Here is a 57,671-nt window from a genome sequence, read left to right on the forward strand (position 1 = left end):
TTCACTTGCACTTAAATATTGATGCAGGGACGCAGCATCTTTATCTTCTAATTTGTCCTGTGAGAATGCTTTTAGGTGTGATAGCTTTAATAAGGAGCCACAACCTGCAGCGATGAAAAGCTTAGTCAGCTTTTCATCTGCGTTTATATTTAAAGAGTTAAAAGTACTGAGATTGTCAATACCCAGAAACTTCTTGTCCAGCAATTGCATATCGGTCATTTCTTCCAGCTTCTTACCTTCCGGAGTACCATCATTAGTCAGAAATAAGAAGGATCGGATAATAATTTTGGCATCATTCATGGTGACTAAAAAATACCCTGCTTTTTCATCTGAAAGATAGACTGCGATCAACGTATGATTCGGCCTTTTGTAATATTCGATCTCAAACTCATGAAAGGTTAAAAAAGCAATCATGTGCATAATACCCGGGGTTATTCCGAGTCTTTCCTGCAAACGCAGGAAGGCATGATTTTGAATATATACATCCAATGGAATATCAAATTGCGCCACATCAAAACCAAGCTTTGAGGGTTTGATCTTAGCCCACATAAACTCGAAGTCCTTACCTATCCATCCTACACGAGTTAAATCGCGCTTTTTACCTTCGATAGTAATCTGTGTTTTTTCAGGTTTAAAATCACGTAAATAAATAACGTTTTGCAGGGTGTTCATATCCTGACAGGCGGTAGCAGCCATGTCGGCAATCAGGAGCCGGTCATTGAGACTGCTATGAAATATTTCAATATCCTGCAGCACAGCTGCTAACATTCTTGGTCCTACCTGGTAACCCTTAGTATTGGTAAAATAAGATTTAAACGCTTCCTTAATGAGAGCGGAACCAGGGAAATGATTTTCAACCAGTGTTTCTGCAAAGTGAATCAGTAACAGGCCATCGGTTAAATACCAGGAAAGTAATAACTTTTTATCAGTATCGGTATTGATATAAACCTCTTCCATTTCTTTTAGAAAATGTTTGTTGAAGGCTTCTACTTTTTCTTTGGGAATAGCTGAACCTGGTGCTACTTTAACCTTTAATACCGGATAACGGGTTTCAAAGAGGAAGGTCAGTGCTTGAGAAGGAAGCTTTTCGAAAATACCCGGACCAGCAAGTACATCACAGATTTCCTTCAGCCGCTCCATAAAGAGTTTACGGTGACGGGCTAACATAATTTTAGGATCAGTATCTGTATTTTGCTTCTTTTTTTTCATTCCCAGAGGGGTAAAATTAAATCAGGAAGCTAAGATACTTGTAAAGCAGAACAAAAGAGCCGAACACGATAATGTCCGGTTCTTTTGTTTTATTTATGCATTCTTTTTAGAAGAGGCAACAATAACAATGCCTCCAATAAGCAATATTCCGCCCAGGTATGGAGGCCAGTTAACCGTTTCTTTTTTATCAGCAGATACCTGAATAGGTCCGGCATCGATGATTTTGTCCTTTTTCGTATAGCTGAATCCGGTCCAAATCAGCATAATAACTCCGATTACAATTAGTACTAATCCTACTGTCCTGTTCATATCTTTAAGTTTATACTTAGATAAAGCAGAAGAGGGCTCATTGTTTGCAAATTTATTTTTTTGCTCTGCTTTGCAAGTCAGTTACCAGAATTGTCATTTGTCTTCCAATTGGATTTTTCCCTCTGTAGGAAACAATTTTAAGCAATCCGGCATCCTTGGGTACGATCAGAGGGGCGGTATACTTGGGATAAAAACGATCAGGATAACTATTGTCGAAAGAATAATAGAGATCCAACCCTTCCACTTCCGAAGTTAAACTTACAACCAGCTGAGTGTCTTTCCTACTCACATTTATAATTGGATCATAAGCACTGGGGGCATACTTAATCTCCGCTACATCAAATCGTTCAAATTGCTTTTCTACCCGGCCAAAGAAGTCATTCCAGTTTCTGTTTTTCGGCTGAGACCATAACGCCTCGGAAACAGCAAATGCTCTTGGCCAGGTCATATACTCGGCCTGACGCATGTTATACACCTGTTCGGTCCACAAGTTAGCTTGCCCTCCTTTGATTAGTGCAGGGTCCACTCCAGCAGGTAAGGGATCGAACTGGTAAGACTTACTGAGCAGTACAGACGCATAATTTTTAGGTTCGATAGATACATCACCCTGCATTAGGTCAATATAGGCAAAGTCACTTGGTGCCATCACTACTTCATGGCCCAGTTGAGCGGCTTTCACTCCATTGGAAACACCACGCCAGCTCATCACAGCAGCTTCGACAGGAAGACCACCACCCTCCATGATCTCATCCCATCCAATAAATTTCTTTCCTTTAGATGCGACAATCAGTTGTACCCTTTTGGTGAAATAGTTTTGCACCTCTTCCATGGTTTTCAATCCTTCTTTTTGCATTAAATCTTTAATCTGAGGATTCTTACTCCAAAAATTATGAGCAGCTTCATCGCCACCCATGTGGATATAACCAAATGGAAAAAGTGCGGCTACTTCAGTAACCACCTTATCAATAAACTCGTAAACTTTTTCGTTAGCAGGACATAACGCATTATCAACCAAGCCAATTGGAGGAGCACCATGTGACCAATCCATAATCTGTTCTCCTGAACGTACTTTATAATTTACAGCTTCAGGAGTACAGGAAAGTTCGGGGTAGGATGCAATGGCAGCCAGACTATGTCCGGGAACATCAATTTCAGGAAGGATGTTGACAAAACGAACTTTAGCATATTCGACAATTTCTTTGATGTCATTCTGGGTAAAGAAACCACCGTAATCGCGAATTTCATCCGCTGCAGGAGGACTAAATTTACCAAAATAACCTACCTTTTTTACACTCCAGGAACCTACTTCAGTTAACCGTGGAAGGCTTTTAATTTCAATTCGCCATCCTTCATCATCGGCAAGGTGCAGGTGAAGCAGGTTGTACTTATAACGCACCATGTTATCGATATAAGACTTTACATCCTCTTTGGTAAAGAAATGACGGGCGACATCAAACATTAATCCACGCCATTCAAAACGCGGATAATCTACTATTTCCAGACAAGGGATTTCCCATTTCACATGATCTGCTTCCACATCACCTTCAATTTCTTTAGGAAAAAGCTGTAATAAAGTTTGTACGCCGTAGAACAATCCGGCGGGCTGATTGGCCTTTATGGTAATATTGCGGGTGGTGACTTCGAGGCGGTAACCTTCATCACCTAGAATAGAATCAGTTTTCCTGTTTAATTGTAAATGGATGGTTGCTGAGGGACTCCGGGGAATGATGAGTACACTGGACCCTGTAGTTGTGGCGATCCGCTCCTTTAAAAGATTAGTCATTTGCACTAATTCAGGACTTGGACCTACACTTATCGTGACGTTTTTAGGCAAAATAAATGTTCCCGTATTTTTAATCAGTTCAACAGGGATGGGAATCAAGGAAATACCGGTGTTTTTCACTTGTCCGGATACCGTGGTATAACATGCAATCAGGGCGATTAATATATACTTTTTCATTTGTGTATGTTCTTTAATTATTGGCAATGGGCATTTTAATTAGTAACTACGGCCATTAAGCCAAACCTGTTCAACTTGATATTCAGCATTAAAAACGACGAGATCTGCTTTATACCCAGTTTTTATTTTACCAATATCTGTTTTATTTAATATTTGAGCAGGGTATGTGGAGGCCATTCTAAGTGCTTCATCAAGTGGGATACCCACGTGTTTAACACAGTTTTCAACGGCTTTAAGCAGGGTTAAAGCAGATCCTGATAATGTCCCATCAGGCATATTAAAATGATCATGGTCCCTTACATGTTGGTACGGACCTTGGTGACATTCTTCCACTGCGTCTGTGATTAGAAACATACGTTCCTGAAGTAACTTTTTACTGATCATCAGCGCTTGATAATCGATATGAATTCCATCGGCAACCATACTCGCCATGACCGTTTTGGATTGAAGAGTAGCTCCAGGAAGACCAGTATCGCGATGATGAAAAGGCGACATGGCATTAAAGAGATGCGTGGTGCAGGAGATCCCCTGCGCAAAACCATACGTAGCTTGTTGGAAAGTGGCCATACTATGTCCGGCTGAAACGATCACGCCGTTATCAATCAACAATTTAATCAGGGCAGGATCGGTTACTTCAGGCGCAAGAGTCATAATTTTCAGCACACCTGCTGCTGCTTGAAGTAAAGTCTCTATTTCTTTCCTTTGCGGTACTTTGATATACTTTTCGATATGGGCCCCTTTTTTAGCCGGATTAATATAAGGGCCTTCCAGATGAATCCCTAAAAGAGCAGGATGGGGATTATCTCTAACCAGACGTATTGCTTTTAAGAACACATCTATGGAGTTTGTAGCAAGGGTTATAACAAACCCGGTTGTTCCTTTACTTACCAGATCATCAGCAATAGCTTTTAATGCTTCGGCAGTTAAGTTTCCGGAAAACAAATAGCCCCCCGCTCCATAGATCTGAAGGTCAATAAAACCCGGTACGATAAAAGAGCCCTTGCAATCGATCAATTCGGCATTGGCAGGAATTTCATATTCAGGTATGATATCAATAATCTGATCTTTTTGTATGACTACTGCGTGATGGGTTAATAGTTCTTCACCCGTATACAGCAGCCCGTTCGTTATTATTTTTACCATTTTAAAGTTTTAGTCGTATTTTCTGTTTTCCAAGAAAACCAACAATTTGAATAATAATAAGCGAAAATAAAAAAGATTTTGTTAGCCCGATACCTCCGCTGTGTAATTCAAGGGGCAATCTAAATGTAATCATCTGCAACAAAGCAATATGTACATAGGGCAAAAGATAACAGGTGAGGGTGCTTACACCAGCAGGTTTAATCCAATTGTACCAGCCTTTTATACCTTTTAGATCAACCAGACAAACCATCAGGGAAAAGCTCAGCGCACTTATTCCTATGCAGATTGTGGTCCATGAAGGGGTAGCTCTAATTTTGGAGATGCCCCGTAAGGACCTGGTTAAGAGCCCAAAAAGAATCATCGTGATAGATATAGCAGCGATGTAAATCCAGAATCTTTTATCGGATGGTAATCCTTTAGAGTAGAACAGGGAAGTGATCCAGCATAGTTACTGCCCGGAAAGCGTCTATTGAAATAAGTCTCGGCGAATTTAGGGGTTGATTTACCATTTTACTTTAATAGGTCGTTAATGCGTAAAAAACTATAATTTTTATGCTCCAGTTCTTTGAGCAGCTGATCGAGTTTGTTATAGAATTTATCGGTTCTTCGTGGGTCGGTACCTATATGGATTAATAATATAAATCCATTCAAGCCATGCCCTGCGGTTGCTTCATATTGGATAATCGATTGATAGATCTCTTCAGAACTCCTATAACTTTTGCCCATTGCAGGATAGGTATAATCGGCATTGGATTGGGTGCCAGGAGAGAAGTTGAAGGTTTGCAGTCCCTGCTTTTTTGCCCAAAGCACAGTCGTTTTATTATACCATTCATAGGGTGGAATATAGTAAGGTACATCTTGTTTTTTAATTCCAAATTTCTTCATTTTATCAAAGTTAGCCAGGAGATCCTTTTTAAATTCTTGACTGTCAACCAGCAGGCTGTCTCTTTTAATCCAGTCGGCATATAAAAGATGTTTATCGGAATGTGGTCCTAAATAATGACCATCTTTCTTCAGGTTCTTTATTAACGTTTCAAACTCAGGGTTTGAATAAAAGTTGCCGGTAAAAAAGAAGGATGCGGGTATATGATGTTTCTTTAAGATCAATCTTATATGCGCTCCACCATCTGCAAATTCATCGCCTGTAAAGACTAAAGCTATATTTTTTGTACTTAAGTCTCCCCTTATGATAGCACCATAAGGGTCGGTCGTTACTTTTTTGGCGCTACCACCTCCCCGGACTGACTTTCTTTAGCTGCAAGCAGGTAAACCAGAGAAGCTGTGCCATCCATGGTTGGTTCATTAGTACTAAAGTCTCCTGAATCATCATGATAAACAGCCAGATCAGATTGAAATTCCATGTATTCATCCGCTTCATGCATCTTGATGCCTAGCAGATTAGCAAAGATACTACCCTTTACGGGACCGTCTACCAGTCCTCCGTCTAGTGGGTAGTGCTGCAAAACCGTTAACGAAGAGTGAGGGTCAACGGGAGTATCTGCATTTGCCGATCCGGGTAAACCGTAAACCATACTGGTACCCCATGGGTTAAGGCCGAAAAGCCAGTCAAATGTGGCTTGTTCCAGTTCGATATAGGTGGTATCGCCACTGAGTTTGCGATATAGGACACATTGAATGGCAAATGATGTGGTAAGATTATTGGAGCACCAGATAAAGGGTATGCCCCTGTAAAAGGCGTTATTTTTAGACTTGTCCCACACTTTCTGGATGCCTTCTTTGTAATAACTGATGAGTTTGGCTTTATTAACAGGATCGCTGGTTTCAGCTAGTTCATAGTGTCCGAAGTTATGGAAGGGATACCATTGGTAATGTCTTGCTGTATCAGTACCCATCCAGGGGATAACTTTTTCTTGTACACTGTATTGCAATGCCTGATCAAAATACTTTTGTTCATGAGTGAGTTGGTAGATAGCCGCGGCACCTAACTCCATATCATCCACCCAGTTGTCTTCTTCGTAAAAGTAGGGTGCTGTACCTGGTGCGGTTTGAGATACGCCTGGTTTAATCAATCCATATTGATAGGCTGATACCGATTTAAGTTTTAATTTTTCAGCATATTGTTGATCGCTTTTTGAAAATAACTGTGAGCCCAATGCAAATGCACTTGCGAATTTACCGGCTGTTGAAGAGGTGCCGGTAGTTCTGTTTTTATATTTTTTAAACCCTTGAATCTCTCCGGTGATGAAATAAACGGGTCTTCCTGTGCCTTTTCCATAACCATAATCAACGGAATCTTTATTAGGTAAACGGTATCCGGCATGATCACGGTCGTCTGCAATTTGGTTAAACATCCAATCGTCGCGCGGATGCATTTTTAACAACCAGTCAAGGCCCCATTTGGCTTCATCCGCTACATCTGCCATACCGTTGGTTCCTTCCAGTCCATTTGCAAGATGTTTATCGGTAAATACACCCGGGAAATCACGATATGCAGCAAGCAAGTGATAAGTTGCATTGGCCGATGTGGTTGCATACTGCAGGTAATCTGTGGCATCGTGCCAGCCTCCTGCAACATCAACATGCGTTTTTTCGGGCATAGGACCATATAGCGTATAACCATCATGGGTGTGACAGGAATCTTTAAGATATGGGTTAAAGCCTGATCGCTGCTGCCTCATGTAGTTGAGCACAAAGTCTGATGTCCCTGCATAAACATCTGTGGATATTTGGAACTCAGGTGATTGGGTTGACCCTGACTTTAAATAATAGGTTCCGAGAGTTTTAAATTTAGTAAAATCGAAACGGTAGGATGATGCAAAGGGACCGTAAGCGCCATAGTTTTTACTGGTTTTGCTTTTGAAGACAATCCTAGAAGTGGAGACTTCAATTAACTGAAATGTTTTAAATTTTTGATTTCCTTTTGAGCCGAGAACGGCCACCTTTACACTTACAGGGGAATATCCTAACTGGTTTATTCTGATCCAGGCTGATTTATCATTCGCATTTACATTATTGATTGCCAATAAAGGTAAAATAAATAGAAATAACCGTACAAATGAACGCGTTATTGCAGGAAACAAGAAAGACCTATTCATATTTTGCCGTTTTATGCGTGACACTTTATCAAATATATAAAATAACGCAACGGATTAAAACAAGAATAGGCCTTTATGTTAAACTTTTTCGGCTGTATAACCCACTTCTTTTAAAGCTGCGACCATTTCAGGTACATTAGCGTCGGTTTTAACCGTGAGAGTACGTTCGGGAACCAGTAAGTTTACTTCCCAGTTTCCTTCACCTACCGTTTTATTTAATGCAGGGGTAACTTTGGCTACACATGCGTCACATTTGATATTCGTTTTAAAGTTCATGGTGTTTATATATAATTAAAGATGTTTATACGTTTTGTTTAAAATGGATTTGATTCAATTTTCATCTAAGAAGAGATAAATTAAGCTCTTTAAAAGGGGTCTGCTTCATTTTGTTTATATAAACTTTGATTTGGTTCATGATGTCTCTAAATGAGTAAAAGGATTCTCTTGTTAAAATGAGCTATTGTTGTAAAAACAGCATTCATTGTATAGGTTAAAAAACTTAAATATTAATTGTTGCTCCATGCGCCTTTTAATTTTTAAGGTTTTTTTTATTTACACCAGGCAAATATCCTTTACTTGAACAGCAGTTAAAGAAGGGAAGTAAGAACGTATTAAAGCCGCCACACCCGATACCACAGGAGAAGCCATACTTATTATTGCGGACTACCTAAATAAAGCGAAACACCCTTGCATGACCAGCAATGCGGTAATTTTTAAAGTTTTGTAGCTTTTAACCTCAGACTATTACTCACTACAGAAACCGAGCTTAACGCCATTGCCGCACCAGCAATCATAGGATCGAGCAGGAAACCATTGTAAGCATACAACACCCCTGCCGCCAATGGTATTCCAATCAGGTTGTAGATGAATGCCCAGAAAAGATTTTGATGGATAGTTTGAACCGTTTGTTTAGATAGTTTTAACGCTTTAGGAATAGATTGCAGGTCAGAGGTAATCAGTGTCATTTTTGCCACATCCATGGCAATATCAGAACCATGACCCATTGCAATACTAATATCAGCCTGCGCTAATGCATGAGAATCATTGATACCATCACCTACCATAGCTACAACCTTACCCTTTTGCTGTAATTCTTTGATGAAGTCCGCTTTATCAGAAGGCAATACTTCTGCTTGATACTGCTTGATCCCTACTTCTTCAGCTACAGCGGCGGCAGTCTGATTATTATCCCCCGTTAGCATGATTACTTCAATGTTCATATCCAGCAGCTTTTTTATAGCTATTTTAGAACTGGGTTTAACCTGATCGGCAATGGCTATAACAGCAAGTACATTTTGAGTATTTGAGAAGTAGATGACGGTATTTGCCTTTTTCTGAAAGGTTGTTGCTTTGGCGTTCAAATCGCTGTCCATCTGAATGGAGTGTTCATCCATCAAACTTTTGTTTCCGGCGTAATAGGCTGTTCCTTCATATGATCCGGTTACGCCTCTGGCAGTGATACTTTCAAAGGATTCGAGATTGACTCCCTGGATTTTATTTTCTTTTAAATTGCTAATTACAGCTTCGGCCAAAGGGTGTTCAGATTGTATCTCAAGGCTATAGAGTATTTTTTCAAGCTCCTCTTTGTTCGTTGTATTCGTATTCCATTCCTGAGCGGTAACCTTGGGTTTACCAGCTGTAATAGTACCGGTTTTATCCAGGATGATCACATTAACCTGATGGGCGAGCTCCAGACTTTCGGCATCTTTAATCAGGATATTATTTTCAGCACCTTTCCCCACTCCTACCATGATAGCTGTTGGGGTAGCAAGCCCCAATGCACAAGGACAAGCAATAACCAATACGGTTACGGAAGTAAGCAAAGCATGTGTGAAGGCATTTTCGCCCCCTAAAAGCATCCAGGTGATAAAGGTGAGTATGGAAATAATGATGACTATCGGTACGAAGATCCCGGCAATTTTATCTACCAGCTTCTGCACGGGTGCTTTACTTCCCTGTGCCTGCTGTACCATTTTAATAATATGTGCCAGAAAGGTATCACTTCCTACCTTTTCCGCTTTGAACTGAAAGCTTCCTTTCTGATTGATTGTTCCGGCAAAAACCTGGTCATCCTTTTGCTTATGAACGGCAATAGGCTCCCCGGTAATCATGCTTTCATCAACATACGAATCGCCACTTGTAACTCTTCCATCTACGGGAATCTTTTCTCCTGGCCTGATCAGGATCGTATTTCCTTTCTCAACAGCGGAAATGGCTATTTCTTTTTCCTGTCCATCGATAAGGAGTCTGACGGTTTTCGGTTGCAGTCCCATCAGCTTTTTTATTGCCGATGATGTTTTAGATTTAGCTTTCTCCTCCAGCAATTTGCCCAAAGATATAAAGGAAATGACGACTGCAGAGGCTTCAAAATAAACATGAGGCTCCACTCCCCTGCTTAGCCAGAACTCCGGATTCAGGGTATTAAAGACACTAAAAATGAAAGCTATTCCGGTACTCAGAGCAACTAAAGTATCCATGTTCGCCCTGCCATGTTTAGCTTGTCCCCATGCATTGATAAAGAAATTTCGACCAAACCAGAACAACACAGGTGCAGTAAGGATCATAGAGATCCAATTACCATAAGGCAAATGAATGAAGAACATCCCTATGATAAAAACAGGAAGAGAAAGGATGGAAGCCCAGATGGTCCGTGATTTTATTTCCTGATATTGTTTAAACTGGATCTCCTCCTGCGCTTTAGCAGGATCTTCCACATTTACTATTATATCATATCCGATGGAGCGGATGGCTTTTTGTAGTTCAAAGGAATTGGTTTCAGTGGGATTAAATTCTGCCCATGCAGTTTGATTCGCATAGTTAACCGCGGCATCCTTTACCCCTTTAGAAGATTTAAGCATGGACTCCACGCTACTTGCACATGAAGCACAACTCATTCCTGTAACGGGAAAGGACTGCTTGGTAAATGAACCTGAAGTTTTTGTATCTGTAAGCATACTATTTAATTGATGATACAAAAATAGCTATTCATACAGGCTGCCTCTTTACATAATTACGGGAAAGAGTTATATTATTTTATGAATTGGTTTAAAAGGTTTTTTTGAGTTTATTATTCATGCTTCTGATTACATTAATGACAGCGCATATTAATGGGATTTTGAATTTACGCTGGTAGAGCAAATAGAAACAGAGCAAAGTTGCACAATTAAGAGGTTTTGATCTAATCTGTGCTCTTTAATGGCATTAGCTGGTTTAATTTTACATAAAAGATATTGTGCTAGTACCCCGATAATTTCCCCTGTATTAGTTGCAATCTCAAGAACCATGCTTATCCAGATGATTATTGAAATTCTTTTCTACATTTTTATGCTTTTCGTTTTTTGGATGAAGAAGCTGCATAAAATTGAGCCGATCGCTGTTATAATAATAAATGTTATTCGCTTATTTAGATGTTATTTACCACAAAATAACGTGAACGAGACGACTACCAGGGAGCCGTGTATACTATCCAAAAGATATGAAATTTCATCCGTTAAAAGTATTATTGCCATGTAGTGATCATCCAATTATATAACAAGTTCTTTATTAATAAAAAATATCTTTATGAAAAATTAACAGCCAATGAACGGATTACCTTCTTCTAAGAATTTAACTTTTTTTATTCCATCTTACAGCATGAATAAATGATTTACGATGTTATTCGCAATTGGCATTCTTATATTAATCTTCGGAAATGTCAATGCTCAAATTAAGAAAACAGCTAAAAAGAAATATGATGTAGCGGCTTTTTTATATCTAGCTTACGCAAATGACGATCCACGCTTACGCTCCTTTTAGCCCGCTTGCATTGGGGAATGGGAAACGGTGATGAACATGCAGGAAAGATTTCCGGGGCATTATTGGGACGGGAAACCGGTATAGGGAACGGTAAACGAAGCTGATCCTGCTGTAATGAATATGGAAATTAACGAAGCCACCAAGCATGGTGTAAATGTTTTCATTTTCGACTGGTATTGGTATGACGGGCGCCCTTTTATGGAAACTACATTGAACAACGGCTTCCTAAAGGCTGATAACAAGGACAAAATGAAATTTTACCTCATGTGGGCTAATCATGATGTCGTGAATACGTGGGATACAAGGTTAAATAAGGTAGAGGATGGAAATGTGATCTGGACAGGAAAAATCAGTCGGAATGAATTCGAAAAGATTTGTAAACGCAATATTGACAAGTATTTTAAGCTGCCACAATATTATAAGATTGATGGTAAACCGGTATTTATGATTTATGATGTTCCACAACCATAGCAGGACTTATTATCCGCACATTAGTAGGATGGGATAACAGTCCGCGGTTAGGAAAAAGTGCAGTTATGAGAAACAACACACCTGCTAATTTTGCCAAGGCACTTAAAATGGCTAAAGATTATGTTGATGCCCATCCTCGACAGGTTCCCCTGATTACTATCAATAGCTGGAACGAATGGACGGAGACCAGCTATCTTGAACCAGATAATGTTTACGGGTATGGATATCTGGATGCTGTAAAGAGAATATTGGTCGATGATAAATAAATTTTTTACTGTTTTTTTCGCTTAAAATCGCCTTAAAAGTATTTATTTAGGCATTTTTAAGGAAATAATCTCTTCTTGTAAAATTTATTTTCAATTGTTTAGGTGATGTAAGCCACACATTATCTTTGAGTTGCTTTTTTAAATTCTTAGGTGTGTATCTTTCTTCTGAAAATAGTTTTGGAAACATCAAAAAAGGACTTACATTTGCTCCCGCTGAGAGAAAAACAAAGCGTTTTTAAAACAAAAATATTAATTAAAAATATATTTGCAGAAAAGACAAAGTTTAGTATCTTTGCAGACCCTTAACAAAGAGATCATTTATAGATCAAAAAGTTAAAACTCGGGGTGTAGCGTAGCCCGGTATCGCGCCACATTTGGGATGTGGAGGTCGTAGGTTCGAATCCTGCCACCCCGACCACATGGACGTCAAAATCCAGTAAAAACCCTCTAAATAGCAATATTTAGAGGGTTTTTTTATGAATCATTAAAAATTTCATATCAAAATCAGGCATTCAATATCATCTGTTTTATGCCCTATTCTGCACCCTGTCAAATTGTTGATTTATAAATTATATCACTTTCATTAGAACCCTCTTTATAGTCATTGAGAACTAAGCTTAGTTTGACGTATGGTTAGATAAAAAGAGACTAAAAAATGAATAAAAGGGTTGTGTGTCTGATATTAAAAAATCCATATGAATCATAGTCATCTAATTAAATCATTTCCTTTTTCTGAAAAAATATCAAATATCTTCATATGATGAAATAGATCATATATGTTCATCAGCGAGACCGCTCCATTTAATGGATACAAAGAAAGCCTAGCTCAACAGGAGGTCAAATATTGGCATGATTTGACCTAGCTAGAAAACGGAATTTATTGACCAGCCTAGAAAAGTTATTACGGAAATCTAGTTAAATTGCATATGACCCTTAGGCGTTGTCAATGAATAACTTACCCAATAACGTAAAGCTAAAGCCGATAATAATTGAAACTAATTCGCATATATGCGCTTAATAGGTAACTCACAGACTGAAAAATTATTCAATAATAAGCACTTTTTATTATGTTACATACAAACTAACGCCTCCTTTAACGTAGCTTGCAATAATGAGTCTCGGATGGCAGTTTGTATAGAAGGTTGCCATGCTGGAAAAGATGATCCCAGAGTTTACGATCAACCTGGGTGGTGCAACTTCTGTAGAAGTTACCCAACCTGGCATAGATACAGGCCTAGGAAATGCATAAATTGGAAGAAATAATGAAGAAAGTTATAGCGGATATGCTTTTCGTAGTCGACGCCTTATTTGAAGGTGGAAATGATCATCCGGCTAAAAAAACTGGCGTAGACTGTATTCAGGTACGCGGACCTAAGGAAACTAAAATCATTATTCAAACGATCATCATCTGTCAAACGTAAACTTATGGGATTATTGAAATTGAAACGATTGGGCACTATTATGGAGCCCGACATGAACAACCCGATGGAAGCTGGCGGTGTTTTGAACCCGGCTGCAGCAAGAGGAAAAGACGGGAATTTATATTTGTTTCCCCGAATTGCGACAAAAGATAATTATTCGAGGATCGGCATAGTTAAAGTACTCTTCAATGATGCAGGGGATCCAACAGGTGTGGAGCGTTTGGGAATCGCCCTTGAGCCAGAAGCAGATTATGAAAAACGTCCCAATGGTGGCGGCGGTTGTGAAGATGCCCGTGTGACCTATATTGAACCTTTAGAACGCTATATCATGACCTATACGGCCTTTTCACCCGATGGTCCCAGAATTGCTATGGCTCAATCCAAAGACCTGTTAACCTGGGAGCGGCTTGGATTAGTAACTTATAATCATTACGAAAATATAGAATTCAATAACATCAATAATAAAGATGCCTGTGTTTTCCCGATGCAAATACCAAGTCCGCATGGTCACCGTGCGTTGGGTATGCTGCATCGCCCCCTGTTTCCTGGTACCTCGCCTGAAGAAAAAGCTGCCCACCCCTGGGATAAAGCGATGGATAGACACCACGAAAGCATCTGGTTATCCTATTGCCACATTCACCCGGAAAAACAGGAAAGCGAAAAATGGCAACCGGCGAAATTCACTTCTCACCGGCCGCTCGCAGTCCCTGTGTTTGACTGGGAAAAAATAAAAATAGGTTCAGGAACTCCACCGGTATTGACAAGATTCGGTTGGATGTTCATTTACCATGGCGTGCATGAAAGTGCACAGTCAACACCCACAAAACAACAATTGATATATTCTGCCGGGGTAATGTTTCTTTCAGCCGATGATCCTTACGATGTTGTGTTCAGGTCTTTTGAGCCTATATTAGTACCAACCCTTCCTGAAGAAAAAGTTGGAATTATTGCTGATGTTGTTTTTCCAACAGGAATAGACCAGCGGACCGACATTGGTATGCCCGACCGCTATGATGTATATTATGGCATGGCCGATAACCGTATAGGTGTGGCACGTCTTGATCTTCCCAAAAATCTAGAATAGATATAATATAAAGCACAATCAATTGATTCTTAACAATACAGATCTTTTAATATAAATTATTTTGACACAAACAAACCAGCCTATATTACTTATTGCTTTGAAATACGCTGGACTTATCAAACAAATCTGCTTATTAAAGGTTGCCTAATTATACTTCTCTATTAAGCTTTTGAACCGACGGTTCATCATTATTTTGCTGGTCTATTTTAGGCTTAAACTTAATAAAGATCTAAAATTTAAAAGTTATGGATCCCTACAAAGAACTATCTGAAGAAGATCAAAAGACCTTGCTTAAATTTCCAGTTTATATTTCACTTCTGGCAGCTAATGCTAATGGCGAGATGGATAAGGCAGAAAAAAATACTGCTATTCAGTTCGATCATATCAAACCCTACACAGCAGATCCACTACTGCTCGGATTTTACGCAAAAGCAGACCAGGTTTTTCAATCAAATCTCGAAGAGATAGACAATGAACTTCCAAAAGGCAAACTCCAACGCGATGTAGCGATAAAGGCAGAATTAAAAAAGATAAAAGAAATATTGAAAAAATTCAGCCCGGCATACGCGAATGCAATGCACAAAAGTATGAAGTCATTTAAGGAACATATATCAGAGGCACACCATAACGTTCTGGAAGATTTTTTATTCCCTATTCCTATTAAAGGACTAACTGATTAGTTCGATAAAGATAAGTACTGTTAGAATTGCCCATAATTGCAATTTCTGGCATATATTATCAAGTTAATTCGGCAAGGAGTTTAATCCTATAGTTGAATTAATTGGCAAAAAAGATTGAATTAAAATTAAGGGAAGCCAGCAAACTTTGATCACCTTCTCTTAGTTGTAGGATAACCTATTTAATTTAGAAGCTGCTCGTCTATAATGGGTTTAGCATTTATGATCTTTTTTGCATTTCCCAAATTAGTAATTCTATTTTTTCAAAGCTTCGAATCCAGAGACAACATCGAAAAGCTCTTCGTCAATCATACTTTGGCGCAAACTCTGAAATTTCTTACCAAGGCTATCTAACATATCACCTATACTCTTTTCTGCACGCTGCATGGCTTCCAGCCGGCTTGCGTTTTCAGTAGCCAAAGACTCTGCGCAAGCTTTAAACACCGAAACAAACAAATAGGCGTTGATGAGCGCTGTTAATGTAGTTTCAGCATTACCAGCAACTTCAGGAATATTATTAGTTGGCCATTTCATATTTATGATCTCCTGCATCCATTGCTCATCAAGTGGTAACAAACGCTGCATGACCACCTCGTACCCATAGCCAACTTTAGGTTGGTTATGAAACATATAAAACTGTTTTACCCTACCTGTTTCAAGGGTGTTTTCAATGTCAATTAAAATATTTTGAATAAGCGGTGTAACCGCATCTATTGAGCCAGGAACAGCATAAGATTTTGTAATATGAAGTCCTGCGTCTGCCAAAAGTGCCTGAACTCGTTCGCCAATTACCCAGATCTCTTTTTTACCGGGGACAGACTGTAATGATTGCTGCACATCTTTGCAGATCAGGTCATTAAACTGCCCAACCAGACCCAGGTCAGAACCGAAAACAATAGCGCAAACAACTTCATCATTAGACTTTTTGATTCCCGGTTTTTTAATCACCGTTTGAATTTTCTCTGCCGTTAAATAGGCTTTAATTCCCAGTGTAACGGTATGGTTGTAGTCTCCAAGCGACTTTACTGCAGCCTCATATTGCGTTATTCTGGAAGCTGCCATAGCCTTCATCGCTTTCACAACCGATTTAATATCTTTTGCGCCCTCTAGTTTCCGGTTTAAATCTTCTAAAGTATCCATTATTTTTACTTTGGCGTTTGATCGGATTCAACCTTTTCCTTAAAAGAAGCAAGCAGATCTCCTGCGGTCTTCAAGATCAGATCATGATCCGCACTGTCTAACTGCTGGTCTGCAAATAGGCGTTTAAGTAATTCACTGGGAAACTGATCCATACTTTTCAAAATACCAGCTTCTGCTTCCCGTACTTTGTCAATAGCAACGTCGTCAAAAAGTCCGTTTGTTAATGCAAGCAATACTACTATTTGCTGTGACACCGTTAATGGATGAAGTTCGTTTTGCTTAAGGCAACTCCGAATACGTTCTCCGTGATCAATAATTTTTTTAGTGTTTTCATCTAAACGGGTGCCAAACCGCGAAAAGCTTTCCAGTTCCTCAAATTGAGCATATTGCAGTTTAAGTTTTACAATAGATTTGTAGGCAGGCAATTGCGCATTCGATCCGACACGCGAAACAGATTTCCCTACATCAACAGCAGGTAAAATACCGGCTTCAAATAATTTAGGAGAAAGATAAATCTGCCCGTCTGTAATGGAGATCAGGTTGGTTGGAATATAAGCGGAGATATTTTGAGCTTCCGTTTCAATGATCGGCAACGCCGTAAGCGAGCCTCCCTTTAAATTATCGCTAAGGTGCGTGGCCCTTTCCAATAATCTGGAATGAATATAGAAAATATCCCCTGGGAAAGCTTCCCGTCCAGGTGGTCTTCGTAACAACAACGAAAGCTCCCGGTATGCGCGCGCATGATGCGTCAGGTCATCATACACAATAAGTACATTTCGCCCCTCTTCCATAAAATGTTCGGCAATGCTGGTTGCCGCATAGGGTGCAATATATTTCAATCCGGCCGTACTATTACCTTCAGCAACCATGATCACGGTATACTCCATCGCACCTTTTTCCTCTAGGTTGGCAATTACCTTAGCAACCGCCGAAGCACGCTGTCCAATAGCACAATATACACACAGCACGTCTTTCCCTCGCTGATTAAGTATGGTATCAATAGCAATTTGTGTTTTCCCGGTTTGCCGGTCACCAACTATCAATTCGCGCTGACCTCTGCCAATCGGGATCAGTGCGTCAACAACCTTAATCCCTGTTTGTAACGCTGCATTTACCGCCATCCTGTCCATAATTGCTGGTGCAGGCCTTTCAATAGGGAGTCTTTTACTGATTGGTATAGCACCTTTGCCATCAATAGGCATGCCCATTGGGTCTATAACTCTGCCGATCAGGTGATCCCCTACCGGGATATCCATTACTCTACCGGTACGTTGCACTTCGTCACCAGCGTTCAATAAGGTATCTTCTCCAAGCAGTATTACGCCGATTTCTTCTTCATCCAGGTTGTAGGCTATGCCGTAAAGGTCTTCAGAGAATTTCAATAACTCTTCAAAACCAACGCCCCCTAGACCCGAAACTTTGACTATACCCGTAGCTACACTTGTTACATGACCCACCTCCTGGGGAGCAAATGCGAATACATGATCCGCTATACCTTTATCAAGTTGTTCGAACCTGTGTGCTATGTTATTTTTCATGGAAGTTGTTGGCATATCGTTATTCCTTATCTGCTTTTAGGGATTCTTTTGCACTTGAAGCAATGCTTTTTTCGAGTGAACTTATATACGCAGCAAAGCTCCAGGAGAGTTTATAACCCTTTGTAATTAATTCGATGCCACCTATTATTTTGGGATCCGTTTCAAATATATACTTCACATCGGGGCCAATCAGATCTTCTATGGCTGTTTTGATACTTTGTTGTTCTTTTGAAGGGAGGTCAAAAGCACTTTTTATGGATAATGGTGCTGAGCCTGAATCAAAAGCATCGATAAATTGTTTTTTGTCCTTTTCTGTTATTGCTTTTATGTTCCTGATAAAAACATGAACTGTTTGTTCCTCCAAATTAGTGGAGGCAAGTTCGGAAAGAACCTTTTGGGTAATTGATAAGACTTCGTCCTGTGTCTTTTGCATCAACTGTTTATTTAAACTTTCCTGTAATTCTTTTGAGGCTTCTTCTAGTTTAAGCTTTAAAACTGCTGCATCAGCTTTTGTGGTATCCATTAACTTTTGACGCTCAGTTTCAACATCGCCAGTTAACGCGTCCATCATTTTCTTTTTATGTCGATCAAAATCATCATTTTTCTTTTTGAATTCAGCCTGTTCACTTTTGGCCTCAGCTTCTTTGCTATTTGCATCAGTAAGCTTAGAAGCTATTTTTTTTTCACGCTCATCAACAGCCTGCAGAATTGGCTTATAAAGATATTTTTTCATCAGCCACACCAAAATCAGGAAATTGATGATCTGGGCTATTACCGTGAACCAGTTAATTTGCATGATGTTACTATTTAGTGATGATGAACGTCCAGAACGGATTTGCGAATATTAAGATCATTGACACCACGAAACAATAAATTGCCGTTGATTCGATCATCGCCAGCCCGACAAATAAGGTTCTGGTTATAGTTGGTGCAGCATCTGGCTGCTGGGCAATCGAACCCAAAGCGGTAGCTACTGCTTTTCCTTCGCTCAAAGCGGGAAACATACACCCGATACTCGTTGTAAAACCTGCAGTTATAATTGAAGCTATTGCTATTGATGATACATTATCCATCTTTTAATCCTCCTTTAATTTAATTAGTGTTTTTATTTATTAATTTTTTCTTCTTAATGCTTTCCTGTACTGCTGCAGCAATATAAACTGTAGCCAGGATACTGAATATATAGGCCTGTACCATACCTGTAAGCAGTCCGAGCGCTTTCATAACGATCGGTATAAATATTGGTGATATGCTTAGTAAAATGGCGATGATCATCCCACCACTCATGATATTACCAAACAGCCTGATGGCCAATGCCAAGGTCCGCGATGCCTCACTGATGATATTAAAGGGCAGCATAATAAAAGTTGGCTCGATATAGGTCTTCAGATACCCAAGAAGGCCGCTTTTTTGAATACCAAAAAAGGGAACTGCCAGAAATACCGAAATAGCCAAAGCAGCCGTAGTGGAGAGCGATCCGGTTGGGGGCTCATACCAGGGCAGGATTATCCAAAAATTGCACATGGCTATAAACAAAAACAAAGTACCTATAAAGCCGATATACTGTTTAGGGTTTCCCAGGCCGACTTCCTGTATCTGATCTTTTATCCCGGTTACAATCATTTCCAGTATACATTGCCAGCGAGAAATTTTATGCGTAGTTTTCAGTTTACGTGTCACCAGTTTTGCCCCGATAACCATAAATAACATAATGCCCCAGGTAGTAACTATGGTGAGGTTAATGGTGATAAACCCATGACTCCAAAAGACAGTCTGATCAGGAGTTAAATTCATAGCTGACTTGTTTTTGCTGATACGGTTTGTTTTTGATCAAGCCTACCGGTGATCCGCATAACCAAAAATCGCGCTATTATAAATCCGGATACAGCTATAACCAATTTTTGCCAGTTTCCTTGTGCAACAAAATAAAACCCTGTTAAAACAATAACGGTTCGGGTAAGGGAACTGAGGAGTATCCACATTGCAGGATAACGAGTTCCCATTGTCTTTTTTACAGTGAACCAAAGCCCGCCAAAGAATATCATTCCTAAAACTATACCACTTATCAATGCTATGATCATAACTTATAGATTTTTTAATCTTGTTTAATTACCCAATTCCACGCGATCAAACAGCCGGCTAACAAACCTGAGATTAAACAGGTTAACGTCCATGAAAAGGATTGGGGATAATTTTTATCAAGCCATATTCCACCGATCGTACCTAAAAACGTCGGTACCGCTACCGACCAGCCAATCATTCCGAACATGCCCAGGCCAAACCATTCTGCTCTTTTATTCTCAGCAAGTGCCTTTAGTTTTCGGTTTTCCTTTTCCGAGATTAGCCGCTTAAAACTATCGGCATCATCCTTTCTTAATTTATCCATTTTATACCTGTTGAAATTTCTTTAGCCTGGATAGGAAGCCAGTTTCTAAACTTGATGCCATATACCTGACTTTTTCCTGATCGGCACTTATGTTTTTGAACTCGTTTTGGATGGTATCAGCAAGTTTGCCCAACTCAACGCCACCTACGGCATTTCTTACGGAAACCATTATCTGGTCACCTGCTTTTACCAGCAATCCTTCGTCCACCGCTATATAATGTACCTTATCAGTTTTATAAGCTAATATACCCGGAACCAGAACCACAATGCAGTCCAGCCTTTGCGGCAAGAAACCGAAAGAGCCTTCGCTTGTTTCCGCCACAACGCTACTTACGTTTTTTATTTCGGCAAAAACTTTATATGGCAACAAGATCTTTATATCCATGCTATTTTCTATTGCTTAACTACCAGCGTGGACAGGTATTGCTGCATCTGCTCCATCCTTCTTGTCCTTATTCTTTAAAGCTTCATCAATATTCCCAATCATATAAAAAGCATTCTCAGGCATATCTTTAAACTCATCTGCTAGAATGCGTTCGCAACCATCCAGCGCATCTTTTAAGCTGACCACTTCACCTTTGACGCCGCTGAATTGCTCCGTAGCGAAAAATGGTTGTGTCAGAAAACGTTCCAACCGTCTTGCCCGGTTAACTACGAGCCTGTCAACAGTAGATAATTGCTCCATGCCAAGCATGGAAATAATATCCTTAAGGTCTTCATATTGTGCCAGTGTTTGCCTAATCTGTTGGGCAAGTTTATAATGCCTATCTCCGATAATACCGGGAGTAGCCATTTTGGAATTGGATTGCAAGAAATCGATAGATGGATAAAGCCCTTCACTTGCTCTTTCCCTAGAAAGCACGATTGTTGCGGAAAGGTGCGAAAAAGCATGAACTGCAGCGGGGTCTGTTAAATCATCTGCAGGTACATATACCGCCTGAATAGAGGTGATAGCTCCAGCATCAGTATTAGCAATACGTTCTTCCAGCTCAGACAATTCTGTTTCCAACGTAGGCTGATAACCCAGGCGGGACGGCATCTGCCCCATAAGGCCGGATACTTCCATACCTGCTTGTATAAACCTGAAAATATTATCAATCAATAATAGAACATCCTTATGCTCATCGTCACGAAAGTATTCTGCCATCGTTAAAGCGGCATGACCAACGCGAAACCTGGCGCCTGGAGGCTCATTCATTTGCCCGAACATCATGATCATATTTTCAAGTAAGCCGGCGTCTTTCATAGCCCCATAAAGCTCATTACCCTCGCGACAACGCTCTCCAATGCCACAAAACATGCTGACTCCTTTATTCTGACCAACCATATTATGGATCATTTCAGTTAGTAAAACCGTTTTTCCAACACCTGCACCTCCAAATAACCCCGCCTTTCCTCCACGCTCCAGTGGAATTAAAATATCAATAGCCTTAATCCCCGTTTCAAAAACCTGCGATTGGGTAGAACGTTTATCCAATGCTGGCGGAGCCTGATGTATATTTCGTTTTTCGCCTTCTGCTAAGGGTTTTAAATGGTCAATAGTGTTACCAAACACATCAAACATTCTCCCCAATGTCCGCTTCCCTACAGGCACTTTTAACTCTTCACCGTTAGTCGTTATTACTGTACCCCGGGCTAGTCCCTGTGTTGGTGTTAATGCAATACCCCTAACATGGCGATCGTCTAGTTGCGCCAATACCTCTATGGAAATTTCCTGATGTTCACCGGCATGAAGCAAAGTATAAACAGCAGGCAGAGGATCATCAAACCAGGCATCTATAACGCTACCCCTTACTGAGACAACTTTGCCATAGTTTAATACCTCGTCATTCTTTTTTAAAGCTGCTTTCATTTTCTTGTGATCATTTTAGAAAAGCTTTTCTTTTATATTTTCAGGTGTAGCAGGATAAATCAAGTCGCTGGTGTCCGCTAATGCCTTTTCATCCTTGTGATGATATTCGCAATGCTGCAGCAAATGACTGATCAAACTGATACGAGTTTCATGTTTCTCGTCCGCCTTAACAATATACCAGGGTGCATGGTCAAAACTGGTTTTCAAGAGCATTTCGTCCCTGGCGTCAGAATAATCCTTCCAATGTTTACTTGCAACTTCATCAATAGGGCTTATTTTCCATTGTTTTAGGGGGTCTTTACGCCGATCTTCCAGTCTTTTTTCCTGTTCATCTTTACTGATATCCAGATAATATTTGAAGATAATAAAACCTGCATTAACAAGTGTTTCCTCAAACAATTCAACTTCCTTAAAAAACGACTTGTATTGTTTAGTTGTGCAAAACTTCATTACTTTTTCAACCCCAGCCCTGTTATACCAGCTTCGGTTGAAAAGAACAAATTCTCCGGAAACAGGTAGATGAGCCGTATACCGCTGAAAATACCATTCATCTTCCTGCCTGTTGGATGGTTTACCTAAGGCCACAACAATAGCTTCACGAGGACTCAGGTGTTTAACTATCCTTTTAATGGTGCCGTCTTTACCCGCTGCATCCCTGCCTTCAAGTATCACGACAAGCTTGAGTCCGGATGCGATAATCTCTTTCTGCAGTTTGACCAGCTCAATGTAAAGTCCATGCAATATTTCTTTATTTTTCATTATTTTAACATCGGTAAATGGCGATAACTATCTTCTTCGAAAAGTTGACTTTGATCTATGTCGGCTTTATTGATGTCCAAGAACACCAAACTGTCGCTCCACTCTATTTTCCTGATATGAACAATCGGTATGTTTACTTTTTTGCCACCGAACCAGTTATGAGTATCTACCACAATACCCACAACTTGCCAGGTTTCCATCTTTACATGCTAAACTCTTTCACCATAAATGTCGGGTTTTAACACAGGTGGATATTACATAAATCCAACCAAAAGTTACATTATTCACACCCTAAAAATAAAAAAGACAAACATTAAAATAAAATGCATTGAACCCTGATAAAAGCTGATGACCACTATTTTAGATCTTAACATTATTCATAACCACTTTTGATAATGGTTTGAATCATTTTGAACCGACCGTTGGGCCTGATAAAACTAGAAAGATGAGCCGGAATAACGATACCCTGCCCGGATTTAAGTTGATTAGAAACCCGGTCGATAACAATTTCCGCGTTCCCTTCAATGATCTGCACAAACGAATCAAAAGGAACCGTCTTTTCAGTCAATCCTTCCCCGCTGTCAAAGGACATGATGCTAATATTTCCGGTCGGCTTTTTAATAATATTTTTCATAACTATGGCATTGGGTACATATTCGATGATCTCAACGATCATGTGCGGCTTTGCTTTTTCAATACTATCAGGCTCAGCCTGTTTGTATTTTTGATCCATAATCCGTTTTGTTAATTAAATAAATTTGTATGCATCATGCGTTACCGGTTAAAATATTTAATCACAGTAAAAAATACCGATAACAGTATAAAGGTGAGGTTCTATTTCTAGGGAGAGTTACATAACTTAAGTAATAAGTTACATTATTCACACTTGTTAAACCGACATGTACCTTATTGTAGGTTACTGGAATATTTATGTTTTTTTTTAAATAAAACATTTTCCATGGTTTCTCGCTTAAACTAATGTATTCAATACAATAACTTGAAAACCAAAACTCTATTCTCTCCTCATTATCATAATAAGATCTATACTAATAGAAGGCGGGATTTGAAATCTTTTTCAACTACAGCACTATGCTAATTTAATCAACAGATAATATCATGAAACTTTACGTCAGAAATATGGTGTGTATCCGTTGCAAAATGATTGTCAAACAAGAATTAAAAAAGCTTTCCTTGAATTATGTAAACGTAGAATTAGGTGAAATTGAGATTATGGAGAAAGTTTCTCCTGCCCAATTGGAAGAACTTAGTGTTGCACTTTTGAAGTATGGTTTAGAGTTAATGGATGACAGAAAAAGTATCCTGATTGAAAAAATTAAAAAGGTCATTGTGGAGCTAATCCATTATTCTGATGAGCCGGAAAAAATTAATTTTTCTGACTATCTCAGTGAAAAATTAAATCATAATTATACCTATTTAGCCAATTTATTTTCTGAAACAGTAGGAATAAATATAGAGCATTATATCATCATGCACAAAATAGAGCGAGTCAAAGAATTGTTGGTTTATGATGAGTTATCACTCACCGAGATATCTTATAAATTACACTATAGCAGCGTCGCTCATTTATCAAATCAGTTTAAAAAGATAACTGGCTTAACACCCTCCCATTTTAAGAAGTTAAAAGAATCCAGATGTAATGGAATTGTGAATCCCCAATAATCACGTCAAATACGGTTTTATTTTCTCCAAAGTCGGGCTCCTATCCGAATAACTGGTGCTAAATCTGCTCTGGGGATCTTGTAGGTTGTTCCATTAAAATCTGCACTATGTTCACCCCTTAAATAAAGATGCAATCCAGGTTGTAAATACACATAGCGACCAAAAAAGAACTGATAACTTATACCGCCACCAAAATCATTGGTACGAATATTATGTTTAATACCGGAGCTTTTTTGCTCAATACCAAATGTGTGCATTTCCATAAAAGTATAGAGCTCAAGATTTTTCCAAACATTATATCCCAGAAAAAAACCTGGTGATGTTTTATAGAACCTTTTAAAGTCCCCTTTTTTATTCTTCAATCCTGCAGGTTCGGCATCATAATCGCCTCCGTTTATAACACTTGCTCTAAATCTGAATTTTTCATACCGGTATCCCAATGCAAAATGGTAACCACCTGTTAAAAACATAGGAAAAAGACTTTCTACTTCAAAAGCTTGTTTAACAATATAATTGCGTGGATTAGGTTTTAAAAAGGTGCTTTTTAATAAATCACTCTGTGCCTTTAACTGGAGGGTCATAGTAGCGATAATAATAATAAATGCGATGCATTTTTTCATGACAATTATGTTTTGATAATATTATGTCACAAAAATGAGGATCTTGTACTTTTAAATACGCCGCATTTGTTACCAAATTCACCTATTGATCAAATTTCGTTTCGGATTCTACTTAATGATTTAGGATTGATGCCCAGGTAATTGGCAATATGATAAAGTGGAATTCTCTGAAATACTTCAGGTTGCTGCTCAAGTAACTTCACATAGTGCTCTTTTGCTGAAAGCACCTGTAAATCAATGCTTTGTTGCGTGACTTTAATGAATGCCTGCTCAATCAAAATTCTGCCTAATCGCTCTATTTTAGGAATATCATCATACAACTTATTCAAATCCTTACTAGTAATTATCAAGAGCTCAGTATCTTCAATTGCTTTTACATTTAGTAAAGATGGCGAATTATTTAGACGACTATGGTTATCAGTAACCCAATCGCCTTCAAAGGCAAAGTCAGTAGTCATCTCATCGCCATTGTCTAAAGATTTAAAATAGATTAACATCCCAGAGTTAATAAAGGCGATAGATCTACATACCTGCCCTTCAGTTAAAAAACAGCTATTCCTTTTTAGCGTCTCCATTTTAAAAGAACTAAAAATATGCTGCCACTCTTCCTCTGAGAGAGAGATAAATAAACCAACAGACTTTTTCAGTTTTTCTACATTCATCATGCCTTTTGTACTATTAGCGCCTAAACCACTACAGATCGCTCCTATTACAAGTTTAACCTATAACCGCTAAATATTAGCATATAAGAACCCAAATTCATAAAAACTAATAAATCGCTCTTTAAAACTTAACAATTCCTGATCTCTATTAAGCTGTCATTCTAATTTAGATACAGGTTAAGCAAATTTTCTAAAATTTATAGTGGTTGCTTAACCTGTATCTGCAACGAATCGGTATTCCGATTCCTAACCTTCCTCCTGGTTAAATAAATTCAGTAAAACTATCTACTGCTTTATTTTCAATTCTTTACCGGCAATGTCTTCCCAGCAAATGGCCAATATTGCCAAATATCTCCGCTTGTCCCTTTAGGTTACTTGTTTGTTTGTATAGCGATAAGGCTCTGTTGTATAATGTCTTTGATTGATGAAGCTGCTTATTATAGTAATATAAAATTCCCATCTCGCCCATGTTGGCAGCCATAAGATCTTTATTTTTTATAGCACTAATAGCGTATCCGCACGTAGGTAAAAATCAAGTGCCTGCGAATAATAAGTGCCGAATCGGGGTGTTTTTGACTAATCGAACGTAGCGTTAAAAGCTGCGAATCCTGAGCATATGCATTAAAATATAATATGCTAATACCAATAAACAATACTAAAAAAAAATGAATCCTTTTAATCATTGGATTTTACCTTTCTAAATAGCGAACTAAAGCTACAAAGCCTCATCGTCATGTTTATCAGGCCTCAGTTCGGATCGATTCAGATCTTTTTCAAACTTCTTTTCATCCTTTTGGTTTCTGCGGATCAAATAGACGATCAGGGCAACTACTGCTATAAGCACCAGGCCAGCAAAGAAATAACCTATTTCCATAATCCTTTATTATTAGATGCAGAGGAAGGATTCGAACCTTCACATGCTGCCAACCAGCACCCTGCTTGTGGTAATTATCATTTACCGCTGCGAATATACAAGCAGAAACTGAACTCAAACATTACAAAAGATGATTTAACATAAGGTTAATGATGTGTTGTTAACCAAAATGCCCTTTTACATAATTTGCTGTCAAATCATTTTTAGGATCGCTAAACAGTGTTTTTGTATCCCCTTCTTCAATAATCTCCCCCAGATACATAAAAACAGTCTTATCAGCTACACGCTGTGCTTGTTGCATATTATGCGTAACAATGATAATAGTATAATCCTTTTTCAGTTTTACTATTAACTCCTCAATTTTTAAAGTACTCAAAGGATCAAGAGCGGAGCACGGTTCATCCATCAATATCACTTCAGGTCGCAATGAAACAGCCCGGGCAATACACAAACGTTGCTGCTGACCACCTGATAATCGTGTAGCAGGCTTTTGCATCTCGTCCTTCACTTCCTCCCAAATATAACTTTCTTTCAGCGCATTTTCAATAATCGATTGCCGTTTTTCTTTAGGTACATCATTGATTTTTAAGCCGTAATTAATGTTCTCATAGATACTTTTAGGAAAAGGATTCGCTTTTTGAAATACCATCCCTATCCTACTCCGTACCTGTGTCACGGAAAGATCATTTTCATACAAGTCCTGCTGCTCCAACAAAAACTTACCTTCAATCCTGGCATCAGGTGAAAGGTCGTGCATCCGGTTAAAACATCTTAACAGCGTGCTTTTACCACAGCCTGAAGGGCCGATCAAGGCAGTAATCTGATTCTTTGGAAAGGAAACATTAATATTTTTAAGCACCTGCTTATTGCCAAACCACAGATTCACTGAAGATGCGGAAAGTTTGATATCATCTTTATTCATTTTTGCTGTGTTTGTACCTGATGTAAAATGCAGTTAAATTTAATAAGAACACTACGATAATCAGCACAAGAGCAGTGCCGTAGGCAAGTGGTCTGACTTCCTCAATCGCCTGATGCTGCGTAGACAGCATATACAAATGATAAGGAAGCGACATAAATTCCTGATTTATAAAACCGGAAGGATTATTTATATAAAAGGCAACTCCTGTAAACAGGATCGGAGCAGTCTCACCAGCCGCTCTGGATAATGTCAATACCACTCCCGTTAATATGCCCGGTAAGGCAGATGGTAAAACCACATCGACAATGGATTCAAACTGAGTCGCACCAACCGCCAATGCCGCCTCTCGCGTACTGGCAGGGATCCGTCGTAATGCCTCTTCCGTAGTAATGATAATATAAGGCAACGAGAGCAGACCTAATGTAAAACCAGCAGATAGTAAAGATGTGCCCATTTGCAGACCCTGGACAAATAACGCTAAGCCAAATAATCCATATATAATAGAAGGCACACCAGCTAGGTTCCGGATTGAAGCACGAATCAGTCTGGTTACCCAATTGTCACTAGCATATTCGTTCAGATATATGGCACAGCTAATTCCAAAAGGAACAGCAACCAAGGCAGTGATCATCGTTAACAGCACTGTACCTATTATTGCTGGCAGAATGCCACCCTTTGTCATACCTTCCCTGGGCAGTGTACTAACAAATTCCCATGACAATGAAGGAGCACCCTTACTGATCAGATCCCAAAGAATGATGATCAAAAATAAACAAACAATACCTGTGCTCAAGAGTAAGGTTGACCATTCAATAACTGATGTAAGTTTCTTTATCATGCGGAATGGTATTTTCTAAATTTGTTTACATAATGCTCACCCAGCAGATTTACAGCCAAAGTAATTAAAAACAATACGGCAGCAATGGCAAAAAGGGAATAGTAATGGGTCGTTTGGTAAGGTACTTCACCCATTTCAATAGCAATTGTAGCGGTTATAGTTCGCACTGAATTAAAAAACCCTTTCGGAAAAGCAGAAGCATTTCCTGTAGCCATCAGCACAGTCATCGTTTCCCCAATAGCTCGACCAACTCCAAGCATTACCGCGGCTAGGATCCCTGGAGCAGCAGCCGGAATAGTCACATAGATCAATGTTTTCCATTTACTTGCCCCCACTGCATAACTCGCCTCTTTATACATATGAGGCACACCATGTAAGGCATCTTCTGCTACTGTTATAATGGTTGGCAGAGCCATTACAGCAAGTAAAATAGCACCGTTTAAAGCATTTAATCCATTTGGTTGTCCGGTTAATTGCGCAATACCAGGACCTAAAATCACAATTCCTAAAAAGCCGATAGCAACAGAAGGAACCGCTGCCAGCATTTCAATAATAGGTTTTAAAATATTTTTAAGCCTTTTACCTGCATATTCAGAAAGGAATGAAGCAGTTCCTATACCCAAAGGAATAGCAATTACCATGGCACCAAGAGTAACCAGGCAGGTGCTGACTAATAAAGGTAATATTCCATAAGTAGCAGGATTACCTGAAGGATTCCATTGGGTGCCTGTTATAAAATCCATTGGTTTAATCTTCAAAAAGAAAGCTGCAGTATTCCATAGTAGCATGAAAAATATACCGCCAAGAATAGCGATAACCAAAAACCCGGTTGTTTTTACAAGCAATTTTACTGAATGGTCAATACGTTCTCTGGCACGTAACTGCATATGCTTCTTTTTATTAATTTATGATGTAATAACCTGAATCCCGAATGATCTTTTGTCCTAAGGCCCCTTTTTCAAATGCAATAAAAGCCTCTACTTTTCCCCATGATGTTGTAGGAATAAACTGATATAATGGTCTTTGAAAGTAATAAAGGCCAGCATTAATGGCTTCCTTATCCAATGGAGAGATAGCAGGAAGACCCATTTTCTCTGTAATTTTGAGCACTTTTACCGGCTGCTCTGTTCCATCCTGAAGAATATATCCCGCTCCAACATATCCAATACCCGAAACATCCATCTTAACGCCTTCCATGATCTGGGCATTCCCGTTCATTTCTTTTGCATCGCGACTAAACTCGATAGCTAACTTTTTCTTCACAAAGGAGTGTGTACCCGAATTGCTCTGCCTTCCGTAAATATTCACCGGAACATCTTGTCCCGTAACCTTCTTCCAGGTTTTATATTTGCCGCTAAGAATATTACGCAAGCCTTTAACATCAATACTATCCAGAGGGAAATTTTTTTGTACGATAAAGGCAGTTGCATCTTCAGCAAATACAATGGTGCGAAGCTCTATTTTACGAGTTTTAAACAGATTAATTTCTTCTTCATTTAGCGGTCTGGAGGAATTGGCTACATCAGCCTGCCCGTTTAGCAACGAAGCAATACCCAAACCTGATCCTCCACCAGAAATAGCAATGCTGAAATCTGAATTTACCTTATAGAAATTCTCTGCGAGCTGAACAGCTAAATTTACCTCGGTATCAGATCCTTTTACTTTAATAGATTTATTGTTACTACTGCATCCTAAAAGCAATATGACCCACAAGCACCCGAAGTATTTCATAAGGAAGACATTGATTTTTCCAAATGTAATGCGCCATGATTAAGTTTAGATTAAGCTAATGTTAGGGAAAAATTAGCTCATCAAATCGTATACTTGTTTATCAATTAAGCCACATTTATCCTTACAATTTTGAAGGTTTGTTGTACACCAATTTTCTTACATTAAATTTGGCATAACTATGATCACCATCTGTGAGTTTCCATATCGCTTCAGCAGAAGTTGGTACTAGTATCCCATCAAATTCCTTATAGTTATTTAATTTTATCAACCAGGTTTCCAGACCTCCCTCACCTAGATATCTTTTAGTTTCAAGTTGTGTAATCTCTCCAATAGCATTAAAACTTGCAATTAAAAACAGGGAAATATCATTATAATCGAAGGTTAATCGGGCCGTTTGAGCATCTATAGAACTCCAATCTAACCTATCACCTGGTAAAAGATTGGTAGGAAACCAAATGTTCTCGCTAAGCCACCTCAATAACTCGCCCTGATTAAACTTTTCGCCTTTCCCATTGACAATCGTAAAGAGTGATAAAAGAGAGACTTTTAACCCTCCTTTGTCGCTGATATATAGATCACGCGCAGTAAACATGGACGAAACACCTTTCCAAATAAAACCAGGTTTTGCAGTTGTAAAATATTGTTCACCCTTTATGTTGATCCAGTCCTTGTCTAAACCTGTTTTAAACTGCCCATCATGTCTAAGACTAGCGTAACCGATATAAGGTTGTCCCTCTTTAAGAATATGTTTAAAATAACGTTGTACTGGCTCTGGCAAATCAACAACTTGTTGCGATCGAAATACCTGACCAGAAATGTCACCGGACTGAGCAAAAAGTTCTTTTACTTGTTTACTAAATTGAATGGACAAGTTTATCCTACTAACAATCAAAAGAAGAAGGATAAGTCCACATAAAGAAAGTGTGATGATCATAAAATAAAGTTTTAAACTGTACGCATAAACCATTCCACAGGTCTCCTGAGAGATACTGGCTGCGGATAATTTTTAACATACCCTGTACGCAATATAAATTGCACAGGATCACTGACCCCGATGGAAGAATTCAAGCTTTTATCTATTGCCGCTTCTTCTATTATTTGTGTCATTGGATGAATGGCGATACCTCTTTCCCGTATTTTCAACAGCATACGTTGCAATCGCATACCCGTTTCAATTAATGTTACCGGAGAACTGTCATTACTCGTAATAAGCAGCCAGCCAGCAGACTGAGCCACTTGTTCCTTAACAGCATCAATACTTTGCTCCCTGAAACTACTTTTCATCACATCTTCTTTTCCATAAAAGTTTCGCAATACCCAGGCAGGTATACCTTTTATTTCCATGCTGGCTAAAGTAAGTCCGTCGTTATTTTTTTGAGCATCATTACTTGAAAACCTGATCCAGTTTGCCAATTCTTTTTGTGCCGCATTACGGTATGCCTGAATCCTGTTGGCTTCAATGGTCTGCTCATTCAACCATTTACATTCCTTTGCCCTATTCGATATAAAGTACATGAACCCTAATTCCTGTCTAATAAGATAATTCACATCAGCAGTTTTCAATACATCGTTCAAATAGTTAGACCTTACTGTTCTACGGAGTAAAATTTGCGTGGTATCGTATTTAATAACATTGGAAGATTTAACCAATTTTACCACTGCAATAGTTTCATCCTGGTTGCTCTTTGCCAAGATCTCACATTGATATGAATACCCCAAATTACCAGCTGCGTATTCCAGATTCTGGAGAAAAGCACCTATCGATAACAGCGTTTCCCTTTGAGTAGGATCCACACCCGGAAGCCATTTACTTTTATCGTTCCCTATAATCCAGTGATACGGCTCTATGTATTTAACAAACCAAGGTTGTGTATTATGTCCGCTTGGTGCTAATGAAGCTAAATAAAGAATTTCACGTTCATCTTTTTGAAAAGAAATATCCCCTGAAGCGTTTGTTAAACTATTTTCTCTAACAAAATTACTTTTGTCAGTTGACCAATAATAGCCACCGGCTGCTATTACAGTAGTTACTCCTGCAATACTTATAAACTTTCTTCTGTTCATAATTATTAACTGTAGCAATATAATTACTACGGGGTAAAGGTCGAATAATATAATCGTAAAGCGTTGAAATATAAATAAAGGTTCTTATAAAACCGAAAAACGCTTCAGTTTTATGCAATTGTTTATCTAAAACAGCACAGATCTGCCAATTAGCATCCGTGAACACAACAAATACAAATGGCAAATATTGCCATTATATCAACATTAAAAATGGAAGGTTTTTGTCTTGAAGTTTAATCTTGAGTTAACATAATCATTAAATTGTTTTAACATTCCCGCAATATCTTTGCGTGCAAATACAATGCATATGAAAAATAAAACATTTACAAGACTAACAAAATTGCTGTTGTCTGCGGTTCTGCTAATTGCCTCTATAGGCGCCTATGCGCAGACACAGACAATCAGTGGTACCGTCAATGATCGGGACAATCTATCCATTCCCGGTGTAAACGTAACCTTAAAAGGATCGAAACTGCAAACCAGAACAGATGCAAATGGAAAATACGCCATTCAGGGTCTTAACAATAAATCAGTCCTTGTTTTTTCCTTTATCGGTTTCGCAACTCAGGAAGTCGCTGTCGGTAACAAGACAACAATCAATGTCAGACTCGAAGCAGATTCAAAGACCTTAAATGAGATCGTTGTAGTTGGTTATGGGGTACAAAAGAAGGCTAACCTTACGGGTGCAGTTGACCAGGTAACCAGTGAAACCTTGCAAAACAGGCCGATACCAAACCTTTCACAGGGTCTTCAGGGAGTAATGCCCAACTTAAATATCCGGATGATGGATGGAAAGCCAACGCAGTCGCCCAGTTATAATATCCGAGGTACCACATCCGTTGGACAAGGTGGAAGCGCCCTGGTATTGATAGACGGGTTTGAGGGAGATCCAAGTCTGCTTAACCCAAACGATATTGAAACCGTATCGATGCTTAAAGATGCCGCCTCAGCCGCAATATACGGAGCAAGAGGTGTATTTGGAGTAATTCTGATTACCACTAAAAAGGCAGCAAAAGGCCGTACTAATGTTGCTTTCTCTTCCAATTACGCCATAAAAAGCCCCCTTCAAACGCCTGACTTTGTCACTGACGGCTATACCTGGGCAAAAATGTTCTCTGAAGCGTTTGTAAACGGAGATGGCGCTTTTCCTCAAAACGCAAACAAAACGCAGAAGTTTTCTCAGGCTTACCTGGATGAATTTAAAAGAAGGTCAGAATCCGGACAACCTTATAATGAAGTAGAAGTCGATCCTGTAACAGGCGAATACACCTACTATGGCAATACCGATTGGTATGGCCAGCTTTACAAAAAGAATACCGCAGCCAGCGAAAATAACATCACAATAAGTGGAGGTGGTGATAAAACAACCTTCCTTGTATCCGGTCGTTTTTTACAACAGGACGGACTCTTCCGCTACAACTCGGATGATTATGATACGAAAAACATTCGTGCAAAAGGCTCTATACAGGTCTTTCCATGGATGAGCATAGAAAACAATGCAGATTTCTCTGTGATGAACTACCATAACCCAATTAACGTAGGAGAAGGAGGAGGAATCTGGAGAAACATTGCAGATGAAGGCCATCCAACTGTTCCCATGTTAAACCCCGACGGCTCACTGACCTTTACAGCAGCCTATACCGTTGGTGATCTTTATTATGGAAAGAATGGAATAGATACTAAAAAACAAGTTTTCAGGGATATAACCGGGTTGAGAACAAACTTTTTTAACAATAAATTCAGAGTGAACGCTGATTTTACCTTCCGTAACACTGACAACAATATAGATCAAAAAAGAGTTCAGGTTCCCTACAGTACCTCACTAGGTAAAATTGCCTATGTAGGAACAGCGACCAATGATCTGTTATTCGATAGAAGAGAAACACAATACCTGGCCACTAACATATACGGTGAATTTGAAAATACGTTCAACAATGACCACTATGTCAAGTTTATGGCCGGTTATAACTATGAACAATCCACCTATACTAAGCAATCCACACAAAGAAATGGAATCATCTTTGAAGATGCCACAAATCTGAACCTGGTTCTTGGACAAGCCATTACCACCGGTGGAGATTATGAAAAATGGGCAATACTTGGTGGATTCTCCCGCTTAAACTATGTTTTCAAGGATAGATACCTGGTAGAAGTCAATGCCCGATACGATGGTTCTTCTAAATTTCCATCCAATCAGCGTTATGGATTCTTCCCTTCCGTGTCGGCAGGATGGAGAATCAACCAGGAGCCCTTCTGGAAAATCTCCCCGAAGTATATTTCTGATTTGAAATTAAGAGCTTCTTACGGATCGCTCGGCAATGGAAACATAAATTCCTATGCGTTTCAAGAACTTTTCAAAATCACGCAATCTGATATCTTACTGAATGGCGTCAGACCACAAACTACCAGTCAGCCTGCCGTTCTTCCAGAAGAATTAACATGGGAAACGTCCACAACGACAAACGTAGGATTGGATCTTTCCATGTTCTCCAACCGTTTAACATTTGCTGGTGATGCTTATGTACGTAAAACAACAAATATGTTTGTTTCAGGTTTAACCCCTCCAGCTATTTTTGGGAATGATGCACCTAAAGGAAACTATGCTGATTTAGAAACCAAAGGCTGGGAATTATCCTTAGGCTGGAATGATAAAATAGGCAATAGTAAACCATTAAAATATAATATCCGCCTTACTCTTGCAGATAATAAATCGAAAATCACCAAGTACACTAACCCAACCAAAATACTGACCAATGTGAATGGAAACGGTGACGGTACTGGTTATTATGAAGGAATGGTATTAGGGGAGATCTGGGGGTATGAAACAGAAGGTTTCTTCATTGATCAGGCCGACATAGATGCGCATGCCAAACAAAATCCGCAAATGAGAGCATCTCCGACCAATATCTGGTATCCCGGAGATATCAAATTAAAAGACCTGAATGGCGATAGCTTGATTAATGTAGGCTCAAACACAGTTGCCGATCCAGGTGACCGGAGAATCATCGGAAATAATGCTCCAAGATATCTGTATGGTATAAACCTGGGTGCTGATTATAATAACTTCTTCTTCTCCACCTTTTTCCAGGGGGTTGGTAAGCAGCAATGGTACCCAAGTACAGAAACTGAGATGTTCTGGGGTCAATACAACAGGCCTTACAACAACATCCCTACCTTCCAGGTTGGCAATATGTGGACACCCGAAAACACAAACGCTTATTTTCCAAGAACGATGTCACGTGCTGCATCCAGCAATACCAACAGAGAACTTGGTGTAGCTCAGACCAAATACCTGCAAAACGTAGCTTATCTCCGGATGAAGAATATTCAGGTAGGATACAATTTACCAGTCCGGTTGATCTCCAGAATCGGTGCCCGCAACGCTAGAGTATATTTCTCCGGAGAGAACCTGTTCACTTACTCTCCGCTCTACAAAATTGTCAAAACCATAGATGTAGAAAACGCGGTACCTTCAGATCAGGACCTGAACGCAAACAGCAGAAACGGCGATGGTAATAACTACCCTTTGCTAAAAAGTGTTTCATTAGGCTTAAACGTCGGGTTTTAAGCAGGTCTATCACATTATAAAAACACAATCATGAAAAAATACTATATATGGATTCTGCTAGGCTGTTTAGGTTTCACAGCATGTAAGAACCTCGATCAGGAGCCTGAGGCTACGGCTACCAAATCTGCAGTTTTCGGCAATGAAAGCGGACTAAAATTGTATACAAATTCTTTTTACAACTTGTCTTTCCTGCCCAGGAATTCCCCAAGTCAGGATGCTATGTCAGATTACCTGGCTGTTCGTTCAGTAGACCCCTTTTTGCAGCCTGGATACGCACCTGTTTCAAGCTCAGGGTGGGACTGGAAAGATTTAAGAAATATCAATTATTTTATCGCCAACTGTAATGACCCTAAGGTTCCAGTAGAAGTGAGGAATAATTACCTGGGTATTGCCCGGTATTACAGAGCCTACTTCTATATGGAAAAGGTAAAACGATTCGGAGATGTGCCATGGATGGGAAAGCCTATTGAGATAGACGATGCTGCATTATATGGGCCACGTGACAAACGCGAAGTGGTCATGGATTCTGTATTAGCGGACATTAATTTTGCGTGTGCAAACATTATGGCTACCGATGATGCTTCTAGAAGTACCGTTACAAAATATGTGGCTTATGCCTATAAGTCGAGACTATGCCTTTTCGAAGGTACATTCAGAAAATACCATACCGAGTTAAATCTTACATCTACAGCCAATACCTGGCTTACCAATGCTGCAGAGGCCGCCAAGTACGTCATGGATAATGGCAAATACACCATCAATACTGCCGGTGGAGCGGGCGTTTCATATCGCCAGTTATTCATCAGCACGCTGCCTGTTACCACAGAAGTATTGCAAGCTACAGTTAGTGACCTGGCTTTGAATGTTTTACACGATGCCAATTGGTGGTGGACAAGTGGAACGTATGGTGCTAAAGCAAGTTTTACCCGAACGTTTATCAATACCTTCTTAAAACTGGATGGAACACCCTACACAAATGATCCTGCTTATACAACCATGTTGTTCAAAGACGAGGTCAAAAACAGAGACCTGAGGTTAAAACAAACCATTCGCTCAGGCGATTACAAAAGGATCAGTAATGGTGCTCAGGTACCTGCACCTCCTTTATTCTCTTATACCTTTACCGGATATCAGCCCATTAAGTTGACAGTGGATGATATTTATTATGACGCTGGAAAATTAAATATCAACGCTATCCCCTTATTCAGGTATGCAGAAGTACTATTAAACTATGCTGAGGCAAAAGCCGAACTGGGTACACTTACAGATGCAGAATGGGCACAAACTATAGGCGTACTTCGAGCAAGAGCAGGAATATCAGGAGGATTAGCAGCGAAGCCAACAGTGGTTGATCCTTACCTGGTAGCTAACTATTTCCCTGGTATCTCTGACCCTGTTATTTTGGAAGTACGACGTGAAAGAGGTATTGAACTGAGTCTGGAAGGGTTTCGTTACGCTGATATTTTAAGATGGAAAAGAGGAAAACTGATGGAACAGCAATGGAATGGTTTTTATGTCCCTTCACTAGTAACACCTATGGATCTAAACGAAGACGGGATTCTGGATGTCGCTTTCTATCAGGGTACAGCACCGACACCAGCAGTTGCCGGAGTAACTTATGTAAACGTCTCTCCTAAATTGGGCACTAACACCAATTCACAGTTATTGAAAAATGGAACATCAGGAGAACTGATCTGGATGAACGAGATCACGCGTAAATGGGATGATAATGACAAGCAGTACTACTACCCTATTCCGCAAGTTGACTTACAAACAAATCCAGCACTTGGACAAAATCCAGGTTGGTAATAATCGTTTAAAAACGAATTACTTAAAGAATTATATATATAAATTGTATGAAATTTAGATCATTAATATTAACCGCAATACTTTTCATGATCACCATGGCTAGCAACGCGCAATCACTCACTGTAGGAACCTTCAATATCCGCTATGACAATGCAGGCGACACAGGCAACTTATGGGTAAACCGTGCCCCTGTAGTGGCCAACTTAATCCGCTTTCACGACTTTGATGTACTGGGAATCCAGGAAGGATTAATAAACCAGATTGACGACATCAGTGCTGCCCTGCCTGAATATGCACGATATGGCCTTGGTCGCGATGACGGTAAAGATGCAGGAGAGCATTCCGCTATTTATTATAAGAAAGATAAATTCAAACTGCTAAAAAAAGGGGACTTCTGGTTGTCTGAAACACCTGATGTACCCGGAAAAGGTTGGGATGCTACTTGCTGCAACCGCATCTGTACCTGGGTTTACCTGCAGGACATCCAAAGTAAAAAGTCGTTCTACATGTTCAATGTACACTTTGATCATCAGGGTGTGATAGCCCGTAAGGAAAGCGCAAAACTGATCCTGAAAAAGATTAAAGAAATAGCGAAGAATGAACCGGTCTTGTTTACAGGTGACCTGAACGGCGACCGTAGCAGCGATTGGTATCTAACTCTGGCCAACTCTGGTATTTTGCAGGATGTACATGGCAAAGTAAAGTATCCTTATGAAAACAACTCATCAATGAATGCATTCAGAACTCCGCGTGGAATGGCTGTTATTGATCATATATTCATGACTAAACAGTTTACTGCAAAGAAATGGGGCATTCTTACGGATACCTATTATGGTAAATTCCCATCAGACCATTTTCCTATAAAGGCAGTAGTGGAGTTATAGGAGGTTTTACGGCATATGATAAAAAACAAGTCTGATTCATTTATATCAGGCTTGTTTTAATAGAAGTAATTATTTTTAAATACTCCTTGTCAAGTTGTCAAGATTAAATTATCTTTATATAGGATAATTTAAAACTAATCACAAATAGTTCAATACCCATGAAAACAATGACAGTTGGGGAATTTAAAGCACGTTTCGCTGAGGTACTTGAGGAAGTAAAAGCAGGGGTAGGCTTTGCTGTTACATATGGAAGGAAAAAAGAAGTTGTTGGCTATTTTGTTCCAGAAATACACATTAATAAACCAAAGCGTAAATTAGGTATTATGGAGGGCAAAGCGAAAGTAGTCTTCAAGAAAGATTTCAAAATGACGGAGGAGGAACTTTTGGGATGAGTTTTCTTCTCGACTCGCACACTTTATTATGGGCAATTTTAGACCAGAAAAAACTGTCACCAAAAGTTATTAAAATACTTGAAGATTCAAATAATGAAATTTTTGTTAGTGCTGTCTCATTCTGCGAAATTTCTTTAAAGTATTCTTTGGGAAAACTGGATTTGAGCGATATATTGCCGGAGCAACTTCCAAAGTTTTCTGAAGATACTGGGTTTAGTTTTTTACCGCTCCTACCGATTGAATCTGCAAGCTATCACAATCTTCATGCAACTTGGCATCGTGACCCCTTTGATAGAATGCTTATTTGGCAAGCCATTAAAAACAATCTAACTCTACTAAGTAAAGACAAAAACATTGCTCTGTATAAATCAATAGGCTTAAAATTGATTTGGTAGATTAACCTCCATTAACTTAACCAACTAAATATATTGGATATGCTCTTCAAAACTTGGACGCTATAATATAAAACGTACCAGAGAAAAGCAATGAACCCAATTGATTAACCGGGTTCATGGGTACTATTTTTTTGGTAAAACCTGAGCAGATGATTCTTGCTTAGTCAACTTTAACTCATAAGATTTAAGATCATATTTCATCATTGATCCTGTTGCTGCATCAATGATAAAACCTGGCCAGAAAAATACATTAATAACACTTACTGCATCAAATGCTGTTTCAGGTCTGAAAGATCGGGTATCAAATCCATCCTTTTTAAGCACGACGGTCTGACCGGAAAATCCCTTTTTTAAACTGAGATCCAAAGGAGTAATTCCTCTTTAGATTCCGTCAACTTCTACGGTTGCTCCTGGGGGATTACTTACTACTCGTATAGATTCTCTGGATCCTTTAAAAACAGTACAACAGCTTGATGTTGAAAATGCGACACCTGCTATTACTGCGAATTGTAAAATTTTATTCATGATAAGGTATTAATATTTGGCGCAAAATAGCTATAATTCATTTAATCTTAAATTAATAAATTTATTATTTATTAACAACATGCTCCTTTGCTAGTAAAGGCTACTTTCGATAGTATAATTTATATGGTTGTCAGCAACGCATGTTTAGACCTTCATTCGAAAAATCTAAATCTGAATTAGAAATACTTCAAAATTGCTTGCGGACAATCAATTAATAATTCCATATAGAATGGAATATGAGTCCCCTATAAGTCCAGGTTTAACTAAATAAAGTCGGACTTACATCTGTTTTATATAGGTATATTTTTGCTTTTAATTATTTGAATATATCCATTTACCCTAAATTTTCCTGATTTACAATTTTGGTTAAAGGAGATTAAAATGCAAATTATAGAAGATTAATACCATATTCTAGAAGATTTGAGAAGATTTCGTATCACTTTCGTTCTTAAAAATCTTTAGCGGTTACTTTACTGAAAATCATAAACAATATGGCAACTATAGATAATAAAGGAATGGTACACGGAACCGCAGGTTCAGTCATTTACCGTGCGTACCGGGGAAAGAACATCATTCAGGGCAAATCAAAGGCATTTAAGCAAACCGAAAAAACTAAAAGAAGTGCTACAGAGTTTGGACTTTCGAGTTCTGCAGCAGCAGTTATCCGTGCAGCATTTGAACCGGCTTATTTTTTCAAAGATGGAACAGCAGCATATAGAAGCACTCAACTGGTGTACCGGTCGATCTTGAACAATGTAAGCGGAGAAAAAGGAAAACGGGATTTGCATGATGGAGACCTTTCCTTTTTAAAAGGATTTGACTTCAATGCCAACAGTAAATTGCATGAAGTACTGCAGATAAACCATGAAGTTAGTAAAAGCGCAGAAGGTGTGGTGAGTGTTACATTAGGCTCCTTGAACACCAAAACAGAAATTAAAAGACCTAAAAATGCAAGCGGAGCCTATATGAAACACCGCATAAGGCTAATGTTAGTTGCTTTTAACTTCAGGGAGGAGTACTATGAAAATCTGGGCGTAAAAGATATCGACATGGAAGGGTATCAAAACATAGAGGGACAAGTGATCACCTTTACAGAAGCAGTTCCAGAAGATTGCCTGGCTATAGTAAGCATGTCGCTAATACTCTACTCTCCTATCTGTCAAACCAATGAAAGCATTTTATTGAATAGCACAACGTTCAGTCCCTGTGCCATTATCGGAACATTTCAATCCGAAAAGCCATCTGATTATCCTACAAAAGAAGTTGACACACAACTATCCGACTATCCCGGCAGAGAAGAAAAGATCAAGGTCATGTTTTATAAAGGCAACATCATGATGTTAGGCCTACATAGTAATATAAATAAGCAGGCCATTTCAGCAATCAAAAAGACTGAAGCAAAAGATGTAACACAGTATACAATTCAAAAAGGGCGGGTTCCATTTAATAAGAAATAAAATTAATTCCTTACAGTTGGTATGAGCGAATCAATATTATTGTCACTATTCATTGAAAAAGAATACGCTTATTAAAAACTTATATTCCATTGATGGGAACCCTAAGCTATTTTAATCCTATTTTTGCTCCGCCTGTTTCTTACAAAAATTGGCTTGATCATTAATTGTACAATTATTTATCGAATGAAAAAGAACTTATTTATCGCCTTCGAGGGCATTGATGGAAGTGGCAAAAGCACCCAGGTAAAACTGTTGACAGATCGCCTGATAAAGGAAGGTACAAAAGTTTATAACACATTTGAACCTACAAAAAGCCCTATTGGTTCCATCATTAGAGATATTTTCACACACAAAATCGAAGCAGATCACCGTACCATTGCAGGTTTATTTGTTGCGGACCGGTTAGATCATTTACTCAACAAAACGGACGGAATTTTAAAAAAGCTGGATGAAGGTTATACCGTCATAACAGACAGGTACTACTTTTCTTCTTATGCATATCATAGCGTCCACATGGATCTGAATTGGGTGATAGAAGCGAATGCATTAAGTGCCGGTCTTTTAAGGCCTGATCTGAACATTTACATAGATATTGACCCGGAACTGAGCATGGACAGGCTTAATAAAGGCCGAAGTATTATTGAACTTTATGAAACCACTGATAATCTTCAGCAGGTTAGAAATAAATACCTGGAAGTAATTGCGGTATTAAAGGAAGAAGAGAAGGTTTTAGTAATAGATGGAAATGCTTCACAGGAGGCAGTTGCTGCTAAGATTTGGGAAGGTATTTCTGCGCAATTTTAGCTCCATCAATCTTTTTATTTATTGGTGTCCCTGTTCTTGATCCGTATCAGTCACATATTTACCGTATTTAGGTTTGGCTAATTTATCGAATCCATAGGCTAAAATTTCCAGTCCTGCTCTTAACTCTTCTCCTTCCATAAACTGCCCATGGCCAGATATGACGAGTTCAGGTTGAAGGGAGGCCAGCTCTTTAACTGTTTCCGCTGCTGCTTGCCAGTCAGTGGTCAAATATCTGGGGGGACCGTTTACTTCCTCTTTTTGTATCAGCACTTTATAAAGCGAATCCTGCCTAACGGTGATAAATGCATCAGCAGAAAGAAGGATCTTGTCCCGCTCACGAAAGAATGCGACTTGTCCGGGTGAATGACCTGGTGCTGCAATCCATCTCCATTCGGGTAATCCGGGAACACTTCCATTGTGAGGTAAGGGAAGCAACACCTCTCCAATATCGACTGGTTCGTGTGGATAGATAGACGAGATCTTAGCCAATAAACCTCCTTCAACAGAAGGATCAGGATCTGGATAGCTTTTTTTACCAGTTAGATAAGGAAATTCAAGTAAATGAGCATAAACCGGTACATCCCATGCTTCTAACAAATCAACGATGCCTCCCACATGATCGAAATGTCCATGAGTTAGAAAAATCGCTTTCGGTTTGCTGCCTTTTCCGAAGCGTTCCTCTGTTATAAACATAATTTCCTTGCCACTGTATGGCATTCCTGTATCTACTAAAAACCAGTCTTCACCTTCCGGATCGCCAATCATAACAATATTGACAATCTGATTGGTATAATAGTAGATATCATCCCTTACTTCCTTACCTGAACCACTTGATACAGAGGTCATAGGAATAAATTTAATATCGTCACTCAGTTTCATAACTTGTATCTAGATAATAGCACAACACAAGATAGTTACCTTTGATGACAACCAAATACACGTATTTGAATTATCAGTACTTATACTTCCATCTGGGTAAAAACACTTCCTTTTTGGATTTTATACTCAACTCTAATCGTATAAATAAAACATCAGTTTATTTAAACTCTGCTTGCATACCGTAATTTTGATACGAATTAGAAATTTGGCAGCAAATTTGTAACAAATAACTAATATATATATTATCAGCAAGATATTTCGACACCGGTATTGGTCAGATAAATTAAAACCTCCCGATTATGGAACAATTATTATGTAAATTAATTCACTTTCACCATTTCTTGAAGATTAAAGAGAAAGAAAAATCATTTTATAATGTATTATTCCAGATTAACAAATCCAAGAACAAGGTATATAAATCCTGATTCGCTGATTAACAACATCCGGTTCCAGGTTTACAGCAAGACTCTTGTGATGGTTTTTCTGCAAAAACACTGATACTGAAGATTCCCGTTTCACCGGACCTAAAGGATTTAATTTCAACAGGACTTAAATAATGAGCAAGAATATCATCAGGGATAATTACCGGTTTTTGTTTTTGAATCTGGATATTGACAAATCCGTTTGACTGGATAAGCTCCATATAGCTACCTTTTTGAATAGCTCCGGAAACACAGCCAGCATACATTTCGGCGGCATCTTTTAGCTTGTCGGGTAAATTACCTACTAATACGACATCAGAAATACTGAAATGCCCTCCAGGTTTTAATACCCGATAGATCTCCTTAAATACGTTATTTTTATTGGGTACCAGGTTCAATACACAATTGCTGACAATGACATCTGCAGCATTGGCGGTAACAGGCATGTTTTCAATATCCCCTTGTCTGAATTCAACGTTATTAAAACCAAGCTTTTCAGCATTAATCCGGGCTTTACTGATCATAGCTTCTGTAAAATCTATACCGATCACTTTGCCTTTTTCACCAACCTCTGCTCTTGCAATAAAACAATCGTTTCCGGCACCTGATCCCAGATCAATAACGGTATCTCCGGTTTTAAACAGGGCGAATTGGGTAGGAAGACCACACCCAAGACCTAAATCTGCATCTGCATTGTAACCTTCCAGATTAGTGTAATCATCATTCATAATATTATACACTTCAGTACTGCATCCACCTGATCCACAACATGAAGTTTCATTTATTGATTTGTCCTGCAAAGCTATTTCGCTGTACTTTTGCCTTACCAATTCTTTTATTTCTTCGTCAGTTTTCATGATTATTTTTATAAAAATTCAATTGCCTTTATATGTTTAATATATAAATCAATATTTATATTGTAATATTACGATTAATTTAAACAAGCCACAAATTATTTATTTAAAATCTTAATGTCTCCAGGTTAGAAATAGTTATTGAATAGCGTCGCTCTTATGTTTTCAGGAAGTACTATAATGGTACCATTTCTGTAATTTTTCCTTGAGTTCAACCAAATTGATTGGCTTTCCTATCAAATCATTCATTCCAGAACTTACGTATTCTTTTTGATCTCCAGCCGAGATATTGGCGGTTAATGCGATGATGACGGGTTGTTTTTCGCTCGAATCCCTGATTACTTTGGTTGCTTCCAGTCCGTCCATAACGGGCATCTGGATATCCATAAAGATCAAGTCGTATTGTTTTTTATTTATTGATACTAATGCTTCTTTACCGTTATCAGCAAGGTCTGGCAGGTAACCTAAGTTTCTTAAAATATGGGATATCACATATTGATTCACCTTGTTATCTTCAACAATAAGAATTTGTAAAGGATATTCATCTACAAAGCTTAGATTTAACTTTTTCTCTTTATTCCGGATCTCCAGGTCTGGCTCGATCTTTTTACTCCTGCTGGTTTCAATTATGAAGGAAAACGTAGATCCCTTTCCCACCTCACTTTCAACCATCATTTGTCCATTCATTAAAAGAACCAGCTTTTCTGAAATGGCCAGTCCCAGCCCTGTACCACCATATTTCCGGGTAGTGGAAGAATCAAGTTGGTTAAAAGGCTTAAACAATCCATCAAGCATCTCCTTTCTGATCCCTATACCCGTATCATTTATATCAAAACGAAGTTTAATTTTATCCTTAGGATGATGATCTAACAAGGTCACTTGTAATGAAATATCGCCTTTAGGGGTAAACTTAATCGCATTGTTAATCAGATTTGTTAAGATCTGCTGTAGACGGAATTTATCTCCACAGATATCATCAGGAACACGCTCTGCTATATGACAAGAAATATTCAGTCTGGATTTTATTTCAGGTGTCCCGAAAATAGCGATCACATCATTTATGGAAGTACTAAGGTTAAAATCAGCCTCTTCTAATACCATATTGCCCGATTCTATCTTGGAAAAATCAAGAATATCATTAATTACATGAAGTAGGCTTTCCCCACAACTGCTTATAACTTTGGTATATTCTCTTTGCTGATTGGTTAAATCAGTTTCTTTTAGTAAATCAGACATGCCGATTACTCCATTCATTGGGGTGCGGATTTCATGACTCATGGTTGCCAAAAATATTCGCTTTGCCTGGTTGGCAGCTTCTGCTTCATGGCGTGCAAGATCTGCTTGTTGCCGCGCCTTTTCCAAGTCCTGATTAGCTTGCTGAAGTTGTTTATAGGATTGGTTGAGCTTTATTTCATTTTGTTTCCTTTGCTCAAAAATCGCAGACTCTTGGTTGAAATTATTTATTAAAACGGATTGGTTGACCTGCTTTTTTAAAGCAATCTGGAATTGGAAGGCCCATAATCCACAAATAAAAAAAATAACTGTAGTTAGAATAATATGAAAGATGAACGTTTGCTGATCAAAATAATCAAGTTGAGTGAAATAGATCTGACTGAAACCAATGTCCTGAAGATAACTAAAAACACTATGATGCAGGAACACAAGAACAAACATAGGGATTTGCAACTTCCATTTTTGGTAAACGACAAGCAATGCACTTCCAATAAATGCAAAAAAGTGCATTTCAAACAAACCATGCATCTGGTAAATAAATTGCGCCATGAAAACAGCAAGAATAACACTCAGTACATACTGGTATAAATTAGAATTTGGTAATATGATTTTTACAGAATAGTAAGCGGTAATACACAATGAACTGATGCCAATAGCAATGATCCAGGTATCGAAGTACGTGGCAAAAATCAATCCTCCTAGTACATAACCTATTAAAAAATAATCGATCAACCGGTCTGCGCGTTTCCTTATTGCATTATTAAGCTCTTTTACGTAGGACTTAATTTCTTCATCCGTTAGCGTAGTTTCCATTATTGAGTACAATTTGGTAAGCGGCAGCCATATGCTGTTAATGCAAACTGATTAAATACCAAATGTTTGTTATTTTGCAATAAACCCATTAGCGCTATTTTTGCATACTCTGTTTTCTCATTTGTACAATAACGGCTCTGGTTATAATTGCCTCGATAATATAATTTATGGTTCTTATCTATAATTGCTGCTTGTGGCGTAGAGTAAACTCCACATTGAAGAGCCATATCGGGATCAACGACAACCGGAACCTTTAAATCAAACTTCTTTTGTACTTCTTCAGGTGTATAGTATTTATCGGTTAATAACACCACTACGAAATTTACTTTCCCTTCATACTGGCTGACCAGTGATTTAAAGTGCTTGATATTAAAACGGGAGCATGGGCAATCGGGATTGAAAAAATGAAGAAATAATGGTTTATTATTCTTGAAGGAAAGATTTTTATCGGGCATGATTTGTTTCCCGAAGGCTACATCACTGTAATTTTTAGGGACAGGGGTTGGTAATGTGTATTGCCATTCATTGTACCAAAACAGGGCAAACACTCCAGATCCTAATAGAATCAGCCATATAAAAACGATTAATTTTCTCATAAGTTCGAAGGGTATACGAAATTCAGACAACTAGGTTATACTAAATTAATCCGCCTCTTGATTAAAGAAGGGGGGATTATTTAATACATGAAGAGATTCTGACTCAGCGCTTTGCTCTAAAAACTCCTTACCCTTGTATAAATATAAAGAAATCTTATTTAATAACAGTTTTCTTTATAGCGTAGTGAATAGTTAGGCTGGATTTGAAAGAACTTGTGCATTATAAAACTGTTCCAGTTCTTTCAATCTGGCGATTTGAGATCGGCGGGGGTTGATAAATGGTCTCACTTTTTTCACTAAACCAAGAGCATCATCAAAGGTTAATCCTGATTTCAACAAATAAGCGATTGCCATGGTGGGTCCTCTGCCTAGTCCTTGTCTGCAATGCACATAAACCTTTCCATTTTTTTTAATCTGCTCATCGATAAATTGCGCTCCTTTTATGAGTACTTCCAAAGGCGGTGCGGTGTTATCAATTGTAGGGAAATGGCGGTATTCAAACCCTTTGTACTGTGCCTTTTTATAAATTGAATGGATGCGCATATTGACAATAGCGGTGATGCCTAATGCTTTTAGTTTGCGCAGTCCTACTTTATTATACTGACTTCCCAGGAATAAGTCCGCAGTAATCTGACTTCTCTTAATAGTAGGAATACCCTTAATCAAGCGGTAAAAATGATCGTATACTTTTTGGAAGAAAATAATTACGAGTGTAATAAGGCTTTTAACTTTTTTAAGCATATGGCGCAAAGTTAGCACCACATCCTGCAATAAAGCAGTTTAGTTAAAATAAAAATAGGTTTGTATGGCTTATGTGACACAACACCCCTGTTGGGATCTGCTTGATGGGTTCATGTCGTTTGTTTAAAATTTACATAATAGTTTGTAACCAAAGGACTTGAATGAGCGTCTTAATTAAAAAAATAAACGCTATGAAATCACTCTTCACTATTTTGCTGGCCACTACGTTGATAACAGGGGCCTATACTTGTTATTCGAAACCTCTTTCCGCTTTAGGAATAAGTAGGAATGATAAGCAAAACAGGAATTTATCCGGTTTCACGGGTGTAGAAGTAATTGGTTCTTATGATGTGTTTATTAAACAAGGAAATACTGAATCGGTGATTGTAGAGGCAGATGATGATGTGATAGACCGTATAATAACAGCTGTAGAAGGGGGAACGCTTAAGATCTACACCAAAAAAACTAACTTTAATTTCAATTGGGACAATAAAAAAACTGCTGTTTATGTGACCGTTAAATTCATTAATCGCATTAGCGTCATTGGTTCGGGAGATGTTTCTTTTGCGGAAGGTATTACCACCAATAAATTAAGGTTAAATTTAACAGGCTCTGGAGATGTATCTGGTAAGGTTAATGTAAAAACGTTGGAAAGTTCGCTTACTGGTTCCGGAGATATGAAGCTTACCGGTCAGGCTCAGACTTCGAGTGTGACGGTTACGGGATCGGGCGATTTTTCAGGTAGAGACCTGGTTACAATCAAAAGTATTGTTCAGGTAAGAGGGTCAGGTGATGCAGGGGTAAATGTATCAGAACAACTTGATGCATCAGTTGCGGGATCAGGGGATATTCGTTATACAGGTGCAGCAAAGCAGATTTCTTCTTCCAAATCTGGAAGTGGTGATATCGGTAGGTTTTAAGACTGGGTACAACTATTTTATGCGATTAGCTACCTTTTTTTTGTGTGTGCAGGTAGTTAATCGCATAAAAAATATCAATCGAATTTTGATTAAGTCGATACATTAATCACTTAAGAGTGCCTTTTTATCCAGCTTTTTAATCAGGTAATATACTGGGATCCCCATAAGGGTAATAATTAATCCGGGCCATGTATAATTGGGCTTATAGATAATCAGCAAAGTACAGAATGTCAATCCCATTATAATATACAAAATTGGGAGTACAGGATACCCAATCGCCTTATAAGGACGTTCAGCTAAAGGTCTTTTTGCACGAAGCACGAAAATACCCGATATAGTAAGCATATAAAACACGACAACCACAAAAGAGATCATATCGAGCAGATCGCCATACTTACCGCTCAGGCACCACAGGCAAGCCACAATACATTGAATCCATAAGCCAAAACCAGGTACTGAATTCTTGTTCAGCTTACCTACCCGACGAATAAACAAACCGTCGTGTGCCATAGAATAATAGACCCTGGCTCCTGCCATAATCAATCCATTATTACAGCCAAAAGTAGATACCATAATCATCAGGGCGATAATGACTGTACCTGCACCAGCAAAAATCTGTTGAGATGCTGCAACTGCTACCCGATCTTTGCTAGCCGCTGCTATCTCATGAAGCGACAATACACCGGTGTACATGATGTTGGTACTGATATAAATTACCGTAACAATTAGCGTTCCCAGAGCCAGACTCAGACCAATATTACGTTTTGGGTTCTTGATTTCACCGGCAATGAAAGTGACATTATTCCATGCGTCACTACTAAAAATAGAGCCTACCATGGATGCTGCTATTGCACCGAAAGCAGCCATAGTAGTATATTGAGCGGTAGAACCATCCAGATTTATCTTGTGCATGTCCCACATATTTGACCAGTTGAGGTTCCAGGTATCTGGTTTTATAGCAAATAGTCCAAAGATGATCAGTCCCAATAAACTAAGCAATTTTGTTAATGTGAATACCGTTTGGATAATTTTACCACTGTTTATGCCCTGGGTATTGATGTAAGTCAGGAAAACGATGATGATTATAGAGAGTAACTGGGCTGGCGAAATAGTCAGAAATCCGAGATCAAGAGCAACCAGGTCTTCACTGAATTGCGGAATCAGGTAGGCGGTAAACTTGGCAAAGGCGACACCTACAGCCGCAATTGTAGCCGTTTGGATAACAAGAAAGAAACTCCAGCCGTACATAAAACTAATCAGTGGGTTAAAAGCTTCTTTGAGATAAACATACTGACCGCCAGCTTTGGGAAACATGGCGCTGAGTTCGCCATAGCTCAGGGCAGCAGTAAGGGTCATAAAGCCGGTTATGAGCCAGACAAATATGAGCCAACCCGAACTCCCTACATTCCGGCTGATATCAGCACTGACTATAAATATACCGGATCCTATCATGCTTCCAGCGACAAGCATAGTAGCATCCATTAACTTTAAGGATGGCTTGAAAGATGTGTTTTCAGTCATTATTAGATTAATAGATGTATTTTCTAAGGAAAGATACTTTTTATTAGTTTAATAAACAGGATTTAGCTTATAATTTGTTATTTATTGCACTAAACTTGTTATTATTCTGAAAACAGAAAAATAAATTTGCAGAGTGATATTCAAAATGAGATTTTTTAATCAAATCCTTTGTGTTGCTTACTAAGGGAAGCAAAGGTGCTTTGCACTATAACCTGGAGGCACAGCATATTTTTCCATCCATACCGGTTACCGTAAATGATACAGTAGGCAGTGGCGATTCCTTTCTTGCAGGCTACCTGGCACAACTTATTAAAGGGTCCACCTTAGAAAAATCTATGCTTAATGCAACTGCATTGGGTGCGTTTATTACATCAAAGATTGGTGCTTGTCCGGCTTATGATCTCTCTGAATTTGAGAAGTTTAAGCTGGATAAAGGAGTGTTTACAGCTGATTACTAAATTTATTAATGAGGAAGTTTATCTTTTATAACACCATATAGGTAGGTTCCAAGTAATGAGCCAAATATGACGATGAGCATAGACCAATACCCGTAGCCAATATTTACAAACATGGGACCTGGACATGCACCTGTTAATGCCCACCCAAGTCCAAATATAGATCCTCCAATAATATATCTGGGCCAGCTTTTCTGTTTATCCTGAAAAACAATCTGATTACCTTCAGTATCTTTAATCTTGAATTTTTTAATCAGAAATACAGCTACAGTTCCAATAATTACCGCGGTGCCGATAATGCCATACATGTGGAATGATTGAAAACGGAACATTTCCTGGATGCGATACCAGGAAATCGCTTCAGACTTAGACATAATTACACCAAATAGAATACCTGCAATTATAAATTTTAAACCTTTCATGTAATTAGAATATATAGGGTAATAAAAGATGCGTCATTATTAATCCTCCTGCAAAAAAGCCAATAACGGCTAACAAAGAGGGCATTTGCAGGTTAGAAAGTCCACTTATGGCATGTCCGGATGTACAACCACCTGCATAACGTGAACCAAAGCCTACAAGGAGACCTCCTACGAGTAGTATAAGTACGCCTTTAGGCGATGTAGCAAAGTCGACACCAAAGATCGCTGAGGGGTTTATCTGCCCATCAAAATCAACACCTAGTTTTTTAATATCGCTAATGGTGGCAGTTGAAAGATGCATTGGTTCCTCATTTTTCAAAACAGTAGACGAAAGCCATCCTCCCAATATTGAACCAATAAGAAATAACAGATTCCATTTTGGGTTTTCCAATCAAAATCAAAGAATTTAACTTTTTTCCCTGCACCTGCTATTGTGCAAAGTGTCCGTAAATTTGAAGAAAAGCCAAAGGATTTACCGTATAAAAACAGTAAAATCATAATGAAAGCGATGGAAATACCTGATGTATACCATGGCCAGGGTTGTTTAAGTAGTTCAATCATAGTCATATGCTATGCAAAGATAACAGCTTTACCTATTTGTTTTAAAGCTTTAAAATTATGACATTTAAGTGATAAGCTAATATAAATTTAACTTGCAATTCATATTAAAATTTAAATTTTACCATAAAATGAATCTATGCCAAAAAGGGAAATAGACCTGCTTGTGATATCTGATGTACATCTTGGAACTTATGGCTGTCATGCCCGGGAACTTCTTATATATCTGAAAGGCATAAAGCCTAAAAAGATTATTCTTAATGGTGACATTATTGACATCTGGCAATTCAGTAAATCATACTGGCCGGAGTCGCACATGAAAGTGGTGAGAAGATTAATGAAGTTTGTATCAGAGGGAGTACCTGTGTATTATTTAACAGGAAATCATGATGAGATGCTTCGAAAGTTTAGTGATCTTCAAATTGGCAGTTTTAGTTTGATAGATAAACTCGTACTTGATTTAGATGGGACGCATAAAGCCTGGTTTTTTCATGGAGATGTATTCGATATTACGATGCAACACTCCAAATGGCTTGCCAAATTAGGAGCAGTAGGTTACGATACCTTAATCATAATGAATCAAATGGTAAACTGGGGCCTTACTTTAATGCATCAGGAAAAGATGAGCTTTTCTAAGCGGATTAAGGCTAAGTTCAAAGATGCCGTTAAGTTTATCAATGACTTTGAACAGACTGCAGCGGAATTAGCGGGAGAAAAAGGTTATGATTATGTAGTTTGCGGACATATTCATCAACCTGAATTACGGTCGATACCTACCAGCAATGGGGAGGTACTTTACCTAAATTCCGGTGATTGGGTGGAGAACTTAACTGCTTTGGAGTATCATAAGGGGAAATGGAGTATTTATAAATATTTGCCTGCGTTAGATTCGGAGAATAGTGTGGATGAGACTGACGTACTTGATTTGGAAGATCTTCAATCTAAATTAGACATTAAAAGCATGTTTGAAAAGTTTAAGATTGAATACTAATATAAATTGGTTACCAGACAGGATTCATTGCCTTACAAAAAGGAATATTTTTCCATTATTGACGGGGCGCAATGACAAATTTTCACTTGTGATGCCGTTTATTTCGTAGCAATTATAATCGCTTGAGTCTTTTACATTCGCTAATCTCAAGTAACTGTTCGTATGCCCCCATATTTGCCGCCTGCTTCCTTCGGATTCGCAGTCAACTGCGACACCCTTGCTCTTGGCTAACCCTTCCTACTGCAAAATGGGTTTGTGACTTACACCCTATAGCTGATTGCCGTGCCCGGCACACTAAAAGAGGCTATCTCAGTATGATGAGACAGCCTCTTTATCGATGTATGTTTGATTAAGTTCCGTAAGCCAGCTTAATATTTGCTTGAAGCAAGATAAAAGTAGGCTTTTCAGCAGGATTCGCTTTTTTAGTTCTTTCGGCTTTTTATCCAGGAACTGCACCCTGAGCCTGGTGTAACAAATTTTATACTTGCCTGTCACCAACCCGTCTGTTCGTCGCCGGGTCAACATAGCCTTCTTCAAATTTCTCATAGAAACCACATTTATACGCGTATTTATCATTTCATTCCAGATTTAATTTGTCCTCGTTGCCGGATTTTAATTCATAGGTTGTTGGGTCATTGATGAAATAACGGAAAGTGGCATCCAGCAGGTTGCTTACATTCAAGTTGGTTTCTATCTTTCCTTTCAAAAATTTATAGCTGATCTGCGCATCCATTTGTGAATGCGGTCTTTCATATTCAACATAAGCAGGCTCTACCCCAGTAATGAATGTTTTGTACCCGGCATGATTATAGGTAAGGTTCAAACCCAGTTTTTTCCCAGCGTATTGTATTCCGGCATTATATAATAATGGAACCTGTCCATACAGGGCACGGGGGTATTTCAAGTATTTATAGTACATTGTATCGGTGCTGGCGGATGTCGTTTCATACTGTACCTCGCGTGCCGTTACTTCCGATTTTTGAAGGGTAAGGTTACCACTAACATATACATCCTGTAGAAAAGGAAGTCCGTCATACACAAAACCTAAACTTTTTCGAAGCTCAAATTCCCATCCCCTTACTTTTGTCCAGTCAGAGTTTGCGATGGTGATGTAACCCCTGCCCGTATTTTCATTGTCTATCCTTTAATATTCTGCCGGTTTATCAAAGTATTTATAGAAATAGGCTACCGAGAACAGTTGGCCCGCGCCCGGAAACAGCTCTATCTTGGCCATTTATTACCATTATTACTAATTACCTCAATTTCATCTGATGCAAGCGCTGTTTCCAGCAAGATAAAGTAGAAGATTGAGAATTTCGGCGCCTATGACCAACCGATTCCATGGCGAGTTGGCCAGTCAACAAAACACACACACCCAGTTACAAAGTTACAGCTGTCAATAATTTGAGCTGGTCAATTTCACCGAAATACACTGACTCTCAATAGCGGAATGCTATGGTCACCCTTACCGAAATCTCCACACTATTGATTTAACATATTAATAACATAGATATATTATATTTTCAGAAAATTTGGTATAGTGTTTGAACATTCATTAAAACAATAATCTACTATTGATGAAGATAAAATTACTCTTATTAGCTTTAGTTTCTTTGACGTTCGAGGCTTGCGGCCAGGAAAGAGCGGACGAATATTTCAACATGGAATTCCTAGGCCACAAATTCATCAATGTAGCAAGTTCCAATTTTAATGATAAGAAACTTGAATATATGCTATGGAATAATATCCCAAGAGATTGGCATAACACGAGTACTACTCAGTTCCTGATTGCAAAAACTGCAAGTAATGACACCTTGTTAATTACAGTTCATATAGAATTCTCTAACACTCTAGGAGGCGTATCTTCCGCTAAACTTCAAAAAGGTTCCTTTCCCATGGGCAAAAACGCTATAGAAGTTAATAGCAATAGTAAATGTCCTTTTCCGGAAGGCCGAGTGGGCCCGTATATCGAAGTCCGTATATCGCCGGTAAATCAGGAAACGTCGAAAGTTTATACCTCAGGTTTTTATCGTTTTCACCATGATGATGGCAACATTGTTATAGAAGATATGCAAACCCATAGTAATGGAATAGGTCTTATTTCTGGCTATTTTGATGGTACGGTGAGCCAGGAAACTACTAATATAGATACACATTTGGATGGAGATGCTGCTTGTAAAAAAGAGAACTATAAATACGAAACCCATCCTATAAAAGGAAAATTCAGGCTGCATTTGAAACTTTCCAACTAGTTAGCTATCAATACAATCGTAACAAGTTCTATCAGATATAAAATATAAGATCACTAAATAACTGTTATAAAAACAAACTCATGAAACGAACATTACTTTATTTATACATTTCTTTATCCATTTTTTCTTGTAAACAGAAAGTAACAGCAGAAAATACAACATCTCCGGCAATGGGAACTGATGATGCACTTAATATAGCTTCAGTTGATACTAGTAAAGTATTCGATATTAATAAAATCCCTATTTCCGATAAAGATCTGGGCGTATTTCCTTATTTAAGTGCTCCAGAAAAATATGGATATGGCGATTATGCGGGTGGTATCAAAAAATCGCACTTTTCTGATTTTGATAAAGAATATTTTGCTGTAAACGGGAAATTAATCCCGCAGGAAGGAAGGACCTGTAAAGTTGGCATTGATGTACTTAACCCTGAAACTACAGAATTCAACAGTTTGATTGTTGAGAAGAGTTTCGAAAAAGCGATTTTAGCTTTAGGCGGAGTTCAGCTGAACAATATTCCAGTACCTAAGTCAGAAATCGACCGTGTTGGGAATACTGAACTCATCAATAAACATTATGGTTACTCCATCGGGTTAAATTCTTTGGACGATATTAAGACTTACGTAATTAGGACAAAAGATAAAGAGGTATGGATTCAATTTTGTTTATTAAACAAGGAATCTGGAAATATTACTTTTTTAGAAAAGCAGAAGCTCCAAACTTTAACTATTGAAAAATCACATTAGGACAGATGAAAGCTGATATAGATGCTAATAGCAAGGCAATCCTCCGTATCAATTTTATACTAACAAATCTTCGTTGCAACCTGATGGACAAACCTTAGTTAACGAAATAGGTATTTCTAAAATTCTAATCCTGAACTAAGACTATCCATGGAGGGACATAGTAGGGAATAATGATCAAAACAAACAATTATCCATAGATAGGGCAAATACTGTAGTGGAATTGTAACACTTTTCTATCGACTTGAAGAAACTCTCGGCCACAGCATTGTCGCAGCGATTGCCTTTACTGCTCATGCTTTGAGAAACAGGAAAACCTTTCAATTGATTTCTGAATTCTTCATAGAGCTTATTGTATCCCTCTATCCGAATGAAAAATTCGTGTATTCGTAACAGTCCTGTTTTTTATGGCCATCTGCCATGCAGCCCACGCTGGTTTGTCCTGCGTTTATCGTTTCGCTTGTAGCCTATCCAATTACCTTTCTGTCGGCCAGATCAATAACAGTGGTCAGGTAAAGCCAGGCCTCATCCGTTTGGATATAAGTCAGCTCCGATAACCATTTTTGCCCTATCCTGTCCGCAGAAAAATATCTATTGAGGAGATTTTCTGCTACTCCATAAGTATGCGCAGAGTTTTCCAACCATCTTCTTTAAGTCTTTGTTATGCCCTTCAAACAATGAAAGTAACATCCATTACCGTTCGTCAACCCCGGATAGCAATTCTACGCCGGCCAAAGCCGTAACTACTTTCCCTCTGTCGATCAAATGTTTCCGGGCATCGTATGCTTTATTTTGTAGTATGTCAAGATACTCATTAAGTGCTTTAGCATCTTCTTTATTGCCACTGGCACGGTTTGCTTTTGAATTCCACCTTGATGGAAGCCACGAGCGTTTAACAGAAAGATCTTTGGGAACACCGTCTACGGTAATTTTTAGATAGATATACATTGGTCCACCATCGTAATTTCGCTGCAGTTTAAAAAAACATTAAGCCTAAACTTTTCTCTAACATAACGAAAGATTTTTTAAGTGAATAAATATAGAAATGCAGTGGTAAAAAGTTAAGATGTTCAGTACTCGAACATGTTTAAAATCAGATAATTACACCATCTGCGTGGCGTCTTTATTTTGCACTAAAAAGACGCCATGAATGTCGCTCATTTTATTTGCGAATTCGTGTATATTTGACTATCTCAGGGCAACAAAAAAGCCTGTAAATATTTAATTTACAGGCTTTTGGTATTATTTGATTAATCAATCAGCGGTGAGGGAGGGATTCGAACCCTCGGTACCGTTGCCAGTACGACAGTTTAGCAAACTGTTCCTTTCGGCCACTCAGGCACCTCACCCCTCTTTTCAGGACTGCAAATATAGTAATTCAACCTACTCTTCAAAAATAATTTAGCATTTAAACCTTCTTTAAAGGCCTTTTTTTATTACTAACTTAAAAGTATACTGAAAACTAGACTGTTAGTATCATGCTAAATGAAATTAAATATTTAAACTTGATAATCAATCCGCACATGATAGATGCTCATCAGCATATTCTTAAAAATTGACCTAATAGTTGCGATGTCTTTAAGCGTGATATTGCAATTATTTAGCTGCCCTTGTTCCAATTTATAGTCAATAATGCGATCAACTAATGCACTGATCGTATCTTTATTGGGTTCTTTTAAGCTCCTTGATGCCGCTTCGGTTGAATCTGCAAGCATTAAGACACCTGTTTCTTTTGAGAAGGGTATAGGGCCTGGATAACGGAATATATTCTCATCCACAAATTGCTCAGGAAAGTTTTTCAAGAAAGACTGGTAGAAATAATCCATACGCGTGTTACCATGATGCGTTTTGATGAAGTCGATCACTATTTCAGGTAAATGATTCTTACGAGCTAATTCAACTCCTTTATTTACGTGCCTGATAATAATTTGGGCACTTGCTTCGTAAGACAATTTATCATGGGGATTAACTGCACCATTC

At 38.7% G+C, this 57,671-nt stretch carries 62 protein-coding genes, 2 tRNA genes and 1 pseudogene (1 of these 65 running past the window's edge); 19 read left to right on the forward strand and 46 right to left on the reverse strand.

The genetic code is table 11. From position 1 onward, the window contains the following. The 10 genes and pseudogenes from ADIARSV_RS00295 to ADIARSV_RS00335 form a co-directional block, all read right to left on the reverse strand. Positions 1–1,209 (reverse strand): hypothetical protein (locus ADIARSV_RS00295; RefSeq protein ID WP_040298579.1); only part of this gene is annotated, 1,209 nt, incomplete at its 3' end. A gap of 93 nt (positions 1,210–1,302) precedes the next feature. Further along, complete coding sequence (locus ADIARSV_RS00300) at positions 1,303–1,518, reverse strand: hypothetical protein (RefSeq protein ID WP_040298580.1); 216 nt, start codon at positions 1,516–1,518, stop codon at positions 1,303–1,305. 52 nt (positions 1,519–1,570) lie between these two features. Then, a complete protein-coding gene (locus ADIARSV_RS00305; protein ID WP_016193325.1) occupies positions 1,571–3,478 on the reverse strand; it encodes a beta-N-acetylhexosaminidase in 1,908 nt (635 codons plus the stop codon). 39 nt (positions 3,479–3,517) lie between these two features. Next, complete coding sequence (nagA, locus tag ADIARSV_RS00310) at positions 3,518–4,621, reverse strand: N-acetylglucosamine-6-phosphate deacetylase (RefSeq protein ID WP_016193326.1); 1,104 nt, start codon at positions 4,619–4,621, stop codon at positions 3,518–3,520. A gap of 1 nt (position 4,622) precedes the next feature. After that, on the reverse strand, positions 4,623–4,982 hold the full coding sequence (locus ADIARSV_RS00315; RefSeq protein ID WP_052016914.1) for a hypothetical protein: 360 nt from the start codon (positions 4,980–4,982) through the stop codon (positions 4,623–4,625). A 149-nt stretch (positions 4,983–5,131) separates the two neighbouring features. Continuing rightward, complete coding sequence (locus ADIARSV_RS22290) at positions 5,132–5,728, reverse strand: polysaccharide deacetylase family protein (RefSeq protein WP_016193329.1); 597 nt, start codon at positions 5,726–5,728, stop codon at positions 5,132–5,134. Between the two features lie 104 nt (positions 5,729–5,832). Next, positions 5,833–7,677 carry a glycoside hydrolase family 9 protein gene (locus ADIARSV_RS00325; protein ID WP_235048335.1) on the reverse strand — a complete coding sequence of 615 codons (1,845 nt, stop codon included), beginning with the start codon at positions 7,675–7,677 and terminating at the stop codon, positions 5,833–5,835. Between the two features lie 78 nt (positions 7,678–7,755). After that, a complete protein-coding gene (locus ADIARSV_RS00330) occupies positions 7,756–7,953 on the reverse strand; it encodes a heavy-metal-associated domain-containing protein (protein WP_016193332.1) in 198 nt (65 codons plus the stop codon). A gap of 282 nt (positions 7,954–8,235) precedes the next feature. After that, positions 8,236–8,328: pseudogene (locus ADIARSV_RS21380) on the reverse strand (S8 family serine peptidase); the annotation flags it as partial. A 62-nt stretch (positions 8,329–8,390) separates the two neighbouring features. Next, positions 8,391–10,631, reverse strand: coding sequence for a heavy metal translocating P-type ATPase (locus ADIARSV_RS00335; RefSeq protein WP_016193333.1), 2,241 nt, complete (start codon positions 10,629–10,631; stop codon positions 8,391–8,393). A 961-nt stretch (positions 10,632–11,592) separates the two neighbouring features. Between ADIARSV_RS00335 and ADIARSV_RS22040 the strand changes: the two genes are divergently transcribed. The 6 genes from ADIARSV_RS22040 to ADIARSV_RS00365 all read left to right on the forward strand — a co-directional run bounded on the left by ADIARSV_RS22040 (position 11,593) and on the right by ADIARSV_RS00365 (position 15,394). Beyond that, positions 11,593–11,943, forward strand: coding sequence for a glycoside hydrolase family 99-like domain-containing protein (locus tag ADIARSV_RS22040; protein WP_200864687.1), 351 nt, complete (start codon positions 11,593–11,595; stop codon positions 11,941–11,943). A gap of 65 nt (positions 11,944–12,008) precedes the next feature. Then, positions 12,009–12,209, forward strand: coding sequence for a glycoside hydrolase family 99-like domain-containing protein (locus tag ADIARSV_RS22045; RefSeq protein WP_016193337.1), 201 nt, complete (start codon positions 12,009–12,011; stop codon positions 12,207–12,209). Positions 12,210–12,550: 341 nt separating this feature from the next. Then, positions 12,551–12,627 (forward strand) — tRNA-Pro (locus tag ADIARSV_RS00350). A gap of 844 nt (positions 12,628–13,471) precedes the next feature. After that, positions 13,472–13,630 carry a hypothetical protein gene (locus ADIARSV_RS21715; RefSeq protein WP_160166625.1) on the forward strand — a complete coding sequence of 53 codons (159 nt, stop codon included), beginning with the start codon at positions 13,472–13,474 and terminating at the stop codon, positions 13,628–13,630. 4 nt (positions 13,631–13,634) lie between these two features. After that, positions 13,635–14,714 carry a glycoside hydrolase family 130 protein gene (locus tag ADIARSV_RS00360; protein ID WP_040298585.1) on the forward strand — a complete coding sequence of 360 codons (1,080 nt, stop codon included), beginning with the start codon at positions 13,635–13,637 and terminating at the stop codon, positions 14,712–14,714. Positions 14,715–14,959: 245 nt separating this feature from the next. Beyond that, entirely contained in the window at positions 14,960–15,394 is a 435-nt protein-coding gene (locus ADIARSV_RS00365) for a hypothetical protein (RefSeq protein WP_016193342.1), read from the forward strand. A 252-nt stretch (positions 15,395–15,646) separates the two neighbouring features. Here the strand turns inward: ADIARSV_RS00365 and ADIARSV_RS00370 are convergent, their stop codons facing one another. The 12 genes from ADIARSV_RS00370 to ADIARSV_RS00425 all read right to left on the reverse strand — a co-directional run bounded on the left by ADIARSV_RS00370 (position 15,647) and on the right by ADIARSV_RS00425 (position 23,799). Next, positions 15,647–16,531, reverse strand: coding sequence for a F0F1 ATP synthase subunit gamma (locus tag ADIARSV_RS00370; RefSeq protein WP_016193343.1), 885 nt, complete (start codon positions 16,529–16,531; stop codon positions 15,647–15,649). A gap of 5 nt (positions 16,532–16,536) precedes the next feature. Next, entirely contained in the window at positions 16,537–18,069 is a 1,533-nt protein-coding gene (locus ADIARSV_RS00375) for an alternate F1F0 ATPase, F1 subunit alpha (protein WP_235048336.1), read from the reverse strand. A 19-nt stretch (positions 18,070–18,088) separates the two neighbouring features. Beyond that, complete coding sequence (locus tag ADIARSV_RS00380) at positions 18,089–18,865, reverse strand: F0F1 ATP synthase subunit B family protein (protein WP_016193345.1); 777 nt, start codon at positions 18,863–18,865, stop codon at positions 18,089–18,091. Between the two features lie 7 nt (positions 18,866–18,872). Next, the gene (locus tag ADIARSV_RS00385; RefSeq protein ID WP_016193346.1) at positions 18,873–19,142 is read right to left on the reverse strand and encodes a F0F1 ATP synthase subunit C; all 270 of its coding nucleotides are present in this window, start codon (positions 19,140–19,142) and stop codon (positions 18,873–18,875) included. A gap of 19 nt (positions 19,143–19,161) precedes the next feature. Further along, a complete protein-coding gene (locus ADIARSV_RS00390; protein WP_040298587.1) occupies positions 19,162–19,863 on the reverse strand; it encodes a F0F1 ATP synthase subunit A in 702 nt (233 codons plus the stop codon). Beyond that, on the reverse strand, positions 19,860–20,150 hold the full coding sequence (locus tag ADIARSV_RS00395; RefSeq protein ID WP_040298588.1) for an ATP synthase subunit I: 291 nt from the start codon (positions 20,148–20,150) through the stop codon (positions 19,860–19,862). The genes ADIARSV_RS00390 and ADIARSV_RS00395 overlap by 4 nt, the downstream gene beginning before the upstream one ends. A 14-nt stretch (positions 20,151–20,164) precedes the next feature. Next, positions 20,165–20,455 (reverse strand): AtpZ/AtpI family protein, encoded by a 291-nt coding sequence (locus tag ADIARSV_RS00400; protein WP_016193349.1) that lies wholly within the window; start codon positions 20,453–20,455, stop codon positions 20,165–20,167. A gap of 1 nt (position 20,456) precedes the next feature. Beyond that, entirely contained in the window at positions 20,457–20,840 is a 384-nt protein-coding gene (locus ADIARSV_RS00405; protein ID WP_016193350.1) for a F0F1 ATP synthase subunit epsilon, read from the reverse strand. A gap of 15 nt (positions 20,841–20,855) precedes the next feature. Further along, on the reverse strand, positions 20,856–22,307 hold the full coding sequence (gene atpD / locus ADIARSV_RS00410) for a F0F1 ATP synthase subunit beta (protein ID WP_016193351.1): 1,452 nt from the start codon (positions 22,305–22,307) through the stop codon (positions 20,856–20,858). Positions 22,308–22,322: 15 nt separating this feature from the next. Next, a complete protein-coding gene (gene ppk2 / locus ADIARSV_RS00415) occupies positions 22,323–23,066 on the reverse strand; it encodes a polyphosphate kinase 2 (RefSeq protein WP_016193352.1) in 744 nt (247 codons plus the stop codon). Beyond that, a complete protein-coding gene (locus ADIARSV_RS00420) occupies positions 23,066–23,266 on the reverse strand; it encodes a hypothetical protein (RefSeq protein ID WP_016193353.1) in 201 nt (66 codons plus the stop codon). The genes ppk2 and ADIARSV_RS00420 overlap by 1 nt, the downstream gene beginning before the upstream one ends. 173 nt (positions 23,267–23,439) lie before the next feature. Continuing rightward, a complete protein-coding gene (locus ADIARSV_RS00425; protein ID WP_016193354.1) occupies positions 23,440–23,799 on the reverse strand; it encodes a cupin domain-containing protein in 360 nt (119 codons plus the stop codon). 383 nt (positions 23,800–24,182) lie between these two features. On the opposite strand from ADIARSV_RS00425, the gene ADIARSV_RS00430 reads away from it, so the two are divergent. Further along, complete coding sequence (locus ADIARSV_RS00430; RefSeq protein WP_040298589.1) at positions 24,183–24,746, forward strand: helix-turn-helix domain-containing protein; 564 nt, start codon at positions 24,183–24,185, stop codon at positions 24,744–24,746. A 17-nt stretch (positions 24,747–24,763) separates the two neighbouring features. Here ADIARSV_RS00430 and ADIARSV_RS00435 read toward each other — a convergent pair whose 3' ends face one another. The 9 genes from ADIARSV_RS00435 to ADIARSV_RS00475 all read right to left on the reverse strand — a co-directional run bounded on the left by ADIARSV_RS00435 (position 24,764) and on the right by ADIARSV_RS00475 (position 32,457). Further along, entirely contained in the window at positions 24,764–25,366 is a 603-nt protein-coding gene (locus ADIARSV_RS00435) for a hypothetical protein (protein WP_016193356.1), read from the reverse strand. A gap of 89 nt (positions 25,367–25,455) precedes the next feature. Next, positions 25,456–26,031 (reverse strand): Crp/Fnr family transcriptional regulator, encoded by a 576-nt coding sequence (locus ADIARSV_RS00440; protein ID WP_235048337.1) that lies wholly within the window; start codon positions 26,029–26,031, stop codon positions 25,456–25,458. A 712-nt stretch (positions 26,032–26,743) separates the two neighbouring features. Next, positions 26,744–26,902 carry a FeoB-associated Cys-rich membrane protein gene (locus ADIARSV_RS22050; RefSeq protein ID WP_016193359.1) on the reverse strand — a complete coding sequence of 53 codons (159 nt, stop codon included), beginning with the start codon at positions 26,900–26,902 and terminating at the stop codon, positions 26,744–26,746. Between the two features lie 160 nt (positions 26,903–27,062). After that, on the reverse strand, positions 27,063–27,824 hold the full coding sequence (gene pstB / locus ADIARSV_RS00450) for a phosphate ABC transporter ATP-binding protein PstB (RefSeq protein ID WP_016193360.1): 762 nt from the start codon (positions 27,822–27,824) through the stop codon (positions 27,063–27,065). After that, entirely contained in the window at positions 27,817–28,662 is an 846-nt protein-coding gene (pstA, locus tag ADIARSV_RS00455; protein WP_016193361.1) for a phosphate ABC transporter permease PstA, read from the reverse strand. Before pstA ends, pstB begins: the two co-directional genes overlap by 8 nt. After that, on the reverse strand, positions 28,659–29,549 hold the full coding sequence (gene pstC, locus ADIARSV_RS00460) for a phosphate ABC transporter permease subunit PstC (protein WP_016193362.1): 891 nt from the start codon (positions 29,547–29,549) through the stop codon (positions 28,659–28,661). Before pstC ends, pstA begins: the two co-directional genes overlap by 4 nt. Positions 29,550–29,562: 13 nt before the next feature. Continuing rightward, complete coding sequence (locus tag ADIARSV_RS00465; protein WP_040298592.1) at positions 29,563–30,393, reverse strand: PstS family phosphate ABC transporter substrate-binding protein; 831 nt, start codon at positions 30,391–30,393, stop codon at positions 29,563–29,565. 121 nt (positions 30,394–30,514) lie between these two features. Beyond that, on the reverse strand, positions 30,515–31,327 hold the full coding sequence (locus tag ADIARSV_RS00470) for a DUF6544 family protein (RefSeq protein ID WP_016193364.1): 813 nt from the start codon (positions 31,325–31,327) through the stop codon (positions 30,515–30,517). Positions 31,328–31,338: 11 nt separating this feature from the next. Next, positions 31,339–32,457: an Acg family FMN-binding oxidoreductase gene (locus ADIARSV_RS00475; RefSeq protein ID WP_016193365.1), complete on the reverse strand. Its 1,119-nt coding sequence runs from the start codon at positions 32,455–32,457 to the stop codon at positions 31,339–31,341. Between the two features lie 307 nt (positions 32,458–32,764). Between ADIARSV_RS00475 and ADIARSV_RS00480 the strand changes: the two genes are divergently transcribed. The 5 genes from ADIARSV_RS00480 to ADIARSV_RS00500 all read left to right on the forward strand — a co-directional run bounded on the left by ADIARSV_RS00480 (position 32,765) and on the right by ADIARSV_RS00500 (position 39,505). After that, positions 32,765–36,025: a SusC/RagA family TonB-linked outer membrane protein gene (locus ADIARSV_RS00480; protein ID WP_152439722.1), complete on the forward strand. Its 3,261-nt coding sequence runs from the start codon at positions 32,765–32,767 to the stop codon at positions 36,023–36,025. A 30-nt stretch (positions 36,026–36,055) separates the two neighbouring features. Further along, a complete protein-coding gene (locus tag ADIARSV_RS00485) occupies positions 36,056–37,834 on the forward strand; it encodes a RagB/SusD family nutrient uptake outer membrane protein (RefSeq protein ID WP_016193367.1) in 1,779 nt (592 codons plus the stop codon). Between the two features lie 86 nt (positions 37,835–37,920). Further along, positions 37,921–38,718, forward strand: a complete 798-nt coding sequence (locus ADIARSV_RS00490; RefSeq protein WP_016193368.1) for an endonuclease/exonuclease/phosphatase family protein — start codon at positions 37,921–37,923, stop codon at positions 38,716–38,718. Between the two features lie 167 nt (positions 38,719–38,885). Then, entirely contained in the window at positions 38,886–39,110 is a 225-nt protein-coding gene (locus ADIARSV_RS00495; protein WP_016193369.1) for a hypothetical protein, read from the forward strand. Next, positions 39,107–39,505, forward strand: coding sequence for a type II toxin-antitoxin system VapC family toxin (locus ADIARSV_RS00500; protein WP_040298597.1), 399 nt, complete (start codon positions 39,107–39,109; stop codon positions 39,503–39,505). The genes ADIARSV_RS00495 and ADIARSV_RS00500 overlap by 4 nt, the downstream gene beginning before the upstream one ends. 123 nt (positions 39,506–39,628) lie before the next feature. On the opposite strand, the gene ADIARSV_RS00505 is transcribed toward ADIARSV_RS00500, so the two are convergent. Then, positions 39,629–39,871: a hypothetical protein gene (locus tag ADIARSV_RS00505; protein ID WP_016193370.1), complete on the reverse strand. Its 243-nt coding sequence runs from the start codon at positions 39,869–39,871 to the stop codon at positions 39,629–39,631. 15 nt (positions 39,872–39,886) lie between these two features. After that, positions 39,887–40,030 (reverse strand): hypothetical protein, encoded by a 144-nt coding sequence (locus ADIARSV_RS21720; protein ID WP_160166626.1) that lies wholly within the window; start codon positions 40,028–40,030, stop codon positions 39,887–39,889. Between the two features lie 491 nt (positions 40,031–40,521). Between ADIARSV_RS21720 and ADIARSV_RS00510 the strand changes: the two genes are divergently transcribed. Continuing rightward, entirely contained in the window at positions 40,522–41,487 is a 966-nt protein-coding gene (locus ADIARSV_RS00510; RefSeq protein ID WP_016193371.1) for a hypothetical protein, read from the forward strand. A 183-nt stretch (positions 41,488–41,670) separates the two neighbouring features. Continuing rightward, positions 41,671–42,291, forward strand: a complete 621-nt coding sequence (gene tmk, locus ADIARSV_RS00515) for a dTMP kinase (RefSeq protein ID WP_040298598.1) — start codon at positions 41,671–41,673, stop codon at positions 42,289–42,291. Between the two features lie 18 nt (positions 42,292–42,309). Here tmk and ADIARSV_RS00520 read toward each other — a convergent pair whose 3' ends face one another. The 5 genes from ADIARSV_RS00520 to ADIARSV_RS00540 all read right to left on the reverse strand — a co-directional run bounded on the left by ADIARSV_RS00520 (position 42,310) and on the right by ADIARSV_RS00540 (position 47,829). Further along, complete coding sequence (locus ADIARSV_RS00520) at positions 42,310–43,170, reverse strand: MBL fold metallo-hydrolase (RefSeq protein ID WP_040298599.1); 861 nt, start codon at positions 43,168–43,170, stop codon at positions 42,310–42,312. Positions 43,171–43,603: 433 nt separating this feature from the next. Beyond that, on the reverse strand, positions 43,604–44,449 hold the full coding sequence (locus ADIARSV_RS00525) for an arsenite methyltransferase (RefSeq protein WP_016193374.1): 846 nt from the start codon (positions 44,447–44,449) through the stop codon (positions 43,604–43,606). A gap of 162 nt (positions 44,450–44,611) precedes the next feature. Continuing rightward, positions 44,612–46,492: an ATP-binding protein gene (locus ADIARSV_RS00530; protein WP_016193375.1), complete on the reverse strand. Its 1,881-nt coding sequence runs from the start codon at positions 46,490–46,492 to the stop codon at positions 44,612–44,614. Next, positions 46,492–47,088 (reverse strand): DUF6436 domain-containing protein, encoded by a 597-nt coding sequence (locus ADIARSV_RS00535; RefSeq protein ID WP_016193376.1) that lies wholly within the window; start codon positions 47,086–47,088, stop codon positions 46,492–46,494. Before ADIARSV_RS00535 ends, ADIARSV_RS00530 begins: the two co-directional genes overlap by 1 nt. 192 nt (positions 47,089–47,280) lie before the next feature. Further along, on the reverse strand, positions 47,281–47,829 hold the full coding sequence (locus ADIARSV_RS00540) for a protein-tyrosine phosphatase family protein (RefSeq protein ID WP_016193377.1): 549 nt from the start codon (positions 47,827–47,829) through the stop codon (positions 47,281–47,283). A gap of 191 nt (positions 47,830–48,020) precedes the next feature. Between ADIARSV_RS00540 and ADIARSV_RS00545 the strand changes: the two genes are divergently transcribed. Next, positions 48,021–48,749 (forward strand): head GIN domain-containing protein, encoded by a 729-nt coding sequence (locus tag ADIARSV_RS00545; RefSeq protein WP_016193378.1) that lies wholly within the window; start codon positions 48,021–48,023, stop codon positions 48,747–48,749. Positions 48,750–48,851: 102 nt separating this feature from the next. Here the strand turns inward: ADIARSV_RS00545 and ADIARSV_RS00550 are convergent, their stop codons facing one another. After that, on the reverse strand, positions 48,852–50,270 hold the full coding sequence (locus ADIARSV_RS00550) for an APC family permease (RefSeq protein ID WP_016193379.1): 1,419 nt from the start codon (positions 50,268–50,270) through the stop codon (positions 48,852–48,854). 170 nt (positions 50,271–50,440) lie between these two features. Here ADIARSV_RS00550 and ADIARSV_RS00555 point away from each other — a divergent pair, with 170 nt between their 5' ends. Next, positions 50,441–50,728, forward strand: coding sequence for a carbohydrate kinase family protein (locus ADIARSV_RS00555; protein WP_016193380.1), 288 nt, complete (start codon positions 50,441–50,443; stop codon positions 50,726–50,728). Positions 50,729–50,733: 5 nt separating this feature from the next. Here ADIARSV_RS00555 and ADIARSV_RS00560 read toward each other — a convergent pair whose 3' ends face one another. Beyond that, positions 50,734–51,147, reverse strand: a complete 414-nt coding sequence (locus tag ADIARSV_RS00560) for a DUF6691 family protein (RefSeq protein WP_016193381.1) — start codon at positions 51,145–51,147, stop codon at positions 50,734–50,736. Positions 51,148–51,151: 4 nt separating this feature from the next. Continuing rightward, complete coding sequence (locus tag ADIARSV_RS00565; RefSeq protein WP_235048338.1) at positions 51,152–51,538, reverse strand: YeeE/YedE family protein; 387 nt, start codon at positions 51,536–51,538, stop codon at positions 51,152–51,154. A 306-nt stretch (positions 51,539–51,844) separates the two neighbouring features. Between ADIARSV_RS00565 and ADIARSV_RS00570 the strand changes: the two genes are divergently transcribed. Then, the gene (locus tag ADIARSV_RS00570) at positions 51,845–52,696 is read left to right on the forward strand and encodes a UDP-2,3-diacylglucosamine diphosphatase (protein ID WP_016193384.1); all 852 of its coding nucleotides are present in this window, start codon (positions 51,845–51,847) and stop codon (positions 52,694–52,696) included. Positions 52,697–53,273: 577 nt separating this feature from the next. Here ADIARSV_RS00570 and ADIARSV_RS00580 read toward each other — a convergent pair. Beyond that, positions 53,274–53,735: a hypothetical protein gene (locus ADIARSV_RS00580; RefSeq protein ID WP_016193386.1), complete on the reverse strand. Its 462-nt coding sequence runs from the start codon at positions 53,733–53,735 to the stop codon at positions 53,274–53,276. A 538-nt stretch (positions 53,736–54,273) separates the two neighbouring features. Here ADIARSV_RS00580 and ADIARSV_RS00585 point away from each other — a divergent pair. Together ADIARSV_RS00585 and ADIARSV_RS00590 are read left to right on the forward strand one after the other, a co-directional pair. Further along, positions 54,274–54,948 (forward strand): hypothetical protein, encoded by a 675-nt coding sequence (locus ADIARSV_RS00585; protein ID WP_016193387.1) that lies wholly within the window; start codon positions 54,274–54,276, stop codon positions 54,946–54,948. Positions 54,949–55,028: 80 nt separating this feature from the next. Continuing rightward, positions 55,029–55,694, forward strand: a complete 666-nt coding sequence (locus ADIARSV_RS00590) for a hypothetical protein (RefSeq protein WP_016193388.1) — start codon at positions 55,029–55,031, stop codon at positions 55,692–55,694. 464 nt (positions 55,695–56,158) lie between these two features. Here ADIARSV_RS00590 and ADIARSV_RS21385 read toward each other — a convergent pair whose 3' ends face one another. The 4 genes from ADIARSV_RS21385 to ADIARSV_RS00610 all read right to left on the reverse strand — a co-directional run. Then, complete coding sequence (locus tag ADIARSV_RS21385) at positions 56,159–56,332, reverse strand: IS3 family transposase (protein ID WP_016193389.1); 174 nt, start codon at positions 56,330–56,332, stop codon at positions 56,159–56,161. A 52-nt stretch (positions 56,333–56,384) separates the two neighbouring features. Further along, entirely contained in the window at positions 56,385–56,666 is a 282-nt protein-coding gene (locus ADIARSV_RS00600) for an Arm DNA-binding domain-containing protein (protein ID WP_262482213.1), read from the reverse strand. A gap of 287 nt (positions 56,667–56,953) precedes the next feature. Then, positions 56,954–57,040 (reverse strand) — tRNA-Ser (locus tag ADIARSV_RS00605). 150 nt (positions 57,041–57,190) lie between these two features. Continuing rightward, positions 57,191–57,671: the end of an HD family phosphohydrolase gene (locus tag ADIARSV_RS00610; protein WP_016193391.1), read on the reverse strand. 1,526 nt of this gene lie beyond the right edge of the window; 481 of the gene's 2,007 nt are visible here — the last part of the coding sequence; its start codon lies beyond the right edge, outside the window; its stop codon occupies positions 57,191–57,193.

The sequence above is a fragment of the Arcticibacter svalbardensis MN12-7 genome (assembly GCF_000403135.1).
Lineage (GTDB): Bacteria > Bacteroidota > Bacteroidia > Sphingobacteriales > Sphingobacteriaceae > Arcticibacter > Arcticibacter svalbardensis.

Excerpts from the sequence above, each read along its gene's own strand:
- ADIARSV_RS00400 (WP_016193349.1), bottom strand. The coding sequence starts at position 20,455 with ATGGATAAATTAAGAAAGGATGATGCCGATAGTTTTAAGCGGCTAATC.
- ADIARSV_RS00590 (WP_016193388.1), top strand. The coding sequence starts at position 55,029 with ATGAAACGAACATTACTTTATTTATACATTTCTTTATCCATTTTTTCT.
- ADIARSV_RS00550 (WP_016193379.1), bottom strand. The coding sequence starts at position 50,270 with ATGACTGAAAACACATCTTTCAAGCCATCCTTAAAGTTAATGGATGCT.
- ADIARSV_RS22040 (WP_200864687.1), top strand. The coding sequence starts at position 11,593 with ATGGAAATTAACGAAGCCACCAAGCATGGTGTAAATGTTTTCATTTTC.
- ADIARSV_RS00360 (WP_040298585.1), top strand. The coding sequence starts at position 13,635 with ATGGGATTATTGAAATTGAAACGATTGGGCACTATTATGGAGCCCGAC.
- ADIARSV_RS00475 (WP_016193365.1), bottom strand. The coding sequence starts at position 32,457 with ATGAACAGAAGAAAGTTTATAAGTATTGCAGGAGTAACTACTGTAATA.
- pstA (WP_016193361.1), bottom strand. The coding sequence starts at position 28,662 with ATGATAAAGAAACTTACATCAGTTATTGAATGGTCAACCTTACTCTTG.
- ADIARSV_RS00425 (WP_016193354.1), bottom strand. The coding sequence starts at position 23,799 with ATGGATCAAAAATACAAACAGGCTGAGCCTGATAGTATTGAAAAAGCA.
- ADIARSV_RS00330 (WP_016193332.1), bottom strand. The coding sequence starts at position 7,953 with ATGAACTTTAAAACGAATATCAAATGTGACGCATGTGTAGCCAAAGTT.
- pstC (WP_016193362.1), bottom strand. The coding sequence starts at position 29,549 with ATGCAGTTACGTGCCAGAGAACGTATTGACCATTCAGTAAAATTGCTT.
- ADIARSV_RS00405 (WP_016193350.1), bottom strand. The coding sequence starts at position 20,840 with ATGGATATAAAGATCTTGTTGCCATATAAAGTTTTTGCCGAAATAAAA.
- atpD (WP_016193351.1), bottom strand. The coding sequence starts at position 22,307 with ATGAAAGCAGCTTTAAAAAAGAATGACGAGGTATTAAACTATGGCAAA.
- nagA (WP_016193326.1), bottom strand. The coding sequence starts at position 4,621 with ATGGTAAAAATAATAACGAACGGGCTGCTGTATACGGGTGAAGAACTA.
- ADIARSV_RS00560 (WP_016193381.1), bottom strand. The coding sequence starts at position 51,147 with ATGAAAGGTTTAAAATTTATAATTGCAGGTATTCTATTTGGTGTAATT.
- ADIARSV_RS00365 (WP_016193342.1), top strand. The coding sequence starts at position 14,960 with ATGGATCCCTACAAAGAACTATCTGAAGAAGATCAAAAGACCTTGCTT.
- ADIARSV_RS00500 (WP_040298597.1), top strand. The coding sequence starts at position 39,107 with ATGAGTTTTCTTCTCGACTCGCACACTTTATTATGGGCAATTTTAGAC.
- ADIARSV_RS00385 (WP_016193346.1), bottom strand. The coding sequence starts at position 19,142 with ATGGATAATGTATCATCAATAGCAATAGCTTCAATTATAACTGCAGGT.
- pstB (WP_016193360.1), bottom strand. The coding sequence starts at position 27,824 with ATGAATAAAGATGATATCAAACTTTCCGCATCTTCAGTGAATCTGTGG.
- ADIARSV_RS00530 (WP_016193375.1), bottom strand. The coding sequence starts at position 46,492 with ATGGAAACTACGCTAACGGATGAAGAAATTAAGTCCTACGTAAAAGAG.
- ADIARSV_RS00510 (WP_016193371.1), top strand. The coding sequence starts at position 40,522 with ATGGCAACTATAGATAATAAAGGAATGGTACACGGAACCGCAGGTTCA.
- ADIARSV_RS00520 (WP_040298599.1), bottom strand. The coding sequence starts at position 43,170 with ATGAAACTGAGTGACGATATTAAATTTATTCCTATGACCTCTGTATCA.
- ADIARSV_RS00325 (WP_235048335.1), bottom strand. The coding sequence starts at position 7,677 with ATGAATAGGTCTTTCTTGTTTCCTGCAATAACGCGTTCATTTGTACGG.
- ADIARSV_RS00395 (WP_040298588.1), bottom strand. The coding sequence starts at position 20,150 with ATGATCATAGCATTGATAAGTGGTATAGTTTTAGGAATGATATTCTTT.
- ADIARSV_RS21715 (WP_160166625.1), top strand. The coding sequence starts at position 13,472 with ATGAAGAAAGTTATAGCGGATATGCTTTTCGTAGTCGACGCCTTATTT.
- ADIARSV_RS00465 (WP_040298592.1), bottom strand. The coding sequence starts at position 30,393 with ATGAAATACTTCGGGTGCTTGTGGGTCATATTGCTTTTAGGATGCAGT.
- ADIARSV_RS00315 (WP_052016914.1), bottom strand. The coding sequence starts at position 4,982 with ATGATTCTTTTTGGGCTCTTAACCAGGTCCTTACGGGGCATCTCCAAA.
- ADIARSV_RS00490 (WP_016193368.1), top strand. The coding sequence starts at position 37,921 with ATGATCACCATGGCTAGCAACGCGCAATCACTCACTGTAGGAACCTTC.
- ADIARSV_RS00370 (WP_016193343.1), bottom strand. The coding sequence starts at position 16,531 with ATGGATACTTTAGAAGATTTAAACCGGAAACTAGAGGGCGCAAAAGAT.
- ADIARSV_RS00585 (WP_016193387.1), top strand. The coding sequence starts at position 54,274 with ATGAAGATAAAATTACTCTTATTAGCTTTAGTTTCTTTGACGTTCGAG.
- ppk2 (WP_016193352.1), bottom strand. The coding sequence starts at position 23,066 with ATGAAAAATAAAGAAATATTGCATGGACTTTACATTGAGCTGGTCAAA.
- ADIARSV_RS22050 (WP_016193359.1), bottom strand. The coding sequence starts at position 26,902 with ATGGAAATAGGTTATTTCTTTGCTGGCCTGGTGCTTATAGCAGTAGTT.
- ADIARSV_RS00495 (WP_016193369.1), top strand. The coding sequence starts at position 38,886 with ATGACAGTTGGGGAATTTAAAGCACGTTTCGCTGAGGTACTTGAGGAA.
- ADIARSV_RS22045 (WP_016193337.1), top strand. The coding sequence starts at position 12,009 with ATGAGAAACAACACACCTGCTAATTTTGCCAAGGCACTTAAAATGGCT.
- tmk (WP_040298598.1), top strand. The coding sequence starts at position 41,671 with ATGAAAAAGAACTTATTTATCGCCTTCGAGGGCATTGATGGAAGTGGC.
- ADIARSV_RS00375 (WP_235048336.1), bottom strand. The coding sequence starts at position 18,069 with ATGAAAAATAACATAGCACACAGGTTCGAACAACTTGATAAAGGTATA.
- ADIARSV_RS00420 (WP_016193353.1), bottom strand. The coding sequence starts at position 23,266 with ATGGAAACCTGGCAAGTTGTGGGTATTGTGGTAGATACTCATAACTGG.
- ADIARSV_RS21720 (WP_160166626.1), bottom strand. The coding sequence starts at position 40,030 with ATGAATAAAATTTTACAATTCGCAGTAATAGCAGGTGTCGCATTTTCA.
- ADIARSV_RS00525 (WP_016193374.1), bottom strand. The coding sequence starts at position 44,449 with ATGAAAACTGACGAAGAAATAAAAGAATTGGTAAGGCAAAAGTACAGC.
- ADIARSV_RS00430 (WP_040298589.1), top strand. The coding sequence starts at position 24,183 with ATGAAACTTTACGTCAGAAATATGGTGTGTATCCGTTGCAAAATGATT.
- ADIARSV_RS00335 (WP_016193333.1), bottom strand. The coding sequence starts at position 10,631 with ATGCTTACAGATACAAAAACTTCAGGTTCATTTACCAAGCAGTCCTTT.
- ADIARSV_RS00390 (WP_040298587.1), bottom strand. The coding sequence starts at position 19,863 with ATGAATTTAACTCCTGATCAGACTGTCTTTTGGAGTCATGGGTTTATC.
- ADIARSV_RS00535 (WP_016193376.1), bottom strand. The coding sequence starts at position 47,088 with ATGAGAAAATTAATCGTTTTTATATGGCTGATTCTATTAGGATCTGGA.
- ADIARSV_RS00380 (WP_016193345.1), bottom strand. The coding sequence starts at position 18,865 with ATGCAAATTAACTGGTTCACGGTAATAGCCCAGATCATCAATTTCCTG.
- ADIARSV_RS00305 (WP_016193325.1), bottom strand. The coding sequence starts at position 3,478 with ATGAAAAAGTATATATTAATCGCCCTGATTGCATGTTATACCACGGTA.
- ADIARSV_RS00300 (WP_040298580.1), bottom strand. The coding sequence starts at position 1,518 with ATGAACAGGACAGTAGGATTAGTACTAATTGTAATCGGAGTTATTATG.
- ADIARSV_RS00480 (WP_152439722.1), top strand. The coding sequence starts at position 32,765 with ATGAAAAATAAAACATTTACAAGACTAACAAAATTGCTGTTGTCTGCG.
- ADIARSV_RS00485 (WP_016193367.1), top strand. The coding sequence starts at position 36,056 with ATGAAAAAATACTATATATGGATTCTGCTAGGCTGTTTAGGTTTCACA.
- ADIARSV_RS00570 (WP_016193384.1), top strand. The coding sequence starts at position 51,845 with ATGCCAAAAAGGGAAATAGACCTGCTTGTGATATCTGATGTACATCTT.
- ADIARSV_RS00540 (WP_016193377.1), bottom strand. The coding sequence starts at position 47,829 with ATGCTTAAAAAAGTTAAAAGCCTTATTACACTCGTAATTATTTTCTTC.
- ADIARSV_RS00470 (WP_016193364.1), bottom strand. The coding sequence starts at position 31,327 with ATGATCATCACACTTTCTTTATGTGGACTTATCCTTCTTCTTTTGATT.
- ADIARSV_RS00440 (WP_235048337.1), bottom strand. The coding sequence starts at position 26,031 with ATGATGAATGTAGAAAAACTGAAAAAGTCTGTTGGTTTATTTATCTCT.
- ADIARSV_RS00435 (WP_016193356.1), bottom strand. The coding sequence starts at position 25,366 with ATGAAAAAATGCATCGCATTTATTATTATTATCGCTACTATGACCCTC.
- ADIARSV_RS00545 (WP_016193378.1), top strand. The coding sequence starts at position 48,021 with ATGAAATCACTCTTCACTATTTTGCTGGCCACTACGTTGATAACAGGG.